49 protein-coding genes (1 of these 49 running past the window's edge) are annotated in these 51,232 nt (G+C 34.9%); 37 read left to right on the top strand and 12 right to left on the bottom strand.

Annotated elements, in window-relative coordinates; all coding sequences use genetic code 11:
• Positions 1–23 carry the final stretch of a bifunctional demethylmenaquinone methyltransferase/2-methoxy-6-polyprenyl-1,4-benzoquinol methylase UbiE gene (gene ubiE / locus C6H17_RS01400; protein ID WP_020995840.1) on the top strand. Its footprint begins 763 nt before the window's first position, so only the last 23 of its 786 coding nucleotides appear in the window; its start codon lies off the left edge, out of view; its stop codon occupies positions 21–23.
• On the top strand, positions 24–641 hold the full coding sequence (gene recO / locus C6H17_RS01405; protein WP_005218784.1) for a recombination protein RecO: 618 nt from the start codon (positions 24–26) through the stop codon (positions 639–641). It begins immediately after the preceding gene.
• A 13-nt stretch (positions 642–654) separates the two neighbouring features.
• Here the strand turns inward: recO and C6H17_RS01410 are convergent, their stop codons facing one another.
• Positions 655–1,353 (bottom strand): hypothetical protein, encoded by a 699-nt coding sequence (locus C6H17_RS01410; protein ID WP_005218783.1) that lies wholly within the window; start codon positions 1,351–1,353, stop codon positions 655–657.
• A 171-nt stretch (positions 1,354–1,524) separates the two neighbouring features.
• Here C6H17_RS01410 and C6H17_RS01415 point away from each other — a divergent pair, with 171 nt between their 5' ends.
• From C6H17_RS01415 to C6H17_RS01465, 11 genes are all read left to right on the top strand, one after another.
• Positions 1,525–1,950: a universal stress protein gene (locus tag C6H17_RS01415; RefSeq protein WP_004087801.1), complete on the top strand. Its 426-nt coding sequence runs from the start codon at positions 1,525–1,527 to the stop codon at positions 1,948–1,950.
• Between the two features lie 155 nt (positions 1,951–2,105).
• Entirely contained in the window at positions 2,106–3,404 is a 1,299-nt protein-coding gene (locus C6H17_RS01420; RefSeq protein WP_020995841.1) for a MiaB/RimO family radical SAM methylthiotransferase, read from the top strand.
• A 3-nt stretch (positions 3,405–3,407) separates the two neighbouring features.
• The gene (gene rsmH / locus C6H17_RS01425; protein WP_020995842.1) at positions 3,408–5,192 is read left to right on the top strand and encodes a 16S rRNA (cytosine(1402)-N(4))-methyltransferase RsmH; all 1,785 of its coding nucleotides are present in this window, start codon (positions 3,408–3,410) and stop codon (positions 5,190–5,192) included.
• A gap of 591 nt (positions 5,193–5,783) precedes the next feature.
• On the top strand, positions 5,784–6,125 hold the full coding sequence (locus C6H17_RS01430; RefSeq protein ID WP_020995844.1) for a hypothetical protein: 342 nt from the start codon (positions 5,784–5,786) through the stop codon (positions 6,123–6,125).
• 2 nt (positions 6,126–6,127) lie between these two features.
• Positions 6,128–6,610 carry a host-nuclease inhibitor Gam family protein gene (locus C6H17_RS01435; RefSeq protein WP_004087810.1) on the top strand — a complete coding sequence of 161 codons (483 nt, stop codon included), beginning with the start codon at positions 6,128–6,130 and terminating at the stop codon, positions 6,608–6,610.
• A gap of 2 nt (positions 6,611–6,612) precedes the next feature.
• Positions 6,613–6,771: a hypothetical protein gene (locus tag C6H17_RS12385; RefSeq protein ID WP_005218772.1), complete on the top strand. Its 159-nt coding sequence runs from the start codon at positions 6,613–6,615 to the stop codon at positions 6,769–6,771.
• Positions 6,772–6,867: 96 nt separating this feature from the next.
• Entirely contained in the window at positions 6,868–7,383 is a 516-nt protein-coding gene (locus tag C6H17_RS01440) for a hypothetical protein (protein WP_005218771.1), read from the top strand.
• A complete protein-coding gene (locus tag C6H17_RS01445) occupies positions 7,358–7,846 on the top strand; it encodes a hypothetical protein (protein ID WP_005218770.1) in 489 nt (162 codons plus the stop codon). The genes C6H17_RS01440 and C6H17_RS01445 overlap by 26 nt, the downstream gene beginning before the upstream one ends.
• 33 nt (positions 7,847–7,879) lie before the next feature.
• On the top strand, positions 7,880–8,110 hold the full coding sequence (locus tag C6H17_RS01450; RefSeq protein WP_005218769.1) for an XRE family transcriptional regulator: 231 nt from the start codon (positions 7,880–7,882) through the stop codon (positions 8,108–8,110).
• A 551-nt stretch (positions 8,111–8,661) separates the two neighbouring features.
• Positions 8,662–8,961, top strand: a complete 300-nt coding sequence (locus tag C6H17_RS01460) for a hypothetical protein (protein WP_020995845.1) — start codon at positions 8,662–8,664, stop codon at positions 8,959–8,961.
• Positions 8,958–9,656 (top strand): ImmA/IrrE family metallo-endopeptidase, encoded by a 699-nt coding sequence (locus tag C6H17_RS01465; protein WP_005218765.1) that lies wholly within the window; start codon positions 8,958–8,960, stop codon positions 9,654–9,656. The genes C6H17_RS01460 and C6H17_RS01465 overlap by 4 nt, the downstream gene beginning before the upstream one ends.
• 224 nt (positions 9,657–9,880) lie before the next feature.
• On the opposite strand, the gene C6H17_RS01470 is transcribed toward C6H17_RS01465, so the two are convergent.
• Positions 9,881–10,129, bottom strand: coding sequence for a Mor transcription activator family protein (locus tag C6H17_RS01470; protein ID WP_005218763.1), 249 nt, complete (start codon positions 10,127–10,129; stop codon positions 9,881–9,883).
• Between the two features lie 230 nt (positions 10,130–10,359).
• On the opposite strand from C6H17_RS01470, the gene C6H17_RS01475 reads away from it, so the two are divergent.
• On the top strand, positions 10,360–10,593 hold the full coding sequence (locus C6H17_RS01475) for a hypothetical protein (RefSeq protein WP_020995846.1): 234 nt from the start codon (positions 10,360–10,362) through the stop codon (positions 10,591–10,593).
• A complete protein-coding gene (locus C6H17_RS01480) occupies positions 10,577–11,059 on the top strand; it encodes a hypothetical protein (protein WP_005218760.1) in 483 nt (160 codons plus the stop codon). Before C6H17_RS01475 ends, C6H17_RS01480 begins: the two co-directional genes overlap by 17 nt.
• 7 nt (positions 11,060–11,066) lie before the next feature.
• Here C6H17_RS01480 and C6H17_RS01485 read toward each other — a convergent pair whose 3' ends face one another.
• The 3 genes from C6H17_RS01485 to C6H17_RS01495 all read right to left on the bottom strand — a co-directional run bounded on the left by C6H17_RS01485 (position 11,067) and on the right by C6H17_RS01495 (position 14,108).
• The gene (locus tag C6H17_RS01485; protein ID WP_005218759.1) at positions 11,067–11,552 is read right to left on the bottom strand and encodes a phage virion morphogenesis protein; all 486 of its coding nucleotides are present in this window, start codon (positions 11,550–11,552) and stop codon (positions 11,067–11,069) included.
• 155 nt (positions 11,553–11,707) lie between these two features.
• Positions 11,708–12,940 (bottom strand): phage minor head protein, encoded by a 1,233-nt coding sequence (locus C6H17_RS01490; protein WP_005218758.1) that lies wholly within the window; start codon positions 12,938–12,940, stop codon positions 11,708–11,710.
• A complete protein-coding gene (locus C6H17_RS01495) occupies positions 12,930–14,108 on the bottom strand; it encodes a phage portal protein family protein (RefSeq protein WP_080663009.1) in 1,179 nt (392 codons plus the stop codon). The genes C6H17_RS01490 and C6H17_RS01495 overlap by 11 nt, the downstream gene beginning before the upstream one ends.
• On the opposite strand from C6H17_RS01495, the gene C6H17_RS01500 reads away from it, so the two are divergent.
• The 3 genes from C6H17_RS01500 (at position 14,091) to C6H17_RS01515 (ending at position 17,984) form a co-directional block, all read left to right on the top strand.
• On the top strand, positions 14,091–15,605 hold the full coding sequence (locus tag C6H17_RS01500) for a hypothetical protein (RefSeq protein ID WP_005218755.1): 1,515 nt from the start codon (positions 14,091–14,093) through the stop codon (positions 15,603–15,605). The two genes, C6H17_RS01495 and C6H17_RS01500, sit on opposite strands and share 18 nt — an antisense overlap.
• Positions 15,550–16,194, top strand: coding sequence for an aminotransferase class I/II-fold pyridoxal phosphate-dependent enzyme (locus C6H17_RS12715; RefSeq protein ID WP_230475015.1), 645 nt, complete (start codon positions 15,550–15,552; stop codon positions 16,192–16,194). Before C6H17_RS01500 ends, C6H17_RS12715 begins: the two co-directional genes overlap by 56 nt.
• A 317-nt stretch (positions 16,195–16,511) precedes the next feature.
• Positions 16,512–17,984 carry a Sua5/YciO/YrdC/YwlC family protein gene (locus C6H17_RS01515; protein WP_005218750.1) on the top strand — a complete coding sequence of 491 codons (1,473 nt, stop codon included), beginning with the start codon at positions 16,512–16,514 and terminating at the stop codon, positions 17,982–17,984.
• A 65-nt stretch (positions 17,985–18,049) separates the two neighbouring features.
• Here the strand turns inward: C6H17_RS01515 and hemE are convergent, their stop codons facing one another.
• Positions 18,050–19,075 (bottom strand): uroporphyrinogen decarboxylase, encoded by a 1,026-nt coding sequence (gene hemE, locus C6H17_RS01520; RefSeq protein ID WP_005218749.1) that lies wholly within the window; start codon positions 19,073–19,075, stop codon positions 18,050–18,052.
• Positions 19,076–19,330: 255 nt separating this feature from the next.
• Between hemE and trpA the strand changes: the two genes are divergently transcribed.
• From trpA to C6H17_RS01540, 4 genes are all read left to right on the top strand, one after another.
• Complete coding sequence (gene trpA, locus C6H17_RS01525; RefSeq protein ID WP_005218742.1) at positions 19,331–20,101, top strand: tryptophan synthase subunit alpha; 771 nt, start codon at positions 19,331–19,333, stop codon at positions 20,099–20,101.
• A 144-nt stretch (positions 20,102–20,245) separates the two neighbouring features.
• Entirely contained in the window at positions 20,246–20,800 is a 555-nt protein-coding gene (locus C6H17_RS01530; protein ID WP_005218740.1) for a phosphatase PAP2 family protein, read from the top strand.
• Between the two features lie 19 nt (positions 20,801–20,819).
• On the top strand, positions 20,820–21,905 hold the full coding sequence (aroC, locus tag C6H17_RS01535) for a chorismate synthase (protein ID WP_005218739.1): 1,086 nt from the start codon (positions 20,820–20,822) through the stop codon (positions 21,903–21,905).
• 304 nt (positions 21,906–22,209) lie between these two features.
• Positions 22,210–22,980 carry an FkbM family methyltransferase gene (locus C6H17_RS01540; RefSeq protein WP_005218738.1) on the top strand — a complete coding sequence of 257 codons (771 nt, stop codon included), beginning with the start codon at positions 22,210–22,212 and terminating at the stop codon, positions 22,978–22,980.
• Positions 22,981–23,200: 220 nt separating this feature from the next.
• On the opposite strand, the gene prpD is transcribed toward C6H17_RS01540, so the two are convergent.
• The 4 genes from prpD to C6H17_RS01560 all read right to left on the bottom strand — a co-directional run bounded on the left by prpD (position 23,201) and on the right by C6H17_RS01560 (position 29,082).
• The gene (gene prpD / locus C6H17_RS01545; protein ID WP_005218737.1) at positions 23,201–24,655 is read right to left on the bottom strand and encodes a 2-methylcitrate dehydratase; all 1,455 of its coding nucleotides are present in this window, start codon (positions 24,653–24,655) and stop codon (positions 23,201–23,203) included.
• Positions 24,656–25,107: 452 nt separating this feature from the next.
• Entirely contained in the window at positions 25,108–26,262 is a 1,155-nt protein-coding gene (gene prpC / locus C6H17_RS01550) for a bifunctional 2-methylcitrate synthase/citrate synthase (RefSeq protein WP_020995848.1), read from the bottom strand.
• A 34-nt stretch (positions 26,263–26,296) separates the two neighbouring features.
• Positions 26,297–27,172: a methylisocitrate lyase gene (gene prpB, locus C6H17_RS01555; protein WP_005218735.1), complete on the bottom strand. Its 876-nt coding sequence runs from the start codon at positions 27,170–27,172 to the stop codon at positions 26,297–26,299.
• Complete coding sequence (locus C6H17_RS01560; RefSeq protein ID WP_005218734.1) at positions 27,169–29,082, bottom strand: propionyl-CoA synthetase; 1,914 nt, start codon at positions 29,080–29,082, stop codon at positions 27,169–27,171. Before C6H17_RS01560 ends, prpB begins: the two co-directional genes overlap by 4 nt.
• A gap of 547 nt (positions 29,083–29,629) precedes the next feature.
• On the opposite strand from C6H17_RS01560, the gene obgE reads away from it, so the two are divergent.
• The 5 genes from obgE (at position 29,630) to C6H17_RS12390 (ending at position 39,581) form a co-directional block, all read left to right on the top strand.
• A complete protein-coding gene (gene obgE, locus C6H17_RS01570) occupies positions 29,630–30,859 on the top strand; it encodes a GTPase ObgE (protein WP_005218733.1) in 1,230 nt (409 codons plus the stop codon).
• A gap of 161 nt (positions 30,860–31,020) precedes the next feature.
• A complete protein-coding gene (locus C6H17_RS01575) occupies positions 31,021–31,350 on the top strand; it encodes a hypothetical protein (RefSeq protein WP_020995850.1) in 330 nt (109 codons plus the stop codon).
• 327 nt (positions 31,351–31,677) lie between these two features.
• Complete coding sequence (locus C6H17_RS13215) at positions 31,678–31,803, top strand: hypothetical protein (RefSeq protein ID WP_020995851.1); 126 nt, start codon at positions 31,678–31,680, stop codon at positions 31,801–31,803.
• Positions 31,804–32,105: 302 nt separating this feature from the next.
• Positions 32,106–32,228 (top strand): hypothetical protein, encoded by a 123-nt coding sequence (locus tag C6H17_RS13220; RefSeq protein ID WP_005218731.1) that lies wholly within the window; start codon positions 32,106–32,108, stop codon positions 32,226–32,228.
• A 381-nt stretch (positions 32,229–32,609) separates the two neighbouring features.
• Positions 32,610–39,581 (top strand): PBECR2 nuclease fold domain-containing protein, encoded by a 6,972-nt coding sequence (locus tag C6H17_RS12390; protein WP_020995852.1) that lies wholly within the window; start codon positions 32,610–32,612, stop codon positions 39,579–39,581.
• 429 nt (positions 39,582–40,010) lie between these two features.
• On the opposite strand, the gene C6H17_RS01590 is transcribed toward C6H17_RS12390, so the two are convergent.
• Positions 40,011–40,742 (bottom strand): XRE family transcriptional regulator, encoded by a 732-nt coding sequence (locus C6H17_RS01590; RefSeq protein WP_005218728.1) that lies wholly within the window; start codon positions 40,740–40,742, stop codon positions 40,011–40,013.
• A 125-nt stretch (positions 40,743–40,867) separates the two neighbouring features.
• Here C6H17_RS01590 and C6H17_RS01595 point away from each other — a divergent pair, with 125 nt between their 5' ends.
• The 4 genes from C6H17_RS01595 (at position 40,868) to C6H17_RS01610 (ending at position 44,383) form a co-directional block, all read left to right on the top strand.
• Complete coding sequence (locus C6H17_RS01595) at positions 40,868–41,077, top strand: hypothetical protein (RefSeq protein ID WP_005218727.1); 210 nt, start codon at positions 40,868–40,870, stop codon at positions 41,075–41,077.
• Positions 41,078–41,177: 100 nt separating this feature from the next.
• A complete protein-coding gene (locus tag C6H17_RS01600; RefSeq protein WP_005218724.1) occupies positions 41,178–42,905 on the top strand; it encodes a DDE-type integrase/transposase/recombinase in 1,728 nt (575 codons plus the stop codon).
• The gene (locus C6H17_RS01605; RefSeq protein ID WP_005218723.1) at positions 42,872–43,321 is read left to right on the top strand and encodes a hypothetical protein; all 450 of its coding nucleotides are present in this window, start codon (positions 42,872–42,874) and stop codon (positions 43,319–43,321) included. Before C6H17_RS01600 ends, C6H17_RS01605 begins: the two co-directional genes overlap by 34 nt.
• Positions 43,322–43,474: 153 nt before the next feature.
• Complete coding sequence (locus C6H17_RS01610) at positions 43,475–44,383, top strand: DNA adenine methylase (RefSeq protein ID WP_040463213.1); 909 nt, start codon at positions 43,475–43,477, stop codon at positions 44,381–44,383.
• Here C6H17_RS01610 and C6H17_RS01615 read toward each other — a convergent pair.
• Positions 44,373–44,687, bottom strand: a complete 315-nt coding sequence (locus C6H17_RS01615; protein WP_005218721.1) for an ankyrin repeat domain-containing protein — start codon at positions 44,685–44,687, stop codon at positions 44,373–44,375. The genes C6H17_RS01610 and C6H17_RS01615 overlap by 11 nt on opposite strands.
• A 161-nt stretch (positions 44,688–44,848) precedes the next feature.
• On the opposite strand from C6H17_RS01615, the gene C6H17_RS01620 reads away from it, so the two are divergent.
• The 6 genes from C6H17_RS01620 to C6H17_RS12395 all read left to right on the top strand — a co-directional run bounded on the left by C6H17_RS01620 (position 44,849) and on the right by C6H17_RS12395 (position 51,215).
• Entirely contained in the window at positions 44,849–45,505 is a 657-nt protein-coding gene (locus C6H17_RS01620) for a S24 family peptidase (RefSeq protein ID WP_005218720.1), read from the top strand.
• Positions 45,506–45,715: 210 nt separating this feature from the next.
• The gene (locus C6H17_RS12720; RefSeq protein ID WP_020995854.1) at positions 45,716–46,345 is read left to right on the top strand and encodes a hypothetical protein; all 630 of its coding nucleotides are present in this window, start codon (positions 45,716–45,718) and stop codon (positions 46,343–46,345) included.
• Between the two features lie 251 nt (positions 46,346–46,596).
• Positions 46,597–47,127 (top strand): hypothetical protein, encoded by a 531-nt coding sequence (locus tag C6H17_RS01630; RefSeq protein WP_005218718.1) that lies wholly within the window; start codon positions 46,597–46,599, stop codon positions 47,125–47,127.
• Between the two features lie 122 nt (positions 47,128–47,249).
• Positions 47,250–50,177 carry an isoleucine--tRNA ligase gene (gene ileS, locus C6H17_RS01635; protein WP_005218717.1) on the top strand — a complete coding sequence of 976 codons (2,928 nt, stop codon included), beginning with the start codon at positions 47,250–47,252 and terminating at the stop codon, positions 50,175–50,177.
• Between the two features lie 292 nt (positions 50,178–50,469).
• The gene (locus C6H17_RS01640; protein WP_005218715.1) at positions 50,470–51,060 is read left to right on the top strand and encodes a hypothetical protein; all 591 of its coding nucleotides are present in this window, start codon (positions 50,470–50,472) and stop codon (positions 51,058–51,060) included.
• Positions 51,057–51,215 carry a hypothetical protein gene (locus tag C6H17_RS12395; RefSeq protein ID WP_020995856.1) on the top strand — a complete coding sequence of 53 codons (159 nt, stop codon included), beginning with the start codon at positions 51,057–51,059 and terminating at the stop codon, positions 51,213–51,215. Before C6H17_RS01640 ends, C6H17_RS12395 begins: the two co-directional genes overlap by 4 nt.
• The last annotated feature ends 17 nt before the right edge of the window (positions 51,216–51,232 follow it).

Here is a 51,232-nt window from a genome sequence, read left to right on the forward strand (position 1 = left end):
TCATAGCACAAAAGCAAGAGTAAATGCAAGGCTTTATCCTTAAAATCACAAAAAGCATTAGAGAAGATGTGATTGTAAAAGTGCTAACACAAGGGCATTATCACACACTTTATAGATTCTATGGAGCAAGGCATAATATCCTTTATACAGGGCGAAAAATCGATTTTGAGATAGAGTATCAAGGGGTGCATATACCAAAGTTACGAAACTTAACGCATTTGCCAAAGCCCTATGAAGTTGAGTTGGATAAGGTGTATGTATGGCAGCAGTTTTGTGCCTTGCTTGATAAGCATTTACATGAAGCAAAGCAGATAGAATCTTTTTATTTTGAGTTAATGGAGCATAGCGTTACTTTATTACACAGACAAAATGCAAGGCGACTTATTTGCAGTATGTATGCGAGTTTGCTTGAGTTTGAGGGCAGACTTTACAGAGAGGATAGTTGCTTTGCGTGTGGGGCTTTGCTGCATGAGTTTGTAGCTCTTACGCGTGGATTTCTCTTTGCATGTCCTAGCTGTGTTACAAGTCCCATTATTATGCAAAAACAGCTTATGCTTGATTTCTATGAGACAAAGAGTCTTATCAATATCGATGATATAAACTGCGATAGAATCTATGAGGTTGTATTGCAGGGGTTGTAACTTAATTTCCTTGCTATTTTTTTGATAACTTCACAAGGAAACGATATATCTCACTTCCAGCACTTACTTGTATATACATATCCCCAGCTTTTAGATTCTTATATGGGATAAGTATAAAACCACCTTTAACATCATTTTTTCGTAGTGTATTTTTACGCAAATAATGTGAGATTAAAAATTTCCTTGCATTAAAAGATTCAAGTTGCATATTGTAAAAATTCGCCCTTGCAAATGAATAATCATAGAATCTATATGCCATAAAAAAGCCATTATCAAACATAAAAGGCATGGGATAAATATGATAGGCATTCATGCTAAAAAAGGGATCACTCACTCTTAGATTTGGGGGTGTAGTCTCTATACCATAGTCATATAGGGCTTGAGAGAGACTGAAATTAGAGCGTGATAGGGCTTGAAAGCTATATGGTTTTATGGTCTTCTCATTCAGCACAATGGAGATATTTTCAGTGCTAAATTGTAAAATCTCATCACTAAGATTTTCTAAAGCGACATACAATATTAAAGGCACATTATCAAATCCGCCGATTGTCTCTTGTGCGATTTCTATTTGAATCTTGCTTTTTTCCTGCTTATCTTGCATGATGGCTACGCCATTATTATAGCTTGCTATCTTATCTGGCTTAACCACAAGTGAAGAACACGCCATAAAACACAAACTCACGCAACATAAAAAAACGAGTCTCACATACATAAAATTCCTTTAATTTTTTAGTGTAAATGATAGCATATTGTGATACAAGAGTGATATAGATTATCCTATAAAATGACAGATAGCTGTATCTTATCAACAAAGTTTAGGTATAAAACTTCTTTATAAAAGTGTATAATTGCGATTATTTTGAGTTATTAAAAAGGAGTTTCTATGGCAGATGCAATAAGGATTCTATTTGGCGTGAGTGATACAGATGAATGTCGCAAGGCTATCCCAACGATTATAAAGCTTTTTGCAAGACGCAGTGAGATTGAGCTGACACTGCTGCATGTTACACCTGAAACGATTGTTTTAGCAGAAAGTGGCATTGTGGATTATGCCTCACTAGAGCATGTGCAAGAAGAAGAGTCTCATGCGATTTTACAAGAGTTTGCAAAGGTCTTTAATAACGAAGGCATTGCGTGTAAAAAGATTCTAAAAAATGGGAATCCTATTGATGTTGTGCTGGAAATTGCAGATCAATATGATTTGCTTGTGATTGGGGCTAGTGAGTCTTCAATCCTTCATAGAATCTTTAATTCTCACCAAAATGGTTTTATCAACTCATCACCTATACCGGTTTTAGTAGCAAAATAGCTAAACTTGATTTTGCATTAATTGGGACAGGGTGATAAGATTCTAAGGTTATAGAATCTTGCTTGAACGCAGGGCGATAGTAAAGAAGCATGAATTTTAGCAATATAATAAAATCAAGTTAAACACATAAAATAAGTTAAACTTTAAGGAACATTTTGGCAAAAGTATATTTTAAGACCTTTGGTTGTAGAAGTAATCTCTATGATACACAAGTAATGATTAGCAACCTTAAAAACCATGAAATCGTAGCAAGTGAAATAGAAGCAGATACCATTATCATTAATTCCTGCACGGTAACAAATAAGGCTGATAGGGAAGTGCGTGGGTATGCAAGAAAGTATAGCAGTGAGGGAAAAAAGGTGCTTTTTACAGGTTGCGGAGTAAAGCACTCTGGTGAGAATCTGTTTAATAATGGGCTTGTAAATGGGGTGTTTGCACATAGTCATAAAGAGAGTATTAATGACTTTTTATCAAGTGAAAATCGGGTATTTTTGCCAAAAGAGCGGGTAAATAAGCATGTTGATACCACGCTTTTGCCTAGAGTTGTGGGGAAGGTTAGAGCGTTTATTAAGATTCAAGAGGGGTGTAACTTTGCGTGTAGCTATTGCATTATACCGAGTGTGCGTGGGAGTGCTAGAAGCTTTAGTGAAGCCCATATACTAGACCAAATCAAGATTTTGGAGCAAAGTGGCGTTACAGAAGTGATACTAACAGGCACAAATATCGGTAGTTATGGGCTTGATACAAAGACACATATTGCGACACTTATACAAAAAATACATGATATTTCCGGTATTTTACGCATACGATTAGGCAGCCTTGAGCCAAGTCAAATTGACTCTGCTTTTTTAGAGATTCTAGAGTTAAATAAGCTAGAGAGACACTTGCATATAGCCTTGCAGCATACAAGTGAATCAATGCTAAAGATTATGAATAGAAAGAATACTTTTGAGCGTGATTTGGAGCTTTTTAATGCGATTGCAAGTAAAGGTTTTAGCTTAGGGACAGATTATATTATAGGGCATTATGGAGAGACAAAAGAGATTTTTGATGAAGCGATATGCAATTTAGAAAAGCTGCCCCTAACGCATATCCACCCCTTTATTTATAGCCCTAGATTTGGCACAAAATCAGCGAAAAATGAACTAAAACTTACACAAGTAAAAGGCGATGTGGCAAAGGAGCGTTTGCGTAAAATCACAACGATAACGCAGAGAAAAAATCTAGTCTTTAGACAGAATCTTAAAAAACCTTTAAGCGTATTGATAGAGGGTAAAAAGGCGATAAAAGAGAGAGATTCTAGCTATTTTGTGGGCTTAGATGAGTATTTTAACAAGATGATATTGCCTATTAAAGATGACTTAGATTTAAAAGGCAAGTGGGTGAGTGTCGATAAATACGAGATTGCGGAGCGGTATAATGTTGGGCTTAGCTATAGTGTGATGCAGGGTTAGTGCATGATTTTTGGTATTGACTTTGGATTAAAGCGACTTGGTGTGGCAAAAGTGGTGCAAAATATCATCGTGCCTTTAGCCCCTATCATGCGGAAAAATCGCAATCAAGCAAGCAAGGATTTAGCTAACTTGCTATTAGCACATGAAAGCGATATGAGTAAAATCACGCTTGTAGTTGGTATGCCCCGTGATATGGATATAGATGATGTGGATACAGAATCTAATTTAAATATAGAATCTGGCTTGGATATAGAATCTAATAGGGCAGGGCGACATGAAGTCATGCAAAAAAGAATCTCTCACTTTCTTAACCTTATTGATTTTAGCGGACAGGTAATCTATATCGATGAATCATATAGCAGTAAGGAAGCAAACGAGCGGCTACTTGATAGGGGATATAATAAGCGGAAAAATGCACGAAAAAATGGCGTGCTAGATAGCATTAGTGCATGTGTGATTCTAGAGCGATATTTAGAAAGGATTAATTCTTTATCCCATAAAAAAGAAGATAAGCAGAATAGGGCAGGGTGTGAGTCTATTCTTATAGAATCTAGTGATATGGAATCTAGTATGCCAGAAAATCGCGTAATAGAAAGTTGTAAAGTAGAATCTAGCTTATCGGTATCTAGAGTATTTGAAACTAGTGTGCTTGAATCTAAAGATATGGAATCTAAGCATACAGAATCTAAAAATGAAAATTGCCTTACAAATCCATTACAAACTAAAAATGCTAATAGGGTAGGGGGAACGCTAGATTCTAACTCTACTAATCGTGCAGAACCTAGCATAGATTCTAAACAAATATATGATAAGCAAAAAGAAAAATCACCACATATCCCAGTATTGCTAGAGCATATGCTTGATACCTTTGATAGAATCTTTCTTTCTACCCATTCACACTATATAGCAAAAAAGTCGCTCATAAAGAATAAAGAAGTGCTTATAGACTGCACGCTAGGCTTTGGTGGCATGAGTAGGGCATTATTAGAGCGGTATTCAAACCTGCATATTATAGGCATTGATAGGGATAGCTATGCGTTAGAGTATAATAGGGAATCTATGGCAAAATTTAAGGATAGATTCCAAACTAGACATGGGGATTTTGCGACTTTACTGCCACAAATCATCAAAGAAATAGAAGCAAATGGGGATCATCTTTGTGGAATCTTAGCGGATATTGGCGTGAGTTCATATCAGCTTGATTCTATCGATCGTGGTTTTAGCTTCCATTCAAACAAGCTTGATATGCGTATGGATAGGACGCAGAGTTTAGATGCGGATATGATTGTAAATACTTATAACAAGTATGAGTTAGAAGAGATTTTTAAAAATTATGGCGAGATAAGGGAGTATAAAAAGCTAGTAAATCTCATCGTGCAAGAGCGTCAGAGAGGTAGAATAACTGCTGATAGCCTGCAAAATATCGCATTAAAACTGCATTCAAAAGCCAAAATCCACCCAGCAACGCTTATCTATCAAGCCTTAAGAATTGCTGTGAATGATGAATTAGGACAGCTAAAAAGTCTGCTTCATTCATGTCAAAATCTACATGAAGTTTTGTTTTGCGTAATCTCTTTTCACTCACTTGAAGACAGAATGATTAAGGAATCTTTTAAGCAATTTGCAAAAAGCTGTATATGCGATACAACAAGCTTTAAATGTGTTTGCGGGAATAATCATGCCAAAGGATTCTCACTTTATAAAAAACCACTCATAGCAGATAGCAAAGAAATCGCACAAAACAAACGCTCTCGTAGCGCAAAACTTAGGGCTTTTTATTTTGCATAATTATGTTTTGTAGGCTTGGTAAAAACTTGTGTTTTGTTGGGGGATTTGGAATCTTTGGGGAGTTTGTGGTTATTTTTCTATTTTAGTGAAGTTGAGATTCCATGCATTAAGTCTGTCAATCTACCAAAATAGTGGAACTATAGTTTCTAAAACAATTTATTATATTCATGAACCAAAAAATCTCTAGCGTAGATTGCAAACAAAGTTTAGATTCTGTAAATAGGTTTTTTACTCAACGATCAATAAGATTTGCAACAAATGTAAAGAACTTAAAGTCTAATTGTCCGTACCCCATTAAAGCTAGGAATCTAACTCCCTAAACACCTTGAAATCTTAACATACTAACAAGATGGGGATTTAACTCTTTTTATTTTTACTCAACAACACTTAAAATCAATCAAAGATACTTCCGCATGGGTAGTTTGGCTGTTTGCATGGAATCTAGCCTTTGTATAGTTTAGTTAAAAGGATTTATATGAGTATTTTTAAGAGAATAAAGCAATATTTCTCTGATTTGTATTTCTGCTATTCTGTGTTTGAGACAAACAAGAAAAAGATAAGAGAATGGGAGAAAAAGCAAAGGGAGCAGAAATGATTGTATTTGTTTGTAGTCCATATCTTGCAGTATTGCAAGGTAGAAGAAAGCAAAAGGAAGCATTAAAGCAGGTATATGCTTATGCTAGGGCTGGAAGCAAGGCAGTTAAAGATATGGGTTATACACCTTTATCACCTGTGCTTTGCTTTAGAGATGTGTTTAATGAGAGTATTGAAAGAGATAGGGCATTGCTTGGGAGTTCTTATCTATTAAGAGTATCACAAGGCATTATGATTGTAAATACACCTTACAATAAATACTCTCATGGCATGAAAAAAGAAATAGAGTTAGCAAAACAATTAGGTTTAAGTATCTATGAATGTGAATATAAGGAGTAAATATGAAATGTAGTAATTTTGTTGATGTTGATAATGAGTTAAAAAGGCTTTGTGAAATACTTGTAAATATTGCAGAGATTGAAGGACAAGTAAGCCTTGCAGTCAATAAGATAAAAGAAGAGTATGCAGAAGTGATACAGAATCTAAACAATGAAGCAGAGTTTATCAAACAAGAGATTGAGAACTTTTGTGAAGCTAATAAGGCAGAGTTTGCAGATAAAAGGTCTAAAGAATTAGTCTTTGGGACTATTGGCTATCGTGTGAGTAAGAGTGTATCACTGCCACGAAATAAGGATAAGGTAGCTGGGCTTTGTGAGAGTATTAAGAAGTTTGGCTTTAAAGATTGCATAAGCTATGAAGAAAAGCCTAATAAAGATGCTTTGTGTGAGCTAGATGATACAAGTCTTGTGAAGCTTGGATTGAAAAGAGTGGTAAAAGATAATTTTAGGATTGAGCCAAAATTAGAATCATTGCAAAGGGAGTAGATATGGAAGAGATTAAACAAGAGATAGAGGCAATCATTAAGCATTTACAAGAGAGTAAAGATTGGGAGCTTAGCTTTAAGGTAGCCCTGCTTCTTTATAGCAGTGCAGATAAGCTTACACAACTCTCACAAAAACAAAAGCAAGAAACAAGTAAAGGCTAGATGATTATCCCCTAAGGTCCTAGCCTTAGGGCAAATACATGTTTTAAATACCTTTTAAAAGGTGTTTAACAGATGTATTCAACACAAAGGCACAACATGAAGCAAAGTGATTATGATAAAAGATTACAAGACTTAGTCAGTAAGAATTATGGTGAGTTTAATATATGGGAAGAAGTATCCAAAAGAAATGTTTTATTCTCTCTTGTAAAAGATTCTATGCCTAGTCTTGCTAGTGGCATTGTGCGTATTGATTTACATGATAGAGCAGAAGTTAAAAGTGTTGTAATCAACTTTGCAACAGCAGGTCATCTTAAAGAATACAGAATGAAAGAAAAAGAGATTATGGAAGTTATGCGGTCTTTATATAAAGAAAGAGAGTTAAAAGATAGGCTTGTATTCCATAAAATAGAAGCAAAGGTGTTAAGGGTAGTAGCACAAGAGAGTGAAGAGAAAAAAGAAGAATTAATAGACTATATGGAAGGCACAGAAAACTTTATCAATCAAGTAGATAGAGATAAGAATCCAGCTTTATGGAGAACTTTTGAAGAAATACGCATGATTTTATTAGCTAAAAAGGAGAAATACAATGAGCAAAAAACAAGAGGGCTTTAGAAAAACTTTGCTTACAAAGATACATATACATAATCGCTATAAAGAGATTAAGGAGAATGGTTGTTGGGAAGAGTGGCTAGAGCTTCGCTATGGCTGTAATAGTGCTAGGTTTTTAAGTATTAGTGAATTAAAAGAAGTGCTAGATGTATTTAATGATAGGGTGCAAGATAGAGATTATGTGCTTAGAGATATTTGGGGTAGAGCTATGCTACTGCCTTTAGCACAAAAGCCACAAACTCTTAGCAAGAAACAAGCCCTATGCATAGAGCATTTACTCAATATTCTTCGATATAATGATAAACAGAAAAAGGCTTTTTTTAAAAGGCAAATAAATAAAGAGATAGATTCCATTGCAGCATTAAGTAAAGAGGAAGCTACAAAGATTATCATAGGATTAAAAAAGATAATACAATGGGATAGTAAGCGATTGCAGTATGCAAATAATGCGGATTTTAACGCCTAGAGTGAAAAAAGTTTGTAAGAGAAAGGATAGAGATTGAGAGAAAAAACAGAGAATCTTATTAAAAAGACTTGTAAAGAGTTAGGGCTTACTTATAGAGAGCTAGGGGAGAAGATTGGGTATAGTGAGAGTGCGATAAATAATGCTTCAAGACAAGAGAGCTTGAGTGAGCCTCTCACAAAGGCGATTGAACTTTATTTAGAAAATCAAAAACTTAAAGAGCAACTTCAAGACTTCTATACACTTAAAGCAATCCTTACTAAATAACACTTTTAAAGTGTTAATTTAATGCAAAAAACACAAATAAAATGTAATAATACTTGTTTTTAAACCTTTAATGTGTTATAATTACATTATCAAACATAAATAAAGTGTTTGATAGTTCTTTGAAAGTGGATTGTTAAACCTCAAAATTTATTTCGTTAGTTTTGCTATAATATTATGTATGATTTAACAAAAAATATTGGTCTAGGCTTATTTGTAAATGGGACATTCGCTTTACTCAATGGTGATTTTGGCATTATGCCGATAGTTATTTCATTGGGGAGTATATGTATTATGTATATGTCTATCAAGTTAGATGAAAGGAGTAAAAATGGGTCAAATAATACTCACAATAGCAACAATTAGCTTATGTGCTTTTTTAGCGTATCAGCTTTATTTTAGGAAAGGTTCACAACACTAACGAGTAACTTGGAGAGATAATCCCTTTTAAAGAACCAAAAATATCTTTATAAGATTAATGATATTTTTCTACAATTTCTAGCAAAAAATGACGATTTTTTGCTAGAATATTACTATTTTATATAGGGGCTTTGATGACTTGTTTTTGTAAAAGCAATAGGGACTGTATTTGTTGTCTTTTTAAAGATTATCCCATTAATCAAGCAAAAATATATGCAGCAAAATTTTTTAAAAATAAGCAATCTAATACAAATATATCTTTTAAGATTGAAGATTGTGATATAGGCAGTGCAAATAATCTTTGTGGGACAGAATTTAGCACCGCAAAACTGAAGTTATTTTGCAATAAGTTTAATATAAAAATAATCGAATATCAAAGCAATTTGTATCTTTTAGACAAAAGCATAGCTAAGTATTTTAGGAGGATTGTATGAAACACATAGACATGAAGCAACTTTATGATAATTTATCACAAAAGGAATTGCAAGAAATAGAATCTCAGTCACAATTACTTGAAAAAATATGGCAAAAAATAGGGTTTAATCATGCTTTAAGTGCCAATGAAGTCTTAAAAATTGTATATGGTAGCGACATTGAAATCCCTGTTAATCCCGTGAAAATAATAGAGCATTTTAACATTAAGCTCACGGAAGATGAAACTATGCAATTTGAGGGATTGACACAATTTGATGGCTATACACTTGAGATAAGATATAAACCAACAAACAATAATAGAGATAGATTTACTCTTGCCCATGAATTAGGTCATATCTTTTTACACTTCTTAGAAGGTAAAAAGTTTGATTTTCAAGATAAAGCTATTAGGCATGGTTATAATAATGAAAATGGTGTCGGTGGAATACAAAAAGAGTTGCAACCTGTAATATTTAAAGCAGCTAGAGAGGAAAAAAGCACAAGTGTTTTAGAGAGAGAAGCAAATATTTTTGCTGGTGAATTGCTTATCCCAAAGATAAAGATTGATGAATTAAAAAATATTTTACCAAAAAATCATAGATACAAACAAAGTAATCTTTGCCAATATTTTCAAGTATCTAATGGCACAATGTATCACACCATGAATTATTATGGGGAATGGGAAAATATGGTAAAAGACGATTATACATGGTGACATGTTATTGCATATTTAGCCTACTCTTTCCTTTAGAATTGTCAATTATAAATCCATGCAAAAGACACAGATAAGCGTAGAAATAAGGGGTTATGGCAAAGAGTAAGCAAGTTTGCCAAAGTCTATTATAAAAAATGTTTTTAAAGAATACAATAAAAGTAGATTTGTTCATATTTTTTGTATTCTTGGCGTTTATGTGCAATTAAGCTTTATGTATAGAAACACTAAAACAATGTAGCCTCTCTTTTACCTTCCCTGCTTTTCTTTATAATATCTCTTATAGTTATTTCACTTAAGTTGTATTTATAAGCTAGTGTTGCAAAGTTTGCTCCATTAAACTCTTGTATTATCTTTTCTTTTGCGTTTGGGATTACCTTTGGTACATAAAGACTTATGCCGCCATATTTTTTACATATCTTTTCAAAGCTCATGCCATTTTTATAATCAATGCAGATTTCTTCTAGGTAGTGCATGGAGATTCCTCTGATTGTAGTGATGTAATAATATAATTTTACAAAAAGAGAGATAATAAAAAATAATGGTGGCTTTCTTAATCCTAGTCAAAATAAATGCGTTTGTCTTTTTAGTCATTAATTAATGAAAAATCAGTAATTGTAGCGTAATATTAAGCAGTTTTAATCGTTTTTGAGTAGAATTTCAGTTAACATAGACCATTTGTAATTTTTAATTGTTAGGTTGTTATATGAAAAAGTTAGATTTAGAGCAAGATATATTTGCATTGGACACAAAAGAATTGGTAAAACAATCTATCGAAGAAGCATTTATGGATGATAATGCACAAAATGTTGGAAGCATTGAAAATCATTGTGATGCAAATATCAAAGAATATTATATTAAATTAGCCAAAGATGACGAAGAGGCAAAGGCAAAACAGGAAAAAATGCTAGGAGAATTTTTGAATGACAGCCGATTCTAAAAGTAGGAAGGAAGCATTTTTAGACTTAAACAATAGAGATTTGCTAGAAGCTCAAATGCGTGAGATTTGTCTTTTTTATAAGAAAAAATACCAAGTTGAGCTTATTAAAGGGAAATATGTAAAAAATGCAATTATAAAAACCATGCGGTATTATAGACAATATCTTAAAGAATTTGATTGCAAGGTTACGAGCCTTGATTTTTATAAAACTTATGCATGGCTTGGTTATTTCATGGCTGAAGAATTGCACTCCAAAGATATGCAATATAAGATGATAAATGTTGCGGTGTGGCGATTGATAAAACAATTGGAGAATGACAACAAAAATGTAAAAAGATGTGATGATTTTTTTACTAAATTATTGAGTTTATTACGAAATGAGTTGTCAAAGCAAGGGGAATTTGGAATTGGTAAAAATGGGTTATATATGATAATGAAAATTGCCTCTCTTATAGACTGCAATTAAACTATAATCATCTCCCCAACTTAAAATGATTTAATATTGTTTCTTTAATATCTTCTTTTAAATCATTTGGAATGTCTCCATCTTTAAAGGGTAGAAATGGTCTTGCTGGGATATTTGCTTTTAGATTCTTTCCTGCCTTTCCACCAAACTGATGAATGGGGGCGTATTCTAGATTTGTGCCTATGCTAACAATACCACTTGCACTCCCTTTTGCCCCACCTTTACTCTTTTGCATTTTTGTGCGTGAGTTAATAGAGCTTTGAAGCATACTAGATTCTGTTAGAATCTTACTTCCTTTTTTGTGTTTTAGAGTTTGCTTTGAAAGGGGAGTCCATTTATCACCAAATGGGCTAGTCTCTTTTTCAAAGCTTAGTTCTGCTTCATTTTTAGCAAGATTCCCTACTTCATGTAGTATGGGAGATATGTTTTTACATTGTTTTATTGTAAAGTCTATCTCATCTATGAGTTGTTGGAGTGAAATATTTTGCTTCATTTTAGTCCTTTATAGTTGCAAAGTTTAATTTTTATGCTACAATGGTGTCGTTAGAGTTAGTTTGACTTTAACAAGAACGAGATGATGGTCGCACGGGAGCGGGGTTGGATGCTTGTCATTCGCATATCGCAGGTTCGAATCCTGCCATCTCGGTTTTATTTAATTTCTTTAAACTTTTTTTGCTGCAAATGTATTTTATCCATTCTACTCATCGTAACTAAAAAATTAATCATACCAAACTTTTTTATCTTATGGTTTATCATTATTGGTATCTTTATAATTTTATTTTTATCATTTATATCATCTATTACAAAGAATATATTCTTATGCTTTTCTTCTGTATCTATAAAAAGTCTTATATCTTTAGAATCTAGTATGTCTATAATCCTTTCTCTCTCTTCCTTGCTTACATGTTGATTATAGCTTTCTTTTCTATCGCCTGTGTGTGTTAGTCTGCCTTTATCTATGACTATGCCTATTTTTTGTGCTTCTATGTTGAAATACTCTCTTAATGCTTTTATAGCCTTTGTGTTTAGCTCACCTACTTGTGCTATATTCCTTTTTGTGCTTGATAAATCATTGTTGATATAGGCTTCCCATATCTCATTAAAGCCTTGTTTCCATACTTCTTTTTTTGTTTCTTTTTCAATATGTTTTAATGCCTCATAACTCTTTATGTCCTTATTTTTATAATATTTCATTTTATAGTCAAGTGCTTTTTGCAAGGTGTTGGTGCTAGAATCTAGATTCCTTGTATCATAGTTCCAATCTTTATGTGGGGTAAAAGGTGGCGGATTACTCGCTATTTTCCAACCCCTTTTTTCAATCTGTGCTTTAGAATAGCTTTGGACTCTGCATCTGCAATTCCAAGCATTAGGTGGATAGCATGTTTTCCAAAAGGCATGATCTCTGTGTAGTATTAAGCCATGCAGACTTTTATGACTTTGTCTTACTCTATTATCATCAATGGCAACATACCTTAAGTATGTGCTATGTGGGAGATTGTATTGTTCTCTTGCTCTTGCTTGATTATAGCTTGTGCGTATGTTTGTATAATAGATTGTTTTTAATCTTTTGCTGCCTACATAGATTTCTTTTGTCTCTTTTGTTGTTGGATTTATGACTTGTGTTTTACCTAGCCAACCTGCTTTTTGCAAAGTGGGTGTAATATCTTTTTTCCAAGCATTAAAACTTTGTCCTTTTGCTAGGGCTTTTTGCAAACTCTCTTTTATATCATAGAGTAGGTCTATTTGTGTGATTTTTGCAATGGTGAATGTCTTATGATGTGCTTCGTGCATAATCTCATCATAGTCAAAATGCAATTCTTTTGTCTTTGCCATAAAGTAGGCAATATTATCTGTTGGGGGTGATTTAAAATCAAAGGTCATTATGCACACTCCCCTTGCCATAAATCATAGCATTTGCGATATAGTTTGATAACTCATCTTTTGCAAGTTCTAAATCATTTCCTTTTAGCATAGATTCTAACTTTAGAAATGCTTCATCATAGGTTTTACAATCTTGCAATAATGCGTTTAGGTTAAATGTGTCTTTTGGACTTAGTGTATGCTCTAGTTTATCTATGCTATCTAGTGTGTTTATGTTGCTATCTTTAATCTCTCTATTCTTCTGCATATTCCTAAAAGGCAAATCTATATTGTCTCTATACTCTAATCCCTCTATTTTAAATGTGTTTTCAAGGTGCTTTAAAGGGACTTTAATACCCATGTTAGATAAAAGGTTATAGACTTCTGCTTGGAGCTTCTCATCTTTTTCTGTATTTGTATCTATCTCAAAGTAAAAGGGGGCTACATGAGCAAAGTTATATTCTAGCATTTTGGCTAAGAGTGGTGTGATATTTTCTGCTAGAAGTCCTGCATCAAACTCTAATACATTCTTTGTTATACCCTCATGCACATTACCTAGTGCTTGTGTGCCATTTTGCACATTATTCCCTGCTAATACTTGACTTGTGATCACTTTAGAGATACATTCATCACAATATCTTACAAAGTCTAGGAATGTGCCTTTATCTACATTCCCATTTAAGACTTCTAGTATATCATCTTTTGCGAATAAGCCTACACCATTGCTTCTTAGATTTAGGGCTGATTGTAATATAGCATTACTTGTCTCTTGCGTGCTTGTAGCTTCACTCTTTATAATTAAAGGTGGGACAGAAAAGCTATCTAAATAGCTCATGTATCTTTGCAAGGTAATATGCTTTAGACTTGCTAGGCTTATAATCTTATTCATAAGGCTAGATTCTATGAGATTTCCTGCATCACTTGGATGATAGATTGTATAAATATCTTCATTTGCTTCATGCAAGTAGATTCTATTACCGCCTTGTTCTATATAGGGCATAAAAGCTTCATCACTCTCAAAGTATCGCATACTGATAAAATCTAGCTTTGGATAAATCTTAGAATTAAGAGATTCCCACTGCAAGATAAAAGAGCTAAATCCATAGGGGATAGATGTGCTAAAGAAACCATTAATGATCTCAAAAATGTAGGCATTGAGCTTGGTTATAGCATGAATGATATGAGTGATATGTTTAAAGGCTTTTACTCAACTGCTGGTGCTACTATGAGCCTAGAACAAGCAAAAGAAGTCATGGAGAAAATAGCAGTAGCTGCAAATGTATCTGGCGTAGATGTAGAGTCTTTAAAAGTAACACTTGATAATCTAGGCAGTGGTGTAGCAAGATTGGCAACAGATTTTGGTCGTTTTATAAAGTCTCTAGGCTTAAGCACAGAAGCTATGACACAAGCAAAAAATGAGGGCAAGTTATATGAATTAATGCTAGAAAAACTCTCACCCCTGCAAGAGAGCGTAAAAGCACAAAGCATGAGTTATTCTGTAGCAGTAGGTAAGCTTAACTCTGCATTTGATGATTTAAAACGAAGTGCTATAAGTGTATATTTTGAAAAGATAAAAAACTCCATTGCTTCAATGACTGAATTTATTACAAGCAATAAAGATAGATTTCTAGCTGTATTTGCTGCATGGATAGATCATATACAGAGAATATGGGATAGTCTAAAAGAGTTAGCATTATTCTTATGGGAAGAGTTTGGTAATGCTTTAAAGTGGATTGCAAGCTGCTTTAAAGAGAGTAATAAAGAGCTTGATACCTTTACTATCTTATTAAAAGGTATGCAAACTACTATGGTAGGCGTTGTAGCTGTTATTAATGTCATAGTTGAGGGTGTAAAGCTTGTTATAAATACAATTAAAGGCATGATAAATAATGCAATGGCAGCAGGTGATGCATTAAAATATGCTTTTTCATTTGGGAAAGACAAAGTTGCCCTTGCAAGTTTTAATAAAAGAATGGCAGAAAATGATGCAATATGGGAGAAAATGAAGGGTAATGTCTCTAATATGGGAGATGTGCTTGTAGATAGCTATAAAGAGATACTTGCTCTATGGAATGATGAGCAAGAAAAGGTAAATAAAGATGTTGAAACAAATACTACAAAGCTTGTAGCTAAGAAAAGAGCTATTACACAAACAAAGCAAACTAAAGCACAAGAAAAAGGCTTAAGCGAGACTGAAAGACTAAAAGCATTCTGGGATTATGAGTATAGAATAAGGGAGAGAAATATCTCTCTTATGCAAGATGGTAAGAAAAAAGAAATCGCCTTAGAAAAACTACGCTATGAAAGAACGATTACAAATCTAAACTTTGAAGTGAATGAAAAGCTAAAGAGTGGGGAATTAGAGTTAGCTCAAGTCAATGCCTTGTATGAAGCAGAAAATAAACTACATGAAAAAAGAATAAAAGAGATACAAGAATATAACTTATATGTAGAACAAATCACAACAAGTCTTAATTACTCACTTAGCTCTGGATTTAATGAACTCTTAAGTGGTAAAAGTAGTATAGGTGATGCATTTTCTAACATTATGAGTGAAGCACAAAATTCAATCACACAAGGTTTTAGCACAGCTTTAAGTGATGCTTTTACTAATAGCAAAGCACGATATATTGAATCTAGAATCACTTATCACAAAATATGGCGATATGCTGTTTATTATAGATGAGGCGTATTATGAGTTTTGTGGTAAAAGTGTGGCGTATTTATTACCAACAATGCAGAATCTTATCATCACAAGGACATTTTCAAAGGCATTTGGCTTAGCATCATTTCGTATAGGCTATTGCTTAAGTTCTGCACAAAACATTGCTGCATTAAATTTACTTCGTAATGCAAAAAATATTACTCATCTCTCACAAGTGGCAGCTATTGCAGCACTAAAAGATAAAGAATATATGGAATCTTATGTAAAAGAGGTTGTATTAGCAAGAGAGTTTTTTATAAATGCGTTAGATTCTATGCGAGAGTTTAAACTTTATCCATATTTCTTTGAAAAAGAATTGCTTTTGCGTGTTAATGAATGCATTATAGAACGCTTGCATTATCATCAAAAGTTGGGACACACCATAGCGATTGTGTCAGGTGGCTTTGAGATATATATTTGCATTTTTGCAAAGTATTTTGGGATTCCATATGTTGTGGCGGTTTCACTGGAGAGTAGTGAGGGGGTTTTAAGTGGCAATATGGCAGGTATTCATACGATGGAGCACAGAAAGCTTTATAAGTTATCACAAACACTTGATCTATCAATGTGATATTCCTTTGCTAAGTTTAGTGGGTAATGGCATTGTTGTAGAATGTGGGAAAGATATAGAATGGGCGAAGATTTTAGGATTTGAGATTGTTTAGGATTTTTGCTTGAACTACCAGCCCTAAACACAACTTAACCACACATTAGCACCAACAAAGGCCTAAACATCTTTTATAATTTGATTAATGTGTATATACCCCTACATTCCTTGCAAAATAAAAACAAGCTTTCAGACTTTATTAAAGCGATTTGTTTCCATAATTAACATTATGGAACTCATTTTGTTTCACATATCACAAACCACACAATACAGAAGGAAGTATGCAGCAAAACATTTACACAATACATAACAAAAAAGATTCCATCGCAACGCTTTTGCATATTATAGAATCTAATATGCAAAATATGCAGGAAAAAAATATAACACAATATAGCATTCATGCTGAAGTATTTGGCATGATACAAGGCGTTGGATTTCGCCCATTTGTAGCAACTCTAGCTCATGTTCTGCATTTACATGGCTTTGTGTATAATCAAAGTGGTAGCACACTTATAGCCCTGCATATATCCACACAAAAAGAATGCAAAAGAGAATCTATCCTGCTTTTCTACACCGCATTGTTACTTGCTTGCAAATACACTATAAACCCCGGCACACAAGATCTATCCATTATACAAAAAGCAAGTAGTATTTTAGAGCATACACATACACCAAAACAAGCTTATATCACTTCATTGCATATCACAATACATACAGATACAGCCCACACACAAGGCTTTCACATTTTAGAATCAAATGTAACGCAACATGCAATACAAGCCCATATCCCCCTTGATACAAAAGTGTGTGAATCTTGCCTAAAAGATATGCGTGATGAAAACTCCAGATTCTATAACTATCCATTTGTTGCATGTGTGAATTGCGGTGCGAGATATAGCATTTTGCACCAGCTTCCTTATGATAGAAAAAACACAAGCATGAGTGATATGGCACTTTGCATAGATTGTGATAAAGACTATAAGAATCTAGTTAATAGACGCTTTCACACAGAACCATTAAGCTGCAATAACTGCGCTATTAAAGTGGAATTTTATCGCTATAATCACCATGAAAAACACTATGATTTAGACGCTATAAAAACCCTTGCTAAAGCGCTTATGCAAAATAATATTGTATTATTTAAAGGGCTTGGTGGCTTTGCCTATATCGCAAATGCAAGAAGTAAAGAAGCATTGCAAAAGATAAGAAGCATTAAAAACAGATTGCATAAGCCCTTTGTCGTTATGGCAAATATACCTACTTTACGCACAATATCCCTGCTTACCCCACAGCTTGAATCTTTACTCACATCAAAAGAAGCCCCGATAGTGATTGTCCCAAAACACCCACAATATAATCTTAGCAATGAGGTGAGTAGTTTGCAGACTATCGGCGTTGTGATTCCATATACTGCTATGCTTACGCTGCTCTTTTCCTATCTATCACCTGATTTTGCAATGATTTATACTTCAGCGAATAATAAAGGTGAGATGATTGCTACCACACTGCATAATCTAGCCCTTGATAGAATCGTGGATATTGCAGAATCATTATATATACTTGACTATAATCGTGAGATTCTAAACTGCGTTGATGATAGCATTTTGCTGGGTATTGATGCGACAGAGATTGTGGAAGATCATGCGTTTGAGTGCGACAATGAGCTTTTAGAGCGAAATTTACAGAATCTAGAAACTATAAAATTTGCACAAAACGCCCCACACCCGTTCATCTACGAATGTGAAAAATCTTGAATATTTTTGTAAAACTTTCACATATAAAGCTTTTTTCTCAAAAACTCTCTATCATAGGATCTTCATCAGGCATATTTACTCGATAGTTCTCTTACAAGTTTCACTAAAGCTATGGCATTTTCACGCGGTAAGTCTTTAATCATGCCATGTCCAAGGTTAAAGATATGCCCAGAATTACGCATAACTTCAAGGATAGAGACAACCCCCTCTTTCATAGAAGAATAGTCATAAAGCCTTGCGGGTTCAAGATTGCCTTGCAATACAAAGCGATCGCCCACCTTTTCTTTTGCCTCTTTCATATCAATCTGCCAGTCAATGCCTAATACATCAAACTTGCCGTGAAGAGATTCTAAAAATGCACCGACACCGCGAGGAAATGCGATAAGTGGAATCTGTGGAAATGTAGCCTTAAGATAATTTGCAATATCCTGCAAATAAAACCAGCCAAACTCTAAATATTTGCTTTTTTCTAACGCATTCGCCCATGAGTCAAAAAGCATAACTGCATTTGCCCCTGCTTTTATCTGCATACTTAGATATTGCTTGATTTCATCTGTGAGTTTTTGCAATAAAGCGTGTAAGAGTTTTGGATTTTGATACAACATTTTTTTACTTTTTTCATAGCTTTTACTGCCATGTCCCTCTATCATGTATGTAGCAAGGGTCCATGGCGCTCCACTAAAGCCAATCAATGCTTTATCTTTTGCTAATCTTTTTCGCACAGAATCTACACATTCATACACATAGGAAAGTCTAGCATGTGCGTTTGGTTTTAGCATGCCTAAACTCTCTTCATCAGTAATTGTTTGTAAAAATTGTGGTCCAAACCCCTCTTTAAACTCTAAAGGAAGCCCCATTTCATAAGGAATAACTAAAATATCGCTGAATAAAATCGCCGCATCCACATCTAAAATATCGATAGGCTGTAGTGTAACCTCTGTGGCTAAATCCACTCTTTGACATAAATCAATAAAATTTTTAGCCCTCTTTCTTGTCGCTTTGTATTCATCTAAATAGCGTCCTGCTTGTCTCATCATCCATATAGGTGTATAGGGCGTTTTTTTTCTCAAACATGCGTCAATAAAAATCATTTAGAATCCTTAGTATAGCATTTAGGATATTGTAGTGTGTGAATATGTGTGGGCGGTTAATATAATAGGCATTGTTTTTCAAGCAACTAATCAGAATCTTCATAAAATATCTCTTAGGTAGCGATCGGATTCTTTACCTATTTGCTAGTATTGATAAAAATCTCAATGCAAGCACACTATAGATAATACATCGTAACAAATACAAAAATATTTGCTATAATACGCGGATATTTTACAAAATCTTGGAGAAACAAGGTGAATCAAAAATTAGAACTTATGGGGCATGTTATCGCTGGATACCCTGACACACATTCATGTATTCGTGCGGCAACGGGGATTTTGCGGGGAGGTGCAACATATTTGGAAGTGCAGTTTCCATTTTCTGATGGTAATGCAGATGGCGTATTAATACAAAGTGCGAGTGATTATAGTTTGCGTCATGGATTTCTCCCTCAGCATGGATTTACCATTATTGATACACTTGTGAAGAATACTTCAAAGCACATACTTGCAATGACTTATGCAAATATTGTATTGCAGTATGGAGTAAAAGAGTTTGTGAGTGATCTTGCAAAATGTGGTGCTTATGGTGTTATTATCCCAGATTTTGGTTTTGGTGAAGAAGATTTTGGCATGAGGGAGTTATGCAGGGAACACAACATATATTTTATTGAGTTAATCGCTCCGCTTACATCACAAAAGCGTGTGAGAGAAATCGCAAGTCAAACACTCGCACCATTTCTTTATGTCATTGCACGCAATGGATTAACAGGGGGTCAAACACTCATCAATAGGGAAGTTCTTGAGTATATAGAAGATGTGGCTGAAATCTGTGCATTAGAAGAAAAATCAATTATGGTTGGTTTTGGTATTAATCATGCAAGTCAGCTTACCTTATTGCAACATAAAGTTTATGGTGTTGTTGCGGGGAGTTATTTTGTTGATATTATTAATAAGAATCAAGATAGCGAGAATCTTTTGGAGATTTTACAAGATTCCACGCAAAAGCTTTTAGCGTGTGAGTAGTTCCATCTCTTTATGCAGTGCATCTTCACCGCACGATGAAGAATAAAAATGAATTATTTGAATTTGAAGTTGCTAAATCAGCAGTTACTATACAATTTACGCAAATAGCATACAATATGCAAATTTCTACAAAATGGATATGAAATGACAGAAAAGAAAAACAATGAACTCAAATTTATGTTTATTGTGCTAGTTGTAGCATGTGTGCTATTTGTGTATGATGTGGAGTTATATGGCGATGTGTTTCAATTTTTAGCACTTTATTTGGGCATTATTATTTTAGTGTATGAAAAAAATATAAAACGCGTGATTATGCTATCTATTGCAGCTGCCTTTGTTGTTGGCGTTGTTTATGCGATAAAATTTGGGTTTATGCAGTTGGCATCTCATAATACAGATTATGCTTCAATATCACTTCGCCCATACGCATTTAATGGGACACCTAGCATATATGATTATAATGGCTTCCCAAGCGGACATACTGCTGCTGCATTTATTGCGGTGGGGTTTGCCTTGCGATTTTATAGCAAAAGATGGATTATATTTTTAGCCCTGCTTGCTATCTTAGTGCCACCATCAAGGGTGCTAACACTATGGCATACGACTATACAGGTTATTGCTGGTGGGATTTTTAGCTTAGTTATAACTTATAGCGTTCTTGTTGTATTGCAAAAGATTCCATATTTTCGCAATGCGTAATTAATATATAAGGAAAGTTATGGATTCTAATGGTATTTTATTTCAATTTAGCTCTTTTGGGGAGAGTCATGGCGAGGGCATTGGTGGCATTGTGAGTGGTATGCCATCTGGCATAACTATTGATTATGCGTTTTTAGAATCCGAACTTGCAAGAAGAAAAGGTGGCTCTAAATTTGCAACACCAAGAAAAGAAGATGATGCTTTTCAGATTCTAAGTGGTGTATTTGATGGCAGAAGCACAGGGACTCCCATTGGCTTTTTTATCCCTAATATGAATGTGCGTAGCAAAGATTATACAAAGATTAAAGATGTGTTTCGCCCATCTCATGCTGATTTTACTTATTATCATAAATACGGACATAGAGATTATCGTGGTGGTGGTAGAAGCAGTGCTAGAGAGAGTGTGGCACGAGTGCTTGCTGGTGGGTTAGCAAAGCTGCTTTTAAGGGAGTTTAATATTGAGATTCTAAGTGGTATTACGCATGTAGGTAACATAGGCACAGCTAAGAAGAATTTTAGTCGAGATGATTTTATGAGTGCTAGAGAGAGTGCTATATTCGCCCTTGATAAAAGTAAAGAAGAAGCCATGCAAGAAGAGATTTTGAGTGCAAAGGCAAAGGGTGATAGTGTGGGTGCAAGTGCTTTAATCTCTGTTTTTAATGTGCCTATTGGCTTAGGAGAGCCGCTTTCCTATAAACTTGATTCTATACTTGCAAGGGATCTTATGGGGCTTAATGCGGTAAAAGCAGTAGAGATAGGCAGCGGTATAGAATCTACAAAGATGTATGGCTCTCAAAATAATGACTATATGGATAAAAATGGTTTTATGAGTAATAATTCTGGTGGGATTTTAGGTGGTATCTCAAATGGGAATGACATTATCATTAAAGTGCATTTCAAGCCCACGCCTAGCATATTTTGTGCGCAAAAAACAATAGATATATATAATAATGAAGTAGATATAAAGTTGCAAGGCAGACATGACCCATGCGTTGGTGTAAGGGGTAGTGTAGTGTGTGAGAGTATTGTTGCCCTTGTCTTAGCTGATATGTTGCTACTTAATATGAGTGCAAAGCTAGAGAATCTTAAAAAGATTTATGGGTGAGTTTAGTTTATTGAACGACTATTCCACGAAATACATGCCCCTATATGATTATGGAGCATGTAAGGTCTTGTTATACTCCATACTGCAGCTATTTTAAATCTTTTATAAACAATCCTTTGAATATTTATTTAAATTTTATATGTTGTCATTATTTGTCTTAATTTATGTATTTTTACTCATTTTACTTCTCACAACTATAATAATATCCTCGCAATTAACGAATTTTTACAATATTCATTTTTGTTAATAAATCGTTTTTTTTTTTTTGTATTATCACGCAATTTTGAATTTAGGAGTTTTTATTATGGGTTTTTTAGATACACTCAAACGCAACAAGCCTGCACGCAAAAAAGATATTTTGAAGTTAATAGACTTTAACAAAGATTATAGTGAGCTTATCTTGCGTGCCTTAGCTGATCCAAATGGTTTAGGAAAGCTTGATGCTATGATGCATAATGCCTATATGCCAAGGCATTACTGGGAGATTTTTCATCAAATGTATGTGTATGGCAATGCTTACAGCAACGATGGAATAGCACAAAGGGAAATTTGCATTGATTGTGGTGGGCATATTGGTGTATTTACAGATGTTGCCCTGCATTGCGGTGCGATTGTGTATGTCTTTGAGCCAAACAAATATCTTTTTGCTTTTTTACAGAACAAATATAGGGATAATCCAAATGTGATATTACATAATCAAGCGGTTTCAAATAGAAATTACCAAACACAATTTTTGATTGATGAATGTGGTGAATTGTCGCAGGGAAATCGCATTGTAGAAAGCGTGAATCATACGCAAAAATCCTATGAAGTAGAAGTCATTGACTTAAGTCAATATATTAAAGAGCATATCCTGCCAAAGCACAACAAGATAAGTTTTTTAAAGCTTGATGTGGAGGGAAGTGAATTTGACATTATGGAATCTTTACTAGGACAAGACTTACATAAATATATAGGCTATATTGCTTGTGAGACGCACGAAAGATTCTTTAGTGATGGGGAAGAAAAACTAGCAAAACTTAAACAAAGCATAGAAGAAAAATCCGCAAAAAATGTGTTTTTGGATTGGATTTGATTCTATGTTTTTAGTATTTTCTTATGTTTTGCCTTCATGGCAAAAATAGACCAATTAAAGCTTTTAAGATTCTAAACTATAAAAACTAGATACGGAAAGTTTTTACAAGCAATAAAATCTTCTTAAAATATATGAGATTCTATTGTCCTGCCACTTAGATTCTATTTCATTAAAGTGGATTTAGAATCTAGCTATTAACTTCAGCCAAAACAGCTAAAAACTACAACGCAAATAAATCACTAAATTCATTAAATGCCATAGATTCTAGCTTGGCTTGATTTTCACACACTGCCTTAATCTGCTCGCATTTTTTGGGGCTAAGTTTTAGGGCGATATTGCGTTCAAATTTGCTCACTAACACAGGGATACCCTCACTTCTTCGGCGTTTATGCCCGATAGGATACTCCACTTCCACCTTTTGGCTCTTACTGCCATCTTTGTAGAAAATCTGCACTGCATTAGCGATTGATCGTTTATCTGCCTCCAAATACTCACGCGTATAGCGATCATCTACTTCTACTACCATTTTATCACGCAGGGCGTCAATGCGTTTATCACTCGCCACAGAGTCTTCATAATCTTCAGCGGTTAGTCGCCCAAACACAAGCGGCACAGCCACCATATACTGAATGCAGTGATCCCTATCAGCAGGGTTTGCTAGCTCACCGACTTTGTTGATGATTCTGTGTCCAGATTCTTGCGTGGTAATCACAATCTTTTCAATAGAATCTAGCTTGTCTTTGACTTCATTATGCAGTTTCAAGGCGCATTCTACCGCCGTTTGCGCGTGGAATTCCGCTGGGAAGCTGATTTTAAACAGCACATTTTCCATTACATAGCTGCCAAATTCTTGCGGGATAGTGAGCTTTTTGCCCCGCATTTTCACATCTTCAAATCCCCAAAACTCCGCACTTAACGCACTTGGATAGCCCATTTCTCCACTTAATGCTTTCAAAGCTAGATTTACGCCCCTTGAGCTTGCATCTCCTGCCGCCCAGCTTTTGCGTGAGCCTGTGTTTGGCGCGTGGCGATATGTCCGCAACGCCCCGCCATCAATGAAAGCGTGGCTTACTGCGTTTCGCACTTCTTCAAAGCTCCCGCCTAGCATAGCACACGCCACCGCAGTAGAAGCGATTCTAACAAGCAGCACATGGTCTAGCCCTACTTTGTTAAAGCAGTTTTCTAACGCTAGCACTCCTTGAATCTCGTGGGCTTTAATCATTGCACTTAGCACATCTTTGACTTTTAAAGGCTCTTTACCTTCAGCAATATTTTTGCGGCTTAGATAGTCAGCTACCGCCCAAATCGCCCCTAGATTATCGCTTGGGTGTCCCCACTCTGCGGCTAACCAAGTGTCATTAAAATCAAGCCACCTAACCATAGCTCCCACATTAAACGCCGCTCTCTCTGGCTCTAGCTGATAGCTAGTCCCCGGGATTTTCGCTCCCAAAGGGCGAAACTCCGCGCCCTCAACAACAGGTCCTAAAAGTTTGGTGCAAGCTGGAAAGTTTAATGCCAAAAGTCCGCAACCTATGGTATCCATAAGGCAGTATCTAGCCGTCTCATACGCTAAAGGGGAGTTAATCTTATACTCCAACGCATAACGCGCAATTTTTGTTAGCAGCTCATCAAATTCTGGTCGTTTTGTGTTTAGTGTTCCCATATCGGCACTCATTGTGTTCTCCTTGTAATTTAGGTGTAGTAAAATCCGCCCTTGTCTGTCCATTTGCAAGATTTAGGGATTTTTACAATAGTCATTACCCTTAAGGTAACTCCCATTGTAAAAACCCCTAAAAACTCACAAAGCAACAGAGCAATGGCTAGAATTTGTGTTTTTATAAAATTCTAGAAACTAGATTCTAGATTCACCGCCGCTGATTGCCAAGCCAAATAGTTAGATTCCCACTCGGCAAAATACAAACCATCTAAGTAGCAAAACCGCACTCCTAAGCGTTAAAGATTTTGTGATGATTTTTTAAGTTTTAATTAGAAAGGCACACAAAACCAAACGCTCAAGCGGAAAGATTTTTGAGCTAAAAATGGGGCTTTGCAAGGCTTTGGCAAGGAGTTACCTAAGCGGTAATGACGCCGCCAAAGCCGAAGCAATCGCCGTTTTTAGCCAAAAAGCTAACGCTTATCCATAGGGACAAACGCTTTGTTTTCTGGTCCTATATATTGCGAACTAGGTCTAATTAACTTATTATTCCCCCTTTGCTCAAAGATATGTGCCAGCCACCCTGCCGTGCGTGAAAAGATAAAAATCGGCGTGAAATACGGCGTGGGAATCCCCATAAAGTGATACGCACTCGCACTATAAAAATCAAGATTAGGGAAAAGCTTCTTTTGCTCCCACATCACCTTTTCTATCGCTTCACTTATGGGGTATAGCCCCTTTGTGTCTTTCACATCATCACTCAATCTTTTACTCCACGCCTTAATCACCACATTTCGCGGGTCTTTCTCCACATATACGCGATGTCCAAAGCCCATAATCTTATCTTTTCTAGCAAGTTTGTCTAAGATCCCCTGCGTTGCCTGCTCTGGCGTTCTAAACTCCTCTATCAAATCCATTGCCGCTTCATTTGCTCCGCCGTGCAGCGGTCCCCTTAACGCCCCAATCGCCCCCGTGATTCCTGCATACACATCAGACATTGTCGCAGTAATCACCCTTGCGGTAAATGTAGAGGCATTAAACTCGTGCTCTGCATACAGGATTAGACTAGCGTGCATAGCCTTTACCCATAGCTCTTTTGGCTCTTTTTGGTGCAAGGATTCTAGGAAATACCCGGCGATAGAATCTTGGCTAGATTCTGTGCTTATCTCCTTGCCGCTTGTGTGATAATGATGCCAAAAGCATAGGGCTGAAGGGAAAATCCCTAAAAGCCTTGTGCCAATTCTCTGCTGATTAGGGAATTGTGCTTTAAATACATCATATTCTTCTCTCTCCAAACAACCAAGCGTAGAACACGCTGTCCGCATAATATCCATAGGGTGTGCGTCTTTTGGCAAAAGTTTTAGCACTTCTTTTAGCTCTTTTGGTAAGCCTCTTGCCGCAATCAATTCCTTTTTGAACGATTCTAGCTCTGCCTTATTAGGAAGCTTTTCTTTTAATAGCAAATATGCCACTTCCTCAAACTCACAATGCTCGGCTAAATCATAAATATCATATCCTCTATAATTTAGCCCGTGTCCTGTGCCACAAGTGCAAATCGCGGATTCTCCCGCGCTTATCCCTGCTAAGCCACCTACTTTTTTTGCCACTTTTTCTGTTGGTGCTGCCATTGTTTCTCCTTTCTATTAAAGTATCTTTTGTAGATTATTTTTTGCTTTTAAAGAGTGTATCGAGCTTTTGCTCATACTCGTGGTAGCCAAGCATTTCATACAGCTCATCTCGTGTTTGCATAGAATCTATGCTGTTTTTCTGTGAGCCATTGTTGATAATATCTTTAAACACCGCTAAAGCCGCTTTATTCATCGCCCTTGCCGCGGAGAGTGGATACAGCACCATAGAGATTCCTACATTTGCTAGCTCATCTTTTGTGAAATAAGGCGTTTTACCAAATTCTGTGATATTTGCTAGAACTGGCACTTTAATCACATCGGTAAATTGCTTATACTCCTCTAGCGTGTGGATTGCTTCAGCAAAGATCATATCCGCCCCCGCTTCCATATATGCTAATGCTCTTTCAATCGCTGCTTGTTGCCCTTCACTTGCGTGGGCATCAGTCCTTGCCATCACCACAAAGCTAGAATCCAGCTTCGCATCCATCGCCGCTTTTATCCTATCACACATCTCTTCTTTGCTTACAAGCTCTTTGTTTGGGCGGTGTCCGCAGCGTTTTTGCGCGACTTGGTCTTCTATGTGGCAGCCTGCTGCTCCACTTCGCGTTAAGTCCTTAATCGTCCTAGCAATGTTAAATGCCCCACCCCAGCCCGTGTCCGCATCTACAAGCAAGGGTAAATCACTCACTGCTGTAATGCGGCGCACATCAATGCAAACATCTTCTAATGAGCTAATGCCAAGATCAGGCACACCTAAGCTCATCGCCGCTAATGCTCCACCGCTTAGATACAGTGCTTTTGCGCCGCTTTTTTGTGCTTGTATAGCAGAGTAGGCGTTAATCACGCCTATGACTTGCAAAGGAGTATTTTCCTTTAATGCTTCTCTAAATTTTTGTCCTGCTGTTTTCATTTTGCCTCCTTTAAATTTTTATTTTTTGGGTAGCCAAGATTTGCTAATGCTTTCTCAATCTCTGGCAACACACTAAAATCTTCAATCGTGCTAGGCATTTTCCATTCATTGCCATCGGCAATATCACGCATTGTGCCGCGCAGGATTTTACCACTTCTAGTCTTTGGCAGTCGTGCCACCACTGCTACAATATGCAGTGAAGCCACCGCACCAATCTCTTCTCTCACAAGCTGCACAATGCCTTCGCATAAGCTTTGCGTATCTCGCTCCAGCCCATCTTTTAGCACGACAAAGGCTAGTGGAATCTCACCTTTTAACTCATCATTTACGCCAATAACCGCACATTCTGCAGTATCTGGGTGTTTAGAAATAGCCTCCTCCATACCACCAGTTGAGAGCCTATGTCCTGCGACATTGATGACCCCATCCATTCGCCCCATCACAAACACATAGCCATCTTTATCGATATAGCCGCTATCACCGGTGAGATAATAGCCCGGATAGTGATTAAGATAAGAGTTTTTATATCTTGTATCATCGCCCCAGATTCCCATTAGGCACGCAGGGGGCAGAGGCAGCTTAATCACAAGATTACCTAGCTTTCCGGCTTTGCATTCCTTGCCCTCTTCATCTAGCACTTTGAGATTAAATCCGGGCATAGGCTTTGTAGGTGAGCCGGGTTTTACAGGCATTTGCTCTAGTCCTAGCGGATTTGCCGCTATCGCCCAGCCGGTTTCTGTCTGCCACCAGTGATCAATTACTGGTTTTTTAACAAGCTTTTCGATCCATTTGAGTGTATCGCTATCGCACCGCTCCCCAGCGACAAATACCGCTCTAAGTGAGCTAATATCATACTTTTTCAGCCATTCACCCTTAGAATCCTCTTTTTTAATCGCCCTAAATGCAGTAGGTGCAGAAAACAAAATATTGACTTTATACTCTTGCACTACACGCCAAAAAGCTCCCGGATTTGGTGTTTTGACCGGCTTTCCTTCATAAACGATTGTCGTGCAGCCATTCATCAAAGTGCCATACACAATATAGCTATGCCCTACAACCCAGCCTACATCACTTGCCGCCCAAAAGACATCGCCGGGCTTGGCGTTATAGATATTATCCATAGACCACTTCATCGCCACAGAATGCCCGCCATTACTGCGGATAACGCCCTTTGGCTTTCCAGTCGTGCCAGAAGTATAAAGCACATAAAGCGGATCAGTCGCATCCACAGGCACACACTCCACGGCTTCAGTTTTTTCCTCTTCACTTGCCCAATCCACATCACGCCAAGGCAGCATATTTGCCCTCTCTTGTGGGCGTTGCCAGATGAGACAGGTGGTGGGCTTATGGCTAGAGCTTTTTATGGCTTCATCTAAGATAGGCTTATACTTCACTACGCGTGAAATCTCTATCCCACAAGAAGCACTCATAATTACGCGCGGCTTGGCATCTTCAATCCTAGCGGCTAGCTCGTGTGCGGCAAATCCGCCAAAGACCACGCTATGAATCGCCCCTATCCTAGCACAAGCAAGCATTGCAATCACTGCTTCTGGAATCATAGGCATATAGATAAGCACTCTATCGCCTTTCACCACGCCTTTATTGACTAAGATTCCAGCCGTTTTTGCCACTCTTTTGCGGAGTTCTTTATAGGTGTAGGACTTTTTTGTGTCCGTTACAGGTGAGTCATAGTGCAATGCCACTTGATCGCCTCTGCCATTTTCTATATGTAAATCAAGTGCGTTGTAGCAGGTATTCATACACCCACCGACAAACCACCGATAATGATCATTTACTACATCAAGCACCTTATCCCATTCGTGATACCAATGCACTTTTTTAGCAGCTTCTGCCCAGAAGGCTTCGGGATTCTCAATGGATTGTTTATACGCTTCTTCATATACCGACATCTATATCTCCTTTAAGTAAGATGAAAGGTTTTTACGCAGATTTGATAGCATGGCTACAAACTGATTCTTATCAAATAAAAATCTTTTATGTAAAGAAAAATGGTGATTAACAGAAAATTTATTTTGCGAGAAAGAATTTTGTAATAAAAAAGTTATGGTACAAATTTTTATAATATAAAGTGGGTTAAAATTAGAAGCTCTACTTAAAGTATTGAATATTTTTCTACAAAAAATACTATCTAAAACACAAATGCAACACATATCCGTCCTTTATATTCCTACTTTCATAACTTTATTGCTTTTTTATGCCTTTATTCTAATTTATCTAATTTTTAACATTTTTGTCAATAATTGCTTTTTATTTTGTATAAATTTTTTTATTTGCTAAAAATTATCCATGAGAGATATTGTAAGAAAATTGCGATAAATTACCGCTACAACCTTATTTGTCATTGCAAATGATACATATAAAATGGATATAATTTTATGTGATAAAAGGTAAAATTTTATAGTAACATATTGTAACAATATAGAAAAAGGAATACTCATGTTTGTTGATAGTGTATCAATTTTTATTGGATCTGGACATGGTGGGGCTGGTGCGGTTAGCTTTAGAAGAGAAAAATTTGTCATTCAAGGCGGTCCTGATGGTGGCGATGGTGGTCGTGGTGGTGATGTGTATTTTTTAGTGGATAAAAACACAACTACACTTGCAAAATTTCGCGGACACAAAAAGTTTTTAGCTGGGAATGGAATGCCCGGTATGGGTAAAAATTGCAATGGAAAAAAGGGTAAAGACATAGTCATTAAAGTCCCACCCGGCACACAAATAATTAATGAAGAAAATAATGAAATACTGCTTGATTTACTCATAGATGGAGAGAAAGTAAAATTACTTAGTGGCGGTAAAGGTGGGCTTGGCAATACGCACTTTAAAAATGCGAGTAATCAACGCCCAACTTATGCACAAAAAGGACTACCGGGCATATCCTTACAAGTGCGTTTAGAACTAAAATTAATCGCTGATATAGCCCTTGTTGGATTCCCAAATGTTGGCAAATCAAGCCTTATTTCCACAATCACAAACGCACGACCAAAAATCGCTGATTATGCCTTTACTACGCTTATCCCAAATCTAGGTGTAGTGGATATTGATGATTTGCATTCATTTGTTATCGCTGATATTCCGGGATTAATACAGGGGGCTAGCACAGGCAAAGGGCTTGGCTTACAATTTTTACAACATATAGAACGCACAAAGCTATTACTATTTATGCTTGATTCTTCATATTTTACTATGAATATAACACAACATATTGATACAACAATGCCACAAAATTCTGATATAGAATCTTTATTTGCCACACAGGACTTAGCACATAAGGCTTTGCTAAATCAATTTAGTGTGCTTTACAACGAGCTTTTATGTTACGCTCCAAAACTTGCAAATAGATATTATGCGATAGCTTTTACAAAAAGCGATGTGGAGTTATATGAGAGTTTTTGCGACTTTTCTTTTAAACAACACGAAAACTTACAATTGCAAACAAAAGCCTATATTTCACAACCACTGCTTGACTTTATAGAGAATGGAATCTCTATGGATTCTATAAAAGATGATACAAGCAAAGAAGAAAATTGTATCAATAATGAAAAAGGCAAAGACAACTCATCACTAAAACCCCCACTTTTCATTCTGCCTATATCAAGTGCTACGCATTGTAATTTAGAATCTTTAAAAACTTTGCTTTACTTTGCATTACAGGGGATTGGGTAAAGCTAGTAATCTTGTGTGGGTTGTAAAGCAGATATGGCATAATAGAATCTAAAATTTATAGTACAATTCCTGTCGATTGCAATAGAATCTTGTTGCCTTAGTCTTATTTAGTAAGATTATTACAACAAGATTTGAAAGATTCTAATTTTAAAGGGACTGATATGAAAAGAGTAGTAATATTTTTAAGTCTAGCTATATTTAGCTATGCTGATGTAGCAAGTGATGCGATAATGTGTGATTATGGTGAGAGTTGTTTAAAAAGATATGACACACTTTTAACAAAGCTTTGTAATAGTGGAAATAAAGAAGCATGCAACACTCTATCTAAACTTTATTATAATATACACAATTCAAGCAATGGCGACTACTACGCATGTAAAGCAGGTATTAGCGAAATGTGTCATGGTAGTGAAACTATAAGCAAAAATTCTGCTAATATAGACACAAGGGATACAAATTTGGCACAACCAATATGGAAATGTACTCGCTGAAGTGCATGATTATGGAAGGCAAACCGCATAGACTTATAAAACACTATTTTACAGGAAAGTGTATGAATGGACAAACTCTTACAAAATTCGCATCACAAAGGCTAAAACACGATAATGAAAAAGGCGATAAATAAAATTTCATAAAACCTAAGATTTATTTTTTTGCACCCTAAATCCTGCACCTACTCCAATGGGATAAAATCTAAATTCCACATTACAATGAAATCAAAACAAACATAAGAAGCGCAAAAACTAAGCAACAAAACCAAACACAACACATAAATAAAAAAAGCCAGATTAAACATAAATTTAAAAACAGGATTAAATATGGATACAAAAATAACAATCGCATTATTTGCAATCACTATGTTTTTATATATGCAGCTAAACTCTAAGCTAGATTCTATAAACTTAGGAAGAGATTCAAACGCAGCAATATTAAGTAACACTTAGGGATAGACAAAAGCTAGATGAGGCAAAAGATAAAATAGCATTATTAAAAAACAACATGAAAGCCCTAGAGAATACAGAATGTAAAAAATGCCATGTATTAAATGAAAACTTATTATTACCTATTGATAATAAAAAAATAAGCTATGAAACTTTTTACTCAATAGTAAGAGAGGGTGGCTTAATATATGCCTAGCTTTAATAATGAAGCAATAAGTGAAGCGAAATTACAAAAAATATATGCGACTTTATATGAAAGCAAATAAAATGATAAAGATTCTAACATTATGTAAGGCTTTGTCTCGTTGAGTGAAGCGAAACATCTCGCAAGTTTTGCAAGGTGGGTAAAATCCTTGCGGATTGCACGAGACGAAGTCGAAAAATCCTTTTTATTTACAAGTAAAGATGTTTTGCTTCACTCAACATGACAAGGTAGAAGCCTTTTCAAATATGTGTATAAAAAGAGGCATTTAAACTACATATTAAAACAATATGTATAAAAAAGAGATGTTTTTACTTTTTCAAAGTCTCAACATGACAAGGGATTAAATGAATATGACAAAATAAAAGACACTTTCACAGATAAGCAAGGAAATACACATAGTGTAAAAGATTTTTCAAATCACTTACATACACAAGTAAAAGAACAAGAGAGTAATTTCAAAGGCTTTTTACAAGGTTTAAAAACCGAAAATAACGCCATAATAGACACACATATAACAAAATCAATAGAATCAATAGAAAGCAAAATAAGACGCAAAAGTGGCAACACAGATGACATTGCCGACTTCTTAAGGGCTAGTATTTTAGTGGATACAAACAAGGACTTAGATACACAATTATTAAATCTAGTCAATGCGCTAGAAAAGCAAGGCATACGCCCAAATATCGAGCTAAAGCACAGAACAAGCGGTTATAAAGGTTTGCATTTACAATTTGAGTTTAATGGCATTAAAAGCGAGATACAACTCCACACAAAACAAGGCTGGGAAATTAAAAAGAAGCAAGATGAGATTTATAAGGTTTTGAGAGAATTGGATAGAAACGAGGATAAAGTATTATATACAAAATTACAAGATGAAAGTTATCAACTCTCCAAAGACTTAGATTTTAATATAAACTCTTTTGCTTCTTTTGAGTTAAGTCGAATGGTGTCTTCCAACTCAGAGACATCAGTGTTGCGATTAAAGTCAGAAAAACTAGGAAACTCAAACCAAGAATCTTTTTTAAATTCAAAGCAACCAGAAGTTTTAGAATCAGAGTCGGATATATCTAACGCATACAACCGATTAGACTCAACATTAAGTGTAAAAGATAATCTCTCTGGCGGAAGTGGAAACAAATCTTTAGAATCCATGCAAACTCCTTTAACAAATAACCACATTATACCACAAAACCTGCCAGAAGTCTATAAGCACATGTTAGATGAAATAGACAAACAAGCAAAACAAGATTATAAAACAAGCATTGATAACTTACAAAACGCATTAAGCGATACAGACTTTAAAGCTACATTACTGCAAGGCTACAAACAAGTAACAGATGATGCAATTGAAAGCTTAGGACTTGATAATCAACTCACAAATACTTTAATACGAGAAACACAAAAGCTAGAATCTAAACCAAATATAAGTTTAAGCGAAGCCATAGAATTACGCAAAAATATAAATGAAATCATGCGAAATTATGAAAAAAGCAGCAGTGATTTAAAGAAATTTAGGGCAAATAAACACCTAGATAACATAAAAGATAATATCGATAATGCTATTAAAAATGCCTTAGATTCTAAAGTCGCACAGAATGAAGCGAACCAAATGGGTGGGGTGCAAGGTTTAGGGCGCAATGAAATAGAAATAAGTCCATTAACGCGTCAAGAAGCAGACGAACTTTTCTCAAACTTTCAACAAGCAAATAAAAACTACGCACAAATAAAAGAGTCTTTAAATGACAAATTTGCCAAAGCCCTAACCAAAGGTATGAATAAAAAAGACTTAGATTCAAGACTTACCATAGAACAATGGAAACAAAGAGTGCTAGACACACAATGGGGAGATAGCATAAAAGGGCTAGAGAACACAATATTTAAAAACTTTAACCCAAGAATGCAAAAACATACACAAATGCTAACAATACTTAGGGCATTAGATAGAAATGTAAAGCTAAATGATGATACATTCCCAATTGACTTTACTAAGATTTTAAGCGATATTGAGAATCTAGAAAAGCTTACTTTGCACCCTGAAATCTATCCTATACTAGATACTTTTAAAAGCTATGCAAAAAGCTATCAATTCGCCCAAGAGATAAGCAAAGCAAAAGCATTAGAAAACCAAGTAGGCGGCGGTGCATTAGCCACAACACTAGAGGGCAGAATAAAAGTCTTTTTAACCAATAGATTATTTAAAAAGCTTTTTGCCTTTATCCCTTACATAGGCGATAATGCAGCCATAACAAAAGCCTTGCAAAGTGCAATAAAAGATTTAAAATATCCAAGTGAAATCACACTAGAAACGCTTAAAGTATTAAATAAAGCAGATTTAGACAAAGGCTTTAAACCCATAAAAGATAAAGAGAATAAACCAAGATTTGAATACAAGGCAAACACACCTTTAAGTGATAAAGAATTACAGAGCCAAATAAGAGGCAACACACAGATATTAACCCCAAAAGATACAAGCGAGATAGAAGCCCTTGCAAGTAATCCACTCATTCAAAACATGGAGAGACAAGCAAAGTATAATGAAGAGCTCACACAAAAAATAAGCCAATTTGAAGCAAATAAAGAAAACATACAACAAGATATATTAAATAATCTAGTTGTTGCCACACAAGAGATAAAGCAAAACACAGAGTTATTAAAACAACTAGCCCAACAACTCACACACAATAACCCAATCCACACGCCAAATAAAAGCATAATAAAAGCAGAGGCAAATAATGAAACCTATTTTATAACAACAGACAAAAACAACATTACAGCCATAGAAAAACAAGAATTGCAGCTAGCACAGCCAAAAACTTATGATGAGCTCATGCAAAGAGACAAAAACCAAAACGCAACACTAGAATCATACAGAGACCAATATGCAGATATAGCAGAGATAAAAGAAGCAGAAGCACAGAAGCAATTATTGTTAGAGTATAAGCCAGAACCCCACTTGCAAGACTCTCCCCTGTCATTGCGAGGCAAAGCCGAAGCAATCCATAATAAAGATTTTTTGCCTTTTTCAACAACTCAATATGCCAACGCAAAAGACACAGACTTGCTAAAAAATCTATATGGAAATAAACAAGAAATGCGAAAGTTTGTGAAAGACAAACTCAATGCTATAAAAGGCAAAGATATTGTCAATAAGGACGGCATTCAAGCAAGGCTTAGCAGTGTTGGTATCGCAAAAATGAGTAGCGATAAAGCCATACAAAAAAGTTTAGATAATGGTTTTAAGGTTGAAGAACATTTTGAGGCAGTAAGCAACATTGAAAACCTTTTTATACAAAGTAAATTTTTCAAAAGTGAAACACCAAAAAATCAAAGTAAAGATATAAAAGCAGTGCATAGATTTATAGCAGACAATGCCTTAAAAGATAAAGAAGCACAAGCATTAATTACGCTTAAAGAGAGCTTTCAAAATGGAAATAGAATTTATAGTTTAGAATTGGAGGGATTAACCCACCCCACGAACTTAAATCGTAGCCCTAAATCTAAAGGGGTGGAAGACTCTCATCACGATGATGTCGGAGCTACTCAAACGACTCGGCTATTTGAGAATCATAGTAACATTATACCACAAAAAACCCTAAAAGGTGATAGCATAACAAACCCTGATATTTCCTATGCAATACAACATGAAAATATCAGCAAAGATTTAGCAGAGAAAATAGCAAATAATGCTGAAATAAGCAATATAATAAAGCAAGATAATTTTAATAAAGCGAGTGTAAAATATTATGATAAAGATAATATGACAATGTATTCTGCCAACATAGGCAATTATATTGATGATGAATTCGGCATGAAAGGCGATACATTTTTCTTAAACAATGTAACTAAACACGAGTTTTACATACCGCCTACAACTTCATTACAAGATTTTAAAGAGCAATCCCTCAATCAAATAGAGTTTCTCAAAAAAGCCATTAAAACAGAAATAGACAATGCAAAAGATGAAAAAGAATTGCATAAAAATATAAGAGAAATTCAACTTAAAGCCAGAGAAAATGCTGAAAATAGATTTTATGATGAAGGCTTAAAACAAGGCATAGCAAGAAGGGAATTTTACACTACTAGATATGATGAAGCCATGCAAGAGATGGCAAACTACTATGATAAGAAATTTACAAATACTTTAAATGATGAAATAGATTCTAATTTCACATACACCACACAAGAAACAAAAGACATAAAAGTTTTAAGAAATGATTTAAAAGAAGCATTAAACCCTTATCTTAATAAAGAGATAGTTAATAAGGAAACGGGCATAATCGCACAAATCTCTACAACAGGGTTAAGCAAAATATCAAGCAAAAAAGCAGTGGATAAAAGCATAGCAAATGGCTTTACACGAGATGAACACTTTAAAGTAGCACAAGATTTAAAAAGTTTATTTGAAAATAGTAAATTAAAAGAATCACACGCGGATACAAAGGCACGAGACGAAATACAGGCGGTGCACAGATTTACAAAATCTTTACAAATAAATGGAAGTCAAGCCGAAGCAAAAATTACGCTATTTGAAAATAATCAAGCAGGAAATAAGACTTATAGCTTAGAATTAGAAAGTTTGGAAAAGCCCACACCCTTAAGCCCTAGCACGCCCCAAACTAAAGCGGGTGTGGCGGATTTAACTCAGTCTGTTGGAGGAGACGCAAACCCAACCAATATTGCTAAATCTGTTGCCAACATTATACCACAACAAACCCCACAAACAAAACCATACGAAGTAAATGAGAATGGCAGAAAATACATAGAAATCCCAGATGATGAACTAGCAGATTTTGAAAAGCCTATCAAACAAGCCTTATTACTTGAGCCAAGACAACAAGAGCTATTAAAAAAAATCAATGCAGATTCCAAAGATATAGACAGCTATGCAGAATTTATGACAAATGAAAGAAAGATTATGAAAGGACATGAATTTACCTTTAATCAACAGCAAGAGGGCTTAGCAGATAGATTTTTAAACATGGCAAATTCACTAGAAAACCCAAGAGATAGAAACCACTATGCAGAAAATATACTGGCAAATATGAAACATGATATAGAAGAGGTATATAAAAGCAATGCTTCAGAGTTTCTAGCAAGGGAAGCAGAAAAGCCATTTTATAAGCAAATGGATAAAATACGAAAGGAAACAGATGAGATAGTAGAAGCATTAAATAAAGAAAGAGACAGACTGCATGCAGAAAAAGAGGCACAATTAAAAACACAACAAGAAGCAGAGAAAGCCGCAGAGAGTGAGAGAATTGCAAACTATGATTTAGAAACAGCATATAAAGAAAAAGCACATTTAGAAAAGATTATGCAAAGTAATCGCAATGATTACAGCCCTTATAGTTTTAGCCCCGCACATAATAGTGAATTTTTAGATAAGTTGGATTTAGTAGAACAAAGAATAAGGGATTTAAAAAATAAATTACCAAATAAAGCACCACAAGAAAATAAACCAAGCAAAGTAGAAGCCCTAAAAGATTTTATAGATAATGCAAGATTTCAAGTCGATTATGCAAAAAAAGCGAAAGGCACAGATACAGCCTTGAAGCTTATACAACAAATGATAAAGGATACAAATAACACTTATGAAGCAAAGTTTTTATATCGTTTGAAAAAAGAAATATCTGCGTTAAAAGGAACAGAATCTAGCACACAAATAAATAAAGATTCTGTCATGTTGAGCGGTAGCGAAACATCTCACTTAAACGGAAATAAAGATGTTTTGGCTTTGCCTCAACACGACAAGGGAATAAATCAATATGACAAAACAAAAGAAACATTCACAGATAGCTATGGTAAAACACATGAGATACCAAAAGATATAGCAGACAATTGGAAAAACACCTTTAATCTAAAAAGCCTTGATGAAGCCTATATCCCAAGCTTTACCCCTGAAGTAAAACAAGCCTTAGATTCTATCTTGCAAGGCGAAGATATTAAGCTATATGCTGGAAGCTTAGTAAAGCTTATAAAAGAGAATAGATTAAAATATTTAGATAGGATTAAACCCACACTAGAACAGCCGCAAAGAATTATTCTACAAAACGATGGGGCATTGATTTTTGCCAGAAATTTTGGAGAGGAAAAATATTTTACAAGTGTAGCTAGAAATGATAATGGTGAATGGATTATTAGAAGTAATGCACCAAAAGCAGAAAATGGACTAAACAATAAAATATCAGCAGGGGGAAAAGAGATTTATAACAGCCAAGCGGTTAATCAGATTAACGCTCATAACCCTTACGATGATATAGCTAAGTCTAATATCAAGCTTGACACCAACATTATACCACAACAAACCCTAGAATCTACCATGCAAAAGTTTAATTACGATGAGAGAAAGGCAAAAGATTTACTAGAGTGGCATAAAGATTCTAGTCCTTTGACAAAAGATGAAAACGGACTGCCTAAAGTCTTTTATCATGGCACAACACTAAGCAATATGAAAAGATTGCATAAAGAACTTAAAAAACCTTTTGAAGTCTTTAATACTAAAGATAATTCAGTTTCTAATTTTAGCATAGGCAATTGGTTTTCCAATGATAAAAACCTTGCTAAAAACTATGCAGATGATGATGAAGGAAACTTTATATATGAAGTATTTTTAAATATCAAAAAGCCCTTTATTATGGAAAAAGAGCTTACACAAGAAAAAATAAAAGAGATTGATAAAATTTTTAAATTCACTAAAAAAGATAAAGAAAGGGGATTAAGGGCAGTAGAAAATCTAAAACAAGCAAAAGCAGAGTTAAAAGAAAGCGGCTTTGAGTTTTTGCAATATGACAGAGAAAGCGTTAAGATAAGGCATATAGAAAGTGGCAAAGAGTTTAGCACACCGCTTTATAATCTAAAAAAGGAAAATTTGCATGAGAGCATAAGAGCTTACGAGGCAGATTTAAAACATAATCCTAATTTAGATGAGAGTTTGCAAGAGTTAAAAGAGCTTGATTCTCTCTTAAAAAAAGATTCACCCACATTATATGAAGCTGGGTTTGAAAAAGAATTTTTTAAAAATGAAACCGAGCTTTATATCCTAGCCGCTGCAAGAGAGAATGAGAAATTACAGGAAGTAGTGGGCGGACACTATGGTGTATATGGCGGTTATGGAAGAATGTATCAAACAGCTAGAATCTATCCATTGCAACAATTTTATAAAAAAGCAGGATATGATGGCATATTGTTTAATGATAGAGAAATAGTAGCATTTGATTCCAATCAAATAAAGCATATTGACAATAAAGGAAGTTATACAGATACAAAAGGCAATATCACAAAGACTAAACCAAAAAATAAAGAATCTACACATACCTACTTTAATGAAAATAGCCCTAATATCATGTATGCTAATCCAAAACATTTAGGAAGTGGATTGATAAGCGGTAGTGTAGCAGGAATTGAAACAGATGAGAATGGGAATATTGTAGGATTTAATCCTGCTAAGTTTGCCGCTGGATTCTTAGGTGGGGCGGTAGGAAGTAAGGCGGTAAGCAAACTCTATAGCAATGAAAGCACACAAAGATATGCTACTTTAGCTATTAAAAGCATACAACAAGTGTATAGTTTTGTATAAAATCAAAGTGGGGGATATTGCTAGAAAGTATCGTGTGGGTGGGAGTTTGAGAGAGATTTTATGAAATCAAAGTGAGAGAAAAATTTTATACAGAATCAAAAGAATCCTATACATTGTCTAAAAAATACTATACATTCCTATACATTTTTTTATACATTGTGTATAGGGTAGGCTAAATTAGGGGATTTAAAGGGGTGTTTAAAGATTTAAAGGCTTTTGTGTGTGAATTTATAGATATAAACATATAGATTTATCTAAAAATATGTAAAATGTGCGTGTGGCTGGGATTTAAAGGCTAGTGTTTAAACTTTTAAATAGTGTTTAAATCTATATATTTAGGAATTAAACAAGATATTTAGAATTTAAATGGTGTTTAAATATGCGTTTAAGATGTTTTAAATGCGAGTTTAAAGGCTTTTGTGTGTAAATTTATGGAATCTTTTGGAATAAGCCTACAACAATGCCTAGTATTTCGTAGTTTTCACCTTCTAGCTCTATATCATCATAGCTTTTATTATCGCTTATAAGCTTGTATTTTGGGCGTTTTTGCAATCTTTTTACATAGAGTTCATCATCTATGCGAGTAACGCATATTTGTCCCTCTCGTGGCGTGCCTTTCTGCACGATAATCTGGCAGTTTTCAGGCACGGCTGGTAGCATAGAATCCCCTCTAGCTGTGATAATGGATAAGTCTAGGAATGAAGTAAGCCCAAAATATGAGCGTAAAAAGCCTTTGTCTAGCTCTATGTGTTGTGTGATATGCTCATCATTAATAAAACCTTGTCCTGCACTTGCATAGACTTCATCATATACTGGGATTCTTACAGAATTATTTGATTGAGTGGGGGGTAATGGTGAATCATTCTCTATAAACTCACAAATATTATTGAGGGACATATTGGGGGACATGTTTTTTTCGATTGAGGGACATATTGGGGGACATGTTTTTTTCGATTGAGGGACAACATTGGAAGACAAAAAATGCACGACTTCATAATCTAGGGCATTTGCAATTTTTTCGAGATTATCAAGCGTAATATTACCTTTATCAGCTTCGTATAATTGGAGGCTTGCACGAGATACCCCGCTTATTTTTACTAAATCATTTTGGGTTAATCCCTTTTCTTCCCTTGCTGTTTTTATTTTTAAGCCTAATTTCATGAGCTTTTCCTTGACAAGCATAATATATTATGCTATAATTTCAGTAATTAGTGTATTCTAACCTAAAAAAATAAAAATACATTAATCGGCTGGATAGGCAGGTTATATTAATATAAAGGATAGGCATGGATAAAAAAGATAATATTGCCAAACAAATGGCAAAAAAAGGCATGAGAATAAGGGCGTGGGCTTTATCTAAAGGCATGGGTCAAAAGGATATTGACTTGCTTAACTCTCTGTCATGTGGTAGGTCTAAAGGCACTAAGGGTAGATGCAAAGAGCTTAGAGAAATGCTAGAGTTAGAGGGATTTTATATCCCTAAAGTGAGTGCGTGATGAAGTTTGTGTATATAGCCCTTCTTATGTGCTTTGTAGTATATTATATATGGCTATTTATTGACACATATCAAGGGTTAGATACTATAGGGGTATTGTAATGGGACAATGGATAAGTAGTAAAGAATTTGCAAAATTGCATAATTATAATTATGAAGCTTTAAAAAAGGCGTGTGTTCGTGCTTATAAAGTTGGGAAAAAATTTTGCAAGTTAAAGCATAATATATTATGCTTTTTATATATAAATAACCAAAAAGGCGGCAATTCTGGCAAAGTCCTTCAAATATGGAGTGAGCCTTTTGCTAGTGAAGCTGAAGCAAATGAGTTTATAACAAACTATAGAATCAATAGATTAGAAAATGCTGTAAGGGCAAGTAGGCTAGAAGATTCTCAAGTTGCTAGTGTGTTAGGTGCTTTGCAGTCTTGTGGTGGCGTTTCTCGTGTTTGTGATGATGGTGTTAGAGATGTTTCGCTGTCGCTCAACATGACAAAAGATAAGATGACAAGTAAGGGCGACTTGACAAAGGGTAATGTAAGTAAAGGCGGTGTTATAGAATCTAATATAGCTTCCATTAAGAAAGAACTAGATACAACAATGGGCGGTGTAGTGGATTCTGATAATGGTTTGTGTAGTGATTTACATATTTGTGATGATGAAGTAGGTGTTATTAAAGATATTTTGCATACTTGCAATAGTGGGCTAGATGTTTCGCTGTCGCTCAACATGACAAATAAAAAAGACAACATGACAAGTGGGGGCAGTGTAGATGTTTCGCATACGCTCAACATGACAAGTGGCAACATGACAAGCAAGGGTAATGCAAGTAAAGGCAGTATGACAAGTAAAAGCGACTTAACAAGTAAGCACACACAAGATATAAAACAAGACAATCTCACTTCATTTGACTTTGCTACAACTAAGGCAAGAAGAATAGCGTTAGAGAAAAAGCGGATTATAAAAGATTGGGAAAGCTTAAAAAATAAAGGTGTGAGTGCAAAGGACTTTGTAGCAGTAGTCAATCTCAATGCAAATAATGACTACAACTTGAAACTTAGTGAGAATAAACTCTATGCTTGGCAGAGGGCATATAAAGAGCAAGGATTAGATGGATTACTTGATATTAGGGGTTATGTGAGAGAGGGAGTTAGCCTTATTGAGAGTTTGGGGCTAAAAGATTTGCTAGATTCTATCCTAAATGCACAAAGTGCTCGTATAAACATTAATAGTGTGCATGAGCTCTTGCATATGCACTTACATACACAAGGAGTGCATGATATTATAGACTTTAAATCTAAGAAAAGTGAGTATATAAGCTATGCAGTGCTGCATAGATATATAAACGCATGGAAAAAGAAAAATCGACTTAAAAACACCCTTACACACAGAGGTGAAGATGCGCTAATTGGCAATATGAAAGCTAGTTTAGGAAAGAGTAACTATAAAGTTACAAGCATTAATCAAGTAGTAGAGATAGATTCTACGCCATTAGACAAAGTCTTTAATGCTCAAAGCTTGGCAGAGAGCTTGGGTGTTGATATAAGTCATGTAAAGTCATGGCAGAAAAGATATGTGCTTATCTCTTTAGTAGATACTTATAGCCGCGTGGCTAGCTTTCATATCAGTGATACTGAAAATAGCTTAGGTGTAGCTCGTGCAGTCGCAAAGTATATCCTTAAGTATGGCAAACCTAAAATGATTAAAGGAGATAATGGCAAGGCATTCCTCTCTAAATACACTAAGGCAGTTATGGAAAACTTAGATATAGAGTATAAGAATGTAAGGGCTTATAGTGGGTGGTTAAAACCTTATGTAGAGAATACCTGCTAGAATATAAGCTATTCTTTAGAGAGAGTTTGCCACAAGGTTATATAAAGCCCAATTCAATTTTAAGGATAAGTGAGTATCCACTTGCATGGTTTTATTGTAAAAATACAGCTAAATCAGTGCAAAGGGGAATAGGACTCACACATTTTAGATTACCGCAAGGAAATCTCTATACAAAAGGTGTGAGTGAAAAAGGGCTTGTTGGTAGCTTTGGAGAACAACAGCTGTTGGAACATACACATAATTATAGTATAACTAATCTAGCAAACACGGGTGATAGGATTAAAGGTGGAAGCGATAATCACAGAAATTATTCTGGGCATCTCTCTCACTCAGATAGAGACACAAGCTATGTTGGTGGAAGAACAAATGAAGTAAAGCGCATTCATCTATTAGAAGGATATTATGTAGGGGAATAGTAAGATAAAACCTATTTAAACAATGTGAAAATATGCTTTAAATGGCGTTTAAATAGGGCTTTTAAGTTTAGCGTAATCCTTAAAAACAAAAATATTTTAGCTCTTTTTGTAAAAAGAGGCATGAAATTTTATGTTTTATAAGGAGAATGCAAAATGAAGTCAAGTGTGTATAAAAGCACAAAGCTAAAAGCACCATTTGCTTGGGTTGGAGGAAAAAGTAGGCTTGCAAAAGATATAGTATCACTTATGCCACCACATAGATGCTATGTAGAAGTGTTTGGAGGGGCTTTATCTGTTTTATACGCAAAGCCTAGTGTGGAAGATATATTAGCACAGAGAGCAAAGAAGCGTCTAAGTCTTAAGAAGAATGAAGAAGACATGCAAAATGAAGTGAGTGCCTTTATAGAGAGAACATGCAAGGGTCAAACAAGAGTAGATAAACTCACTGAAATAGTCAATGATATCAATGATGATTTAATCAATCTTCACAGAATCATTAAAACACGCCCAAAAAGCCTACATGCCACATTATCAAGTATGCTAGTAAGCAGAACGCTTTTTGATGGAATTAAACAAGGTATAATAAAACCAAAGAATGATATAGAAAGAGCAGCGTTTTATTATTTCTTAATCACACAAAGTTTTGGAGGCAAACGAAAGTCATTTATTTTAGGCAAGAGCAGACCACCAAAAAATATCTACAAAGACTTTATGAAGTTTTCTCAAAGATTAAAGAGGGTGTATATCGAACACATGGATTTTAGAAAGCTTATAGCAACTTATGATAGTAAAGACACACTCTTTTATCTTGATCCGCCTTATTTTGCAACAGAGCATTATTATGAAATAAAAGGTGGATTTGGTGAGAGTGAGCATAGGGACTTAGCTATAATACTACAAGGAATACAAGGTAAATTTATCTTAAGCTATAATGATTGTGAGTTTATAAGATCACTTTATAAAGACTTTTATATTATGGAGACAAAAAAGATACGATACTCTTTAAATGTAAAATCTACAAAAAGAGTGCAAGAATTGCTTATTATGAATTTTAAGCCCTAATACCCATAGACTTAAACATAAAAGACAAAATGTTTCTTGTAGTGTCTTTTTGTGCATATTCTAGATCATGCTTTTGAATAGATATGCCATGTTGAATAAGCATTAAGACTGCTTCAATATTACCGCATGCAATAGCAGTTTGCATTGGTGTATCATCTCTATAAGTCTTTTCTGCATTTATCCCTGCTTTTAAATAGGCTAGAATAGCTTCATTTGAAAAATTTATAATATGTCTATGAAAACGCCTCATATCTCCCTTTTTTACATCATACTGAATCTCTCTTTGTAAATCTTGTGTATTCATGTTTTATCCTTTTTCTATAATTTATAACATTATAACTTGGGTAAGCTGTGCTTTGGCTGTTGTGAGGAAAGACTTTGCAATAAATAATTATAAAACATAATGTTTTATTGCAAAGCCTCTATTGATTGCTACAATCCATTATAAAAAATAAGGGAATAGGAATGAAAAGATTAAGAAAAAGCCCTATTACATGTAGGGAGGTTATAGAACGCATAAAAGATATCCTAGCTATAGATGGGCTTCTGTCTCCAAAAGATATTGATGTGGCTCATGCTTTAAAAATAAGCCCAAATGCACTCGCACAAAGAAAATTCCAAAACACAATCCCATATCAACATGTTTTAGATTTCTTGCATAATAAAAATATTTCAATTAATCAATTTTTCTATGGTAGTGATCCTATAGAAGTAGCCAAACATTCTTTGAAATATAAGATTTTAAAGCTATATACAGCAAATGTATCAGCAGGGGCTCTTTGTGAGAATACAGAGGTAGAATGCAAGGATATTATATTTGATACAACCATGTTAAAAGAAATGGGGTTTTATGAATGTGAGGTTGTAAGGGTTTGTGGTGATAGTATGGAGGGAGCAATACATCATGGGAGCTTATGCTTTATAGATGTGAGATACAAGGATATTAAAAATGGCAAAATATATGCGATAAATACAAAAGATGGTGTGTTCGTAAAGCAATGCTATCACACGCCTACTCACATAATACTTTCAAGCATGAATGATATTTATCTGCCAATACAATATCCATTAGAAGAAGTCAATGTGATAGGTAGGGTTAAAGGTGTGATAAATGCCTTATAGGGTGCATGGGATAGATATTAATTATAGCTTAGTGTCAGTATGAGCTCTAGTATCAACACACATAATGAAAGACAGACAAACAACTTCTGCTATAGCGTTTGAGAGTTAAATTAAAGATGTTTGTGTTTATGAAATAATAAGACAAAATTTACATTTAAAATCAAAGTCAAAAAATGCAGGATTCAAGCACACTTTGATTTTAAATGTAAAATGACTTTGATTTTAAATGCGGTTATACAACAAGACTATAAATCTTTGAGTGAGAATAATCCAGCTATGTTTGCTAAAATAATGCAAAAGTTTAATCCTAGAGATTTCTTAAAAGGTAAAAAGCAAGTGCAAGAAGTAAGTAAGGATATTTTTAATAAAGAATTAGCACAAGAAATAGAATCTGCTTTAAAAAATGGCAAAGTAGAGACAATGCCACAGGCAGAGTTTAGAAATAGAGAAGAGTTTGCAAAAATGTTTGATAGTATAAAAGGCAATAAGGGTGTTATCAAAACGCCCTATAAAGATATAAAAGTATATATTCCTTATGCGTGGGAACATTTTACAAACAACACATATAACACAAACCGAGAAAATATAAAAGGCGGATTTTTTGAGACTTTTAGAGACCCTTTATTTATTGTAGAACAAACACAGCAAGGGCAAAAAGAGCCTAGCGTATATTTTTATAAACCATTTTTTGATAAGGATAAAAATCTTATGAATCTGTTTGGAATAGGCATACAAGGACATAAAATCAAATTTAAAACATATTATTTTGATGAAAAAGAAACCAGAATAAACAATATATTAAAGAGTGAAAATGTAAAGATTTTGTATTTAAAGGGATAGCCTACACCAAAATCCCATCCCATGCAATCCGACACAACACGGTTAGGTTTGTGAAATAGCACCAAACTTATAGCCGGTATATATCTTTACTAATGCTACCACAGATGAAGGCATATGGCTATCATACCACAAATTCCCAAACAAAACAAGCCCCTATATTTCAAACAAACAAAAATCTACAATAACAAAATGGTTTCAACAACACAATTAAAACAAACTGCTATAAAAACAAATCAAGGATAAAAAGCAAAATGCTAAAAACAATTGGAAATATTATTTATGATTATTACCAATTCTTTATACTCCCATTCTTAAGCATAAGTATATTCTATGCTATGGAATATATGAGTAGGGGTGTAGAATTCTTTGTTAATGAAAATGGAGTTAAATGGAGATTTTTAAGCTTTTGCGCTTTAATGCAGTTTTTCGTTAGCTTAGTTGTTATTTTAAGCGTTTCTGCTATGTTTAAAAGTGATGCCCTGCAAGAATATCAAACCTTGCAACTTGTAGCTATTATCTTACTTGGCACAACACCCTTTAACATAAGCATTTTAATATGGGTAGCAATAAAACTAGAGATATACAGACTTATGAGAAATCGATATAAAGACGAATTAAAAGATTTAATAAAAGCAGAATCATTTATAGGACAAGCCATAAAAGCAAATGAAGCACAAGAGAAAGAAAACATAAAACAACCCCAACATTACAGAATTTTGATATGTGTCTCATGGATTCTGCAGCAAGTTTTACTTCTAAGGGTAAAAAATTACTGGAAATAACTTGTGTGTTCCAAAACAAACAAGCTACTTTTGGTAAAATCTCACAAACAAAAGCAAATATTAAAGAATCCTTTGTGAAAATTTGTTAAAATTCAAAATTTTATAAACGCAAAAGGAATGTTATGGACCAAGCACAAAAAGACTACAAAGATACACTGATATTGCCAAAGACAGATTTTCCAATGAAAGGTAATCTTCCGCAAAAAGAGCCAGAGAGATATAAGAAATGGCAGGAATACGCATACAGCACAATGAGTAAAGCAAGAACAAGCTTGAATAAAGTGAAGCAAAGTCAAACAAATCAGGGCGAAATCAATCCAAATGAAATTAATCCAAGCGGAGTCAATCCAAACAAAGCAAATCAAAACGAAACAAACACCACAAATAAGAATAAATCAAGCACAAATAACACATTTACACTCCATGATGGACCGCCCTATGCAAATGGGCATTTGCATGTAGGACATGCCCTAAATAAGATTCTAAAAGACTTCATTATTAAATATCATTATTTTCAGGGAAAGCAAGTGTTTTATACGCCCGGTTGGGATTGTCATGGTTTGCCAATAGAGCAGCAAGTAAGCAATGCTTATGAAGCAGAAAAAAAGATTCCAACCAAACTTGAGATTAGAGAAGCATGTAGAAAACACGCAGAAAAATTTGTGGAAATACAGAAAAATGAGTTTTTATCATTTGGTATTGTAGGCGATTTTGATAATCCTTATAAGACTATGAAATATAAGTTTGAAGCTGATATTTACCGCGCTCTTGTGAAAGTGGCAAAAGCTGGATTATTAACACAAAGAAGTAAGCCTATATTTTGGAGCTGGGCGGCAAAAAGTGCCTTAGCAGAAGCAGAAGTTGAGTATAAAGACAAGAGATCAGATTCTATATTTGTAGCATTTCCTCTGCAAACAAGCACTCTAAAAGCCCTAAATCTAGAATCTTTTAGCACAAAAGTAACCCCATATATGCTTATATGGACGACTACGCCTTGGACTCTTCCTAGCAATGTAGCCATTGCGCTAAATCCTAATGAATCTTATGTGCTAGTAAGTAATGGTGCAATAGTAGCTAAAAAACTTTATGAAAAATTGAAAGAAAGAGGGGTTATAGAAGGTGAGATTCTAGCAACAATAGAATCTAAAAATTTTGAAAAACACTATGCTACAAACCCTTTAAATAATAGAGATTCTATGCTGATTCTAGCAGAGTATGTAAGCATGGAAGATGGCAGTGGAGCGGTGCATAATGCCCCCGGACATGGCGAAGATGACTACTTTACATGCCTGAAATATGACCTGCCTGTTATTATGCCTGTTGATGATTCTGGCTGTTTTGATGAGAGTATTATCACGCTAGGACTTTTTGAAAAAGAAGTGATAGATGAGTTTGTAGGCTCTCATATTTTTAAAGCACAAAAAAGAATACTAGAGATTCTAAAAGATAAAAATGCACTGCTTCATCATGAAGAGATAGTGCATTCATACCCGCATTGCTGGCGGACAAATAAGCCCATTATTTTCCGTGCTACAAAGCAGTGGTTTATTCTCATGGATAAGCCTTACTATAATGGAAAGACACTGAGACAAGTCGCCTTGCAAGAGATTGAAAACACAAGATTCTATCCAAAAAATGGGATAAATCGCATAAAAAGCATGGTGGAAAATCGCCCCGATTGGTGTATCTCAAGGCAGCGAGATTGGGGTGTGCCTATCGCATTTTTCATTGATAAAGAAAGTGGTGAGCCTATATTTGATGAGATTCTAACAAGTCATATAGAATCTTTATTTGAAACTCATGGCTGCGATGTATGGTGGGAGAGAGAAATCATTGATTTATTGCCTGATTCTTATAAAGATAAGGCAAATTTATATGAAAAAAACATGCACATTTTAGATGTATGGTTTGATAGCGGTAGCACTTGGTTTGCCGTGCTAGATAGTAAGGATTATAATAGCGGATATGCCCCTGCTGATGTATATTTGGAGGGGAGCGATCAGCATAGAGGCTGGTTTCAAAGCTCTCTCTTACTAGGTTGTGCGATAAATCATAAAGCCCCTTTTAAAACTATCATTACACATGGTTTTACCATTGATGAAAAAAGTGAGAAAATGAGTAAGTCAAAGGGCAATGTCCTTGCCCCAAGTAAGATTATTAGCGAAAGTGGAAGTGAGATTTTGCGACTTTGGGTAGCCCTGTCAGATTATCAAAATGATGTGAAAATATCGCAAAATATCCTAAAACAAGTGAGTGAAAACTATCTTAAATTGCGAAATACTATCCGCTTTTTACTTGCCAATACACAAGGGCTAACAAAGCTTAGCTCTAGTGAGAATTTTAGCATCATTGATGAATGGGTATTGCATGAAGCAAAGCAGGTATTAAATGAAGTAGATTCTTTATTCAGTGAATATGAGTTTTCAAAAGGATTCCAAGTTTTAAATGGCTTTATCACGGCAACTTTAAGCGGAATCTATTTAGATATTTGTAAGGATAGCTTGTATTGTGATACGATAGATTCTAACAAACGCCTTGCAATCCAAAGTGTGTTTGCAATGTTAGCAAATAATATATTACATTTACTTGCACCATTTTTAACTTACACTATTGATGAAGCACTTGATTATGCACCTTTTGTGATTAAAGGTGAGGCAAAAAATGTGTTTGAATTAGAGAAATTTGCTATACCAAACTTTAGTTTTAGTGAAGAAAAACAAGAAAAAATCAAGCTATGTTTAGCCCTAAGAAGCCTGTTTAACGAACAGGTTGATAAACTCAAAAAAGAAAAAGTGCTAAAATCAAGCCTAGAGTTAAGCCTATCCCTACCAAAAGAATGCGAAAATAGCAAGGATTTAATCGCAGATTTTCTAATGGTGAGTGAATGCGTATGTGAAAAAACTAATAGCGACATACTCTTTAGCATTAACTTAGATAATAAAACCTATCATGTCTATAAAGCTACAAAAGAGAAATGCCCCAGATGCTGGCAGTTTAAAAAAGATTCTAACATGGAAGTATGCAGTCGTTGCAATAAAGTGCTATCGTAAAATAAGTAGCATGTGAGAACAAAAAAGAAGTGATTGTCTTTTGGAGATTGTCGTTCGTTGTTGTTTTGCGTGTGCTTAATATCTAACACAATGCCCAAAAAGATAGTTTGCCTATGATTTAATGTGCAAGAAACAGATTCTAAAAATCTAATTTCTTAGCAAATTAAAAATTGATAACCAAAAATTTAAACTAATTTTCTAAAACCTTACATAATCCTTTACACTCTTTTTAATAAAATCTTTAAACCCTTAGTGTGCATATTGTCATAATTTGTGTCAGAGATATTCTATTGTGCAATGTTTAATAATTCTAAGTGGGATAGAATCACTTTTAGACAGCATAAAAAGCGATTGTGATATATTGCAAGAAGCAAGTGATACATTTAAAGATTTTATAAACGAACAAAAGAAAAAACTAAAAGGTATGGATTCTTCATTAGCATTGAAACAAGCTTGTATGAATGCCCTTGCAAATGAGGAATTTACAAAAGAGGTATCAAACAAATATCAAAACCAAGCAAAAGAATATTTAAAAAATGGAGATATGGATAATTATCGCAAAGAGATTGTAAAAGCAAAAGAAGTAGAGGATAAAAGGAGACAAAATATTGCAAAAACACAAAATGAAAGTGTCAATAAAGTGTTAAACTCATACAATCTCTACACAGAGGGCAGTGCAAGCAATGGCAGTAAATATAACATGCTTTACAGAAAAGACACACAAGAAATGATGAGTAAGATTCAAAAACAACTAAGCGATACAAAAATTAGAACAATGAATGAGAAAGAAAGACAAGAAGCCTTGCTAAGAACACAAAGCATGATATTACAAGTTTTAGCATCACAATATGAAGTTATGCAAAATATGAATGCCAAAATATGAATACTCTATATGCAAGTATGGCATTAGATACAATACAAGAAACAAATCCTGCGAAAGCAGACACAATTAAACCTGAAAAAATTGAAAAATTTAAGCGTAATGACATAGGACAACCTGACTTCACTTCAACATTTTTTGAGAGTAAAAGGAACTAGATATGGGTATTTTGCAA

The sequence above is a fragment of the Helicobacter rappini genome, assembly GCF_900198625.1.
Taxonomy (GTDB): domain Bacteria; phylum Campylobacterota; class Campylobacteria; order Campylobacterales; family Helicobacteraceae; genus Helicobacter_A; species Helicobacter_A rappini.

Excerpts from the sequence above, each read along its gene's own strand:
- obgE (WP_005218733.1), top strand. The coding sequence starts at position 29,630 with ATGTTTGTTGATAGTGTATCAATTTTTATTGGATCTGGACATGGTGGG.
- prpB (WP_005218735.1), bottom strand. The coding sequence starts at position 27,172 with ATGAAAACAGCAGGACAAAAATTTAGAGAAGCATTAAAGGAAAATACT.
- C6H17_RS01445 (WP_005218770.1), top strand. The coding sequence starts at position 7,358 with ATGAGCAAAAAACAAGAGGGCTTTAGAAAAACTTTGCTTACAAAGATA.
- hemE (WP_005218749.1), bottom strand. The coding sequence starts at position 19,075 with ATGATTTTTATTGACGCATGTTTGAGAAAAAAAACGCCCTATACACCT.
- C6H17_RS01480 (WP_005218760.1), top strand. The coding sequence starts at position 10,577 with ATGACAGCCGATTCTAAAAGTAGGAAGGAAGCATTTTTAGACTTAAAC.
- rsmH (WP_020995842.1), top strand. The coding sequence starts at position 3,408 with ATGATTTTTGGTATTGACTTTGGATTAAAGCGACTTGGTGTGGCAAAA.
- C6H17_RS12395 (WP_020995856.1), top strand. The coding sequence starts at position 51,057 with ATGAATACTCTATATGCAAGTATGGCATTAGATACAATACAAGAAACA.
- C6H17_RS12385 (WP_005218772.1), top strand. The coding sequence starts at position 6,613 with ATGGAAGAGATTAAACAAGAGATAGAGGCAATCATTAAGCATTTACAA.
- C6H17_RS01465 (WP_005218765.1), top strand. The coding sequence starts at position 8,958 with ATGAAACACATAGACATGAAGCAACTTTATGATAATTTATCACAAAAG.
- C6H17_RS01415 (WP_004087801.1), top strand. The coding sequence starts at position 1,525 with ATGGCAGATGCAATAAGGATTCTATTTGGCGTGAGTGATACAGATGAA.
- aroC (WP_005218739.1), top strand. The coding sequence starts at position 20,820 with ATGGATTCTAATGGTATTTTATTTCAATTTAGCTCTTTTGGGGAGAGT.
- C6H17_RS01590 (WP_005218728.1), bottom strand. The coding sequence starts at position 40,742 with ATGAAATTAGGCTTAAAAATAAAAACAGCAAGGGAAGAAAAGGGATTA.
- C6H17_RS01515 (WP_005218750.1), top strand. The coding sequence starts at position 16,512 with ATGCAGCAAAACATTTACACAATACATAACAAAAAAGATTCCATCGCA.
- C6H17_RS12720 (WP_020995854.1), top strand. The coding sequence starts at position 45,716 with ATGACTTTGATTTTAAATGCGGTTATACAACAAGACTATAAATCTTTG.
- C6H17_RS01530 (WP_005218740.1), top strand. The coding sequence starts at position 20,246 with ATGACAGAAAAGAAAAACAATGAACTCAAATTTATGTTTATTGTGCTA.
- C6H17_RS01500 (WP_005218755.1), top strand. The coding sequence starts at position 14,091 with ATGAATGATATGAGTGATATGTTTAAAGGCTTTTACTCAACTGCTGGT.
- C6H17_RS01610 (WP_040463213.1), top strand. The coding sequence starts at position 43,475 with ATGAAGTCAAGTGTGTATAAAAGCACAAAGCTAAAAGCACCATTTGCT.
- C6H17_RS13215 (WP_020995851.1), top strand. The coding sequence starts at position 31,678 with ATGGATACAAAAATAACAATCGCATTATTTGCAATCACTATGTTTTTA.
- C6H17_RS01540 (WP_005218738.1), top strand. The coding sequence starts at position 22,210 with ATGGGTTTTTTAGATACACTCAAACGCAACAAGCCTGCACGCAAAAAA.
- C6H17_RS01630 (WP_005218718.1), top strand. The coding sequence starts at position 46,597 with ATGCTAAAAACAATTGGAAATATTATTTATGATTATTACCAATTCTTT.
- ileS (WP_005218717.1), top strand. The coding sequence starts at position 47,250 with ATGGACCAAGCACAAAAAGACTACAAAGATACACTGATATTGCCAAAG.
- C6H17_RS01485 (WP_005218759.1), bottom strand. The coding sequence starts at position 11,552 with ATGAAGCAAAATATTTCACTCCAACAACTCATAGATGAGATAGACTTT.
- C6H17_RS01460 (WP_020995845.1), top strand. The coding sequence starts at position 8,662 with ATGACTTGTTTTTGTAAAAGCAATAGGGACTGTATTTGTTGTCTTTTT.
- C6H17_RS01490 (WP_005218758.1), bottom strand. The coding sequence starts at position 12,940 with ATGACCTTTGATTTTAAATCACCCCCAACAGATAATATTGCCTACTTT.
- C6H17_RS01430 (WP_020995844.1), top strand. The coding sequence starts at position 5,784 with ATGATTGTATTTGTTTGTAGTCCATATCTTGCAGTATTGCAAGGTAGA.
- C6H17_RS01595 (WP_005218727.1), top strand. The coding sequence starts at position 40,868 with ATGGATAAAAAAGATAATATTGCCAAACAAATGGCAAAAAAAGGCATG.
- C6H17_RS01475 (WP_020995846.1), top strand. The coding sequence starts at position 10,360 with ATGAAAAAGTTAGATTTAGAGCAAGATATATTTGCATTGGACACAAAA.
- C6H17_RS01410 (WP_005218783.1), bottom strand. The coding sequence starts at position 1,353 with ATGTATGTGAGACTCGTTTTTTTATGTTGCGTGAGTTTGTGTTTTATG.
- C6H17_RS01560 (WP_005218734.1), bottom strand. The coding sequence starts at position 29,082 with ATGTCGGTATATGAAGAAGCGTATAAACAATCCATTGAGAATCCCGAA.
- C6H17_RS01600 (WP_005218724.1), top strand. The coding sequence starts at position 41,178 with ATGGGACAATGGATAAGTAGTAAAGAATTTGCAAAATTGCATAATTAT.
- recO (WP_005218784.1), top strand. The coding sequence starts at position 24 with ATGCAAGGCTTTATCCTTAAAATCACAAAAAGCATTAGAGAAGATGTG.
- C6H17_RS01615 (WP_005218721.1), bottom strand. The coding sequence starts at position 44,687 with ATGAATACACAAGATTTACAAAGAGAGATTCAGTATGATGTAAAAAAG.
- C6H17_RS01435 (WP_004087810.1), top strand. The coding sequence starts at position 6,128 with ATGAAATGTAGTAATTTTGTTGATGTTGATAATGAGTTAAAAAGGCTT.
- prpD (WP_005218737.1), bottom strand. The coding sequence starts at position 24,655 with ATGAGTGCCGATATGGGAACACTAAACACAAAACGACCAGAATTTGAT.
- C6H17_RS01620 (WP_005218720.1), top strand. The coding sequence starts at position 44,849 with ATGAAAAGATTAAGAAAAAGCCCTATTACATGTAGGGAGGTTATAGAA.
- C6H17_RS01575 (WP_020995850.1), top strand. The coding sequence starts at position 31,021 with ATGAAAAGAGTAGTAATATTTTTAAGTCTAGCTATATTTAGCTATGCT.
- C6H17_RS01470 (WP_005218763.1), bottom strand. The coding sequence starts at position 10,129 with ATGCACTACCTAGAAGAAATCTGCATTGATTATAAAAATGGCATGAGC.
- prpC (WP_020995848.1), bottom strand. The coding sequence starts at position 26,262 with ATGGCAGCACCAACAGAAAAAGTGGCAAAAAAAGTAGGTGGCTTAGCA.
- C6H17_RS01440 (WP_005218771.1), top strand. The coding sequence starts at position 6,868 with ATGAAGCAAAGTGATTATGATAAAAGATTACAAGACTTAGTCAGTAAG.